Genomic DNA, 55773 nt, shown 5'->3' with positions numbered 1-55773 from the left:
GAGGCCTGCTGGTACTCCTCGCCGAGCCGGCCGACGTCCTCGGTGATCCGCCGTGCGTCCGGCCGGTCGGGGTCGTCGGCGCAGTTGATCGCCATCAGGGCGGCCGACAGGTTGTCCACGGGGATGTCGGCGCTGCCGGCCGGCCCGCTGCCGCGCCGCTGTCCCACGGGCAGGGCGACGCCGCCGGACGCGATGTTCTGCACCCCCCTGGTGTCCCCGTCCTCCATCAGCGAGGCGAGCGCCCGTTCCAGCGTCGACCACGAGTCCCTGCTGTACAGCGCCTGACCGATGGCGCCCACCAGGTCCTGACCGGAGAAGGGGCCGCCGAAGTCGGAGGGCACCGGGTTCTCGTCCAGCGAGCGCACCAGCGTCACCACGGCGTCCCCCGCCTTGCGCCGGTCCTGGCCGAACGGACACCCCTGGTCGGCCACGCACCAGTCGAGGAAGTCGTCGAGGGCCGTCTGCTGTCCCTGGGCACCCGCCACGCCCTGTTCGGCCAGTGACTCGGTCAGCGTGTCCACGCCGTCCAGGACCATCCGGCCGACCTTGTGCGGGAACTGCGCCGCGTACACCGCGCCGAGCCTGGTGCCGTAGGAGAAGCCGAGGTAGTTCAGCTCGCTGTCACCGAGGGACTGGCGGATGACGTCCAGGTCCCGGGAGGCGTTCACGGTGCCTATGTGGGACAGCACCGGCCCCGAGTGTTCGGTGCACCGCGCCGTCAACTGCTGGAGGACCTTCATCAGGGCCTGCGGATGCGCGATGTCGGGCATCTTGTCGGTGCTCGTGCCGTCCGAGGCGGCCTCGAGGCCGTCGCCGCAGCTGACGGGGGAGGAGCGGCCCACCCCGCGCGGGTCGAAGCCGACCACGTCGTAGCCGTTGGTCAGGCTCATGAAGTCCTTGCCGGCGAGGCCGAGCCCGCTGACGCCCGAGCCGCCGGGGCCCCCGAAGTTCAGCAGCACCGAGCCCCGGGACTTCCCGGTGGCCCGGTAGCGGGACAGCGCCAGGTCGACGGTGCCCTGGGCCGGTTTCGCGTAGTCGAGCGGCACCGTCACCTTGGCGCACTGCATGTCCTTGGGCAGTGCCGCGTCCGCGCACGCCGTCCAGTGGGCCCGCTGCCGGTAGAAGCGGCTCAGGTCCGGTTCCGGGCCGTTCGCGGACCCGTTCGCGGCCGTCGGAAGGCCCGCTCCGAGCAGGGCCAGCGCGACGGCTCCCACGCCGGCGCATCGACGCACGGCGGGCCGGGTCCGGGGCATGGCCGGCATCGAAGGCCTCCAGGGATGCTCCGTGGCGGACCGGAATCAGGGCTTTCGCTCACCATAGGCGGGTACCGACGGGCCCGCCTCCCGGCGGCCGGGCCGGGGTGCCGTAACCTGCGACGATCACCGACTTCGGGCCCCTTACCGCGTTTTGCTCCGGGTTCGATATCGATGTCACCCGATGGGGTGAAATATGGATAAGCCATAACTCGCCCGGTGCGGCCGCGGTTTAGACGGTGCGGGCGAGCGCCCGCGACAATGTCTGGAAGGCAGGGAACCTATGAAACGGGTTACCCGAAACGGTGTGATCGCCGTCGCCGCCGCCTCCGGTGCGATGGCCGTTGCGGGCCCGGCCTGGGCCGACTCGGGCGCGGACGGTACTGCGGCCGGTTCGCCCGGAGTGATCTCCGGCAACGGTATTCAGCTTCCGGTGCACGTCCCGGTGAACGTGTGCGGGAACACCGTGAACGTGGTGGGACTCCTGAACCCGGCGGCCGGCAACTCCTGTGCGAACGAGGGTGGCGGCGCCGGTGCCGGCAAGTCCGGCGGCTCGTCCGCGACCGGCGGGAGCGCAGGCGTCGGCGCCGGTGACGGCAAGTCGGGCGGATCCGGCGCGACCGGCGGCGCGTCCGCGCGGGGCGCCGAGGAGGACTCGCCCGGAGTGCTCTCCGGCAACGGCATCCAGTTGCCGGTCGACCTCCCGGTGAACGTGAGCGGCAACAGCGTGAACGTGGTCGGGGCACTCAATCCGGCCATCGGCAACACCTCGGTGAACACCTCCGGCGACCAGCCGAGCCCGCCGGAGACCCCGGAGCCGACGCCCCCGGCGCCGGAGCCCACCCCGACCCCGGTCAGGACGCACCCGAAGCCCGCCCCCGAACCGGTCGCGACGTCCTCGCTCGCCCACACCGGGACGGACCTCACGGCCGCGGCCGCCGCGGGCAGCGCGGCGCTGCTGCTCGCCGGAACCGTTCTGCACCGGCGTTTCCGGCCGGACCGCACGCGCTGACCCTCCGGAGTCGCCGCCGAGGCGGCTCGCCGGGAGCCGTACCCGCGGGCCCCACCGGACCCCGACCGGTGGGGCCCGCGCCGTGCGCGCGTCCCGGCGGGCCATCCCGCCGGGACGTCGGCCGGGTCACCCCGCGGGGACGTCGGCCGGGTCACCCCGCGGGGGCTTTCGGACGGCCTGAACCCGTCGTGGTGCCGGGCCCGGTGATCGGGAAGGATGCTGTGGGCGCGGCGCCGCTCGCCGTGCCCGTCCGCCCCCCCGCCCGAACGGAGCCCGTCGATGCCCTCCCCGGCCCCCCAGGACCTCGTCGTCACCCAGGCCACGTCCGACGACTGGCCGGTGGTCCGCGACTGGGCCGTGGGCGAGGGCTGGAATCCAGGGCCGGCCGATCTCCACGCCTTCTTCGCCCAGGACCCCGACGGTTTCTTCATCGGCCGCGTCGACGGCGTACCGGTGTCGGCCGTCTCCGTCGTCCGCTACGACGCGGACTACGCCTTCCTGGGCTGGTACCTGGTCCGCCCCGGCCTGCGCGGACAGGGACACGGCCTCGCCACCTGGAAGACCGCGCTCGCCCACGCCGGCACCCGCACGGTCGGCCTCGACGGAGTGGTGGCCCAGCAGGACAACTACCGCCGGTCGGGCTTCGAACCGGCCTACCGCACCACCCGGTTCACGGGTCCGGCCCCGGTCGCCGAGATCCCGGCGGGCGTCCGTCCGGCGCGCGCGGCCGACCTGCCGGCCGTCACGGCGTACGACAGTGCCTGCTTCCCGGCGGACCGGCCGCGGTTCGTGGCCGCCTGGCTGACCACCACCGGTCACCGGGCCTTCGTCCGCCACGTGGGCGACCGTCTCACCGGCTACGGTGTGATCCGTCCCGGCCACGAATGCCTGCGCGTCGGCCCCCTGTTCGCCGACACCGCCGAGGACGCCCGCGCCCTGTTCACCGCCCTGCTGGCGGAGGCGTCCGGCCGCCGGGTCGCCGTCGACGTGCCCGGGACCAGCCCGGCGGGCGTGGCCCTCGCCGAGGAGGCGGGGTTCAGCCCCTCCTTCGAGACCGCCCGGATGTACACGGGCCCGGTCCGCGAACACGCTCTGGAGCGGGTCTTCGGAGTGACCACGCTCGAACTCGGCTGAGCCGGCCCGCGACGGGGCGCCCCCTGACCGGGACGGCGACGGCGGGGTGTCGCGTGCCTGGTCCGCGCAACGGCCGCGGGGCGACCGCGGGGAGTTCTCCCGCGGTCGCCCCGGAGTGCTGCGGCCGTCTCCGCCACGGTCCCACCGCCGCGGACCGGCGGGTTCACCGGCGGCGGCTCCGGTCGAGTGCCGCGATTCCCAGCGCCGCCAGCGCGATCTGGATGAACCACTCGATCCAGTCGGGCCCCTTGGTGTCGGCCACGCCGAAGCCGGCCGCGATCGCCGAGCCCAGCAGTGCCGCCACGATGCCGACCACGATGGTCAGCACGATACCGATGTGCTGGCGGCCGGGGACGACCAGGCGCCCCAGCACACCGATGATGATTCCGATGATGATGGCACTGATGATGCCCGAGATCTCCATGTCCGCCCCTCTTCGTCGGTGCCCCGCTGCTGTCAAATCTGCCCGCTCAACGCGTGGGCAGTCCCCTCCGGTTGTTACAGCGGTTTTCTGTTCACCGATCCGACATGCCATGTACCTTTCAAGGAGTCGACGCGTGTAGAAATCTCAACCACGTTCTACGCGCGAAGAGTTGGCGCCCCCACCGCCGTCACCCCACCCCTCACGGAGGTTCGCCGGATGTTCGGATCCAGCAGATCCCGCCACAGAATCACCACCGCCCTTGCCGGGTTCACCCTGTTCGCCAGCGCAGCCGCCCTCCAGGTCGGCACCGCGGCGGCCCCCGCCCACGCGGCCACCACCTACCGCGTCCTGTTCGACGACGGCCATGCCGAGGAGGCCGGCAACGCGGACTGGATCATCTCCACCAGCAAGCCCGACCCGCTCTCCCAGGACTCCACCCCCTCCTCGGAGACGGACTGGACCGGAGCCCTCTCGTCCTGGGGCGTCGCCCTCCAGAAGACCGGCAGCTACAGCCTGAAGACCGCCACCGGCGCGCTGACGTACGGCGGTTCGTCGACCACCGACCTGTCGAAGTTCGACGCGCTGGTGCTCCCGGAGCCCAACACGCTGTTCACGACCGCCGAGAAGACGGCCATCATGAACTTCGTGAAGAACGGCGGCGGCCTGTTCATGGTCTCCGACCACACCGGCGCCGACCGCAACAACGACGGCGAGGACGCCGTCGAGATCTTCAACGACCTGATGACGAACAACAGCGTCGACTCGACCGACCCGTTCGGCTTCTCGATCGACACGCTCGACATCAGCTCCGGCTACCCGGCCGCGATCAGCGACAGCACCAACCCGGTCCTGCACGGCTCCTTCGGCACCGTCACCAAGAGCCTGATCGCCGACGGCACCACGGCGACCCTGAAGCCGTCGGACAACTCCGCCGTCAAGGGCCTGGTCTACCGCAGCGGTTACTCCGGCAACACCGGTGCCTTCTTCGCCACCAGCACCTTCGGCAGCGGCCGCGTCGCCTTCTGGGGCGACAGCTCCCCGATCGACGACGGCACCGGCCAGTCCGGCAACACGCTCTACGACGGCTGGAACGACACCGGCGCCACCAACGCGGCCCTCGCCCTGAACGCCACCGCCTGGCTCGCCGGGGGCGGCACCAGCGGCGGCGGGGGAGGCGGTGGCGGCGGCACCTGCACCGCCGCCCAGCTGCTGGGCAACCCCGGCTTCGAGTCCGGCAACACCACCTGGACCGGCAGCAGCGGGGTCATCACCAACTCCAGCGGGGAGGCCGCCCGCACCGGCTCCTACAAGGCCTGGCTCGACGGCTACGGATCGGCCCACACCGACACGCTGTCCCAGTCGGTGACCATCCCGTCCGGCTGCTCCGCGACGCTCAGCTTCTACCTGCACGTGGACACCGCGGAGACCACCACCAGCACCGCCTACGACAAACTGACGGTGACCGCCGGATCCACCACCCTGGCCACGTACTCCAACCTCAACGCGGCCTCCGGATACGTCCTGAAGAGCTTCGACGTGTCCTCCCTGGCCGGCACCACGGCCACCGTCAAGTTCTCCGGCGTGGAGGGATCGACCCTCCAGACGTCCTTCGTGCTCGACGACACCGCGCTCAACGTGAGCTGAGCGGGACGGACGGTTCCGGCGATCCCGCCGGAACCGTCCGCTCCACCGCGTTCCAGCCGGAGACCCGCACCCGGGGCTCCGAGCCGTGCAGGTCGGCGGTGCGGTAGGTGGCGGTCAGGGTCGCCGACTCGCCCGGCCACAGGCTCACCTCGTTGTCCGACCAGCGCACCGGCAGCACCGGTGCGCCGTCCGCGTCGACCAGATGGACGTCCGTGAGCAGCGCCGGGGTGCTGCCCGTGCCCGCGTTGCGGACCGTCACCGTGGTGGTCGACGTGCCGTCCGCCGCCGTGGTCGACGCCGCCGCCGTCACCGGCACCTGGGCCATCGACGCCAGCCCCTTCAGGTCCGCGTAGCCCGTCGTCGGGGTGTGCCACCAGTCGGTCTTCGCCCAGTCGAGGGTGTCCGCCTTGGTGGAGAGCCAGTAGACGTTGCGGCTCACCTCCCGGCCGGTCGCGTCGGTCAGCACCAGCCGCGCCAGGTAGGTGGAGGGCAGCCCGCTCACCGACGCCGGCACGGTGAGCGCGGTGGTGTGCGCGCCGTCGCCCTCGACCGAGAGGCCGGTGACCGTCCTGTCGTACCGCTGCGTGCCGTCCGGGTCGAAGAGGGTCACCCGTGCGGTGAGGCCGGAGGCGGCGGCGGGCCGGTTGTTCACCACGGCCACCGTCCGGTCGTCGTAGGAGTACTGGACGTGCAGCGGTTCGTTGGCCTTCTTCGCGCCGAAGTAGGCGCCGCCCTGGTCGAGGTAACGGTCCATCAGCTGCCAGTGCAGCGACGTCCAGCCGCTGTTGAACATCCAGTAGACGACCCCCGTGGACGGCATCGCGGCGTCGGTCTGGTTGCGCCCGTACGCCTCGTACTGGGCACGGACGTTCTCGTACTGGGCGAGCTGCGCCTTGCGGACGTAGTCGGTGAGGCTCTTCGGGGCGCCGTACCGGCCGGTGAGGGCGTCGTCGTAGACCTTGAGGGTGCCGAAGACCGGGGACGGGGAGCGGTGGTACTGCTTGAGGTCCGGGTTCTTCCAGAGGGTGTCCAGCTCGGCCGGGGTCATCATCCGGCGCAGCGTGTCCAGGGTGGGGATGTCCGGGCCCGCGCTGGTCTCGGAGTTGAAGCCGGTGGCGCCGCCCTCCCGCTTGGCGTACCAGTAGTTCGGCGGGATCCAGTCGTAGGGCCCGGTCATCTTCATTCCCGAACTGCCCAGCTGGGGAGCCGACTTGTCGGAGGCCGCGGGTACCACCGGGACGGCCCAGTCGGCGGCGGCCAGGGCGTCCAGATAGCCCTTCTCGATCTTCGCGTCGGGCGCGGCGTCGCTGCCGACCAGGAAGGAGATCACGCTCGGGTGGTCACGCAGCCGGGCAGCCTCGGCGGCCATCGAGGCCTTTGCGACCGGGTAGTCGGCGGCGGTCCACTTCTCGCCGCTCTCGCCGCTGTTGGTCTGCCCCTCCCACTTGTCGCAGCACTCCCAGCCGGGCAGGGTGAGGACGCCGAGACGGTCGGCGAGGTCGAAGAACTCGTCGGGCTCGATGTGCCCTTCCAGCCGGATGGAGTTGAGGCCCAGGTCCACGGCGTACCTGAGGCGGTCCTCGGCATAGGTGCGGTCCCAGCGCAGGAACTCGTCCGGTGACCAGCCGCCGCCCTTGACCAGCAGCCGGCGGCCGTTGACCGAGTACTGGCGGGCACCGTCGGAGTTCAGCGGGGCCCGGACGTCCCGGATGCCGAAGGTCTCGTGGGCGGTGTCCGAAGCCGTGCCGGCGACGGAGGCGGTGAGACCGAGGTCGTAGAGCGGTTGGCCGCCCATGGCCGCGGGCCACCACACCTTCGGGGAGGTCAGGTGCAGCCCCGGGGTGTCGGCCGGGCTGAAGGTGACGGTCCTGGTCTGGTGGGCCGCGAGCTCGACCGACCTGGTGAGGGTCACCCCGGCGACGGTTCCGGAGACCTCGGTGGTCACCGGCGCGTCCGAGTCGTTGCGGACCTGCGCCTTCACCGTCAGGTCGGCCGTCGCAAGGGACGGGACCGCGAGCCGTGTCACCACGTGCGCGTCGCGCAGCGCGACCGGGCCGCCGCGCCGGACCAGGACGTCACGGACGATGCCCATGTTCTGGTCCGGCGGGGGCTGGAGCCAGTCGAGCCATCCCATGGTGAGGTTCTTGTTCGGGTCGTTGGGCCGGACACGGAAGGCGACCGTGTTCGTGCCGGCCTTGATCAGCGAGGTGACGTCCAGCTCGTGCCGGGTGTAGGCGCCGGTGACGTCGGCGGTGGTGGCGACCTGGCGGCCGTTCACGTACACGTCGGCCGCCGAGATCACCCCGCTGAAATCCAGGTAGGTGCGGTGCGAGGGGTCGGCGACCGTGAAGTCGCTGCGGTACCACCAGGGGACCTGGAAGGGCGACTTGGGGATCTTCTGCAGGTTGGTGGAGACGAAGGGGTCGTCGTAGACGCCGTCGGCCAGCAGCGCGGCGAGGACCGTGGAGCGGGGTCCCGCCGGATACCAGCCCTGCGTCGGGTAGCCGGGCGAGGAGACCTCCGCCGCGGAGTCGCCCACCTCTGCCGTCGACCGGATCGCGTAGCCCGACAGCGGGGTCCCGGACCCGGCGGTGGACGGCACACGGGTGATCCGCCCGGGCCCGTGGGCCGGGTCGCGGGCCCCGGCCCAGGCGCTGGTGTTGAGTGAACCCAGCAGTCCGAGGGCCAGGGCGGCCGTGGCGAGGCGGTGTCCGGGGGCGCGGCGAGGGAACACGTGGTCTCCAGGCTCGTAAAGTTAGGAAACTTTACTAACCCGGCTCAAGCTAGGGTCCCGAAAGGGCGGTGTCAATCACCGTGGCGTCCGCGCGAGTTGGCGTCGGTGGATTCAGGACGCGGAACAGGACGCGGAACAGGACGCGGAACAGGGCACAGAACAGGACGCGCTTCAGGGCCCGGCGGACCTGCGCTCGAAGACCAGGTCACGGGCGGTGCCGAGGGCCGTGGCCACCGCACCGAGCAGCACCGCGTCCTCGCCGAGCCGGCTGGGCGCGATCTTCGGGCGCAGCGGGGTGAGGGTGCGCAGATGGTCCCGTACCGGACGCAGCAGGAGGTCGACGCTGTGGCCGACCCCGCCGCCGAGGACGACCAGGTCGGGATCGAGCACGGCGGTGGCCGCCGCCACCGTGTGGGCGATCCGCTCGCCCTCCAGACCCACCGCCTCGACGGCGGCGGGATCGCCCTGGCGGGCCGCGTCGAACACGGACTTGGCGGTGAGCTGACCGGTCATCCCGAACCGGCGCGCCGCCTCGACCACGGCCACCCCCGACACCGCGTCCTCCAGCCGCTCCGGCTTGCGCCGCTGCCCGGGCCAGGGCAGGAACCCGATCTCCCCGGCGAGCCCGTGCGCGCCCGTGAACAGCCGCCCGTCGCTGACCACGCCCATCCCCAGACCGGTGCCGATCATGATGTACGCGAACAGCCGGCTGCCCGCCCCGACGCCGTAGGTGTACTCGCCGAGCGCCGCGAGGTTGGCGTCGTTGTGGACCTCCAGCGGGACGCCCAGTTCCTCGTGCATCCGGTCGAACAGCCCGGCGCGGCCCCAGCCCGGCAGGTGCATCGCGTACCGCACCCGCCGCTGCCGCTCGTCGTACACGCCCGGCGTGCCGACCACGCCGTGCACCACCTCGGCCGGATCGACCCCGGAGTTGGCGACCACCTGCCGCGCGGTGGCGACCACCAGGTCGGCCATGGCGTCCGAACCGCGGGCCCGGTTGCGCACGTCGGAGCGGGCGACCAGGGTGCCGTCCAGGTCGGCGACCGCCACCCGCAGCCAGCCGCGGCCCACGTCGACGCCGAGCGCGTACCCGGCCGCCGGGTCGGGGGCGTACAGCACCGCCGTCCGGCCGCGCTCCGGCGCGTGGGTGCCCACCTCGTGGACCAGGCCCGCCGACTCCAGTGCCGCGAGCGCGCTGGACACCGTCGGCTTCGACAGGCCGGTCTCGCGGGCGAGTTGGGCCCGGGAGGCGGAACCGAGCCGGCGCAGCCGCTCCAGCAGCAGTCGCTCGTTGGTGCTGCGCAGTCGCTGCCGGCTCCAGGGCTGTTCCTGCTGCTCTACGACGTCGCTGGCGGCCATCGCACCATTCTCACCGATTCCTGACACATACTTGACGCATCTAGTAAGGCTCCTTAACTTTATCGGCCATCCCGCCGATTCGGCCGCCGTCCGTCCGTCTGCGTCCCGCCACTTCCCCAGCGCCTCGCTCAGGAGCCCTCATGTCCGGTAGTCCCGGTAGTCCCCTCGGTCCTGGTAGCCCGCCCTCCGACGGCGGTTTCGTCCGGCGGGTGGGCCTGTTCCAGGCCACCGCCATCAACATGAGCCAGATGTGCGGCATCGGCCCGTTCGTGACCATCCCGCTGATGGTCTCCGCGTTCGGCGGTCCGCAGGCGGTGATCGGCTTCGTCGCGGGTGCGCTGCTCGCCCTCTGCGACGGTCTCGTCTGGGCCGAGCTCGGCGCCGCGATGCCCGGCTCCGGCGGCAGCTACGTCTACCTGCGCCAGGCCTTCCAGTACCGCACCGGACGCCTCATGCCGTTCCTGTTCGTCTGGACGGCGATGCTCTTCATCCCGCTGATCATGTCCACCGGCGTGGTCGGCTTCGTGCAGTACCTGGGCTATCTCGCCCCCGGCCTCGGGCAGACCTCCGGCGACCTGATCGGGCTCGGCGTCATCGCCCTGGTGGTGCTGCTGCTGTGGCGGGGCATCGAGCACATCGCCCGGATCACCGCCGTGATGTGGACGGTGATGATCGCCTCGGTGGTCCTGGTGATCGTCGCCGCGGCGTCCGACTTCAGCCCGCACCTGGCCTTCACCTACCCGGCGCACGCCTTCGACCTGACCAGCGACCACTTCTGGCTGGGCTTCGCCGCGGGCCTGACCATCGGGATCTACGACTACCTCGGCTACAACACCACCGCCTACATGGGCGCCGAGATCAAGGAGCCCGGCCGCGTCCTGCCGCGCTCCATCCTCTTCTCGATCGTCGGCATCATGGTGATCTACCTGCTGCTCCAGATCGGCACGCTCGGTGTCGTCGACTGGCACCGCATGACGCACGCCGGCGACATCGCCTCGACCTCGGTGGCCTCCGCGGTCCTGGAGGAGACCTGGGGCAAGGGCGCCGCCGACACGGTGACCGTGCTGATCCTGATCACGGCCTTCGCCTCGGTCTTCACCGGCCTGCTCGGCGGCTCGCGGGTGCCCTACGACGCGGCACGCGAGCGGGTCTTCTTCCGCCCCTACGAGAAGCTCCACCCCAGGCACCGCTTCCCGACGCTGGGGCTGGCCACCATGGGTGTGATCACCGCGATCGGCTTCCTGATCGGCCGCCACACCGACCTCGCCACGCTGATCCAGCTGCTCACCACGGTCATGGTGATCGTGCAGGCGCTGGCGCAGATCGTGGCGCTCACGGTGCTGCGCCGCCGCCAGCCGACGCTGAAGCGGCCGTACCGCATGTGGCTCTACCCCCTGCCGAGCATCCTGGCCTTCGTCGGCTGGTGCGTGATCTACGGCTACGCCGACAAGAACTCGCCGGGCCGCCACCCCATCGAGTGGTCCCTGGCCTGGCTCGCCCTCGGCTGCGTCGCGTTCCTGATCTGGGCCCGCCTGGAGAAGGTGTGGCCGTTCGGCCGCAAGGAGATCAGCGAGGAGTACCTGGCGCCCGAGAACCAGGTCGCGGTCTGATCCCTGACGGCCCGTGAGCGTCACCCGGCGTCGACTTCCGCCGGGTGACGCTTTTTTCATGTCCTTCTTCCCGTCCGGCGCCACATCGGCCGACACCGCACGAACCGCCGCCCGTCGTCGTCCGCAGGGTCGTCCATCGTCGTCCGCCTTGACATGCAAGTAACTGCCTGCATAACTTGGAGTGTGCGATCAGAGGGCGACAGCGGGATGGACCAGGTTTTCAGGGCACTGGCGGACGACACGCGCAGGCGGTTGCTGGACCGGCTGCACGAGCAGAACGGCCAGACGCTCGGCGAGTTGTGCGAGCGCATCGCGATGACCCGGCAGTCGGTGACCCAGCACCTGGCCGTCCTGGAGGGCGCGAATCTGATCAGCACGGTGCGGCGGGGGCGGGAGAAGCTGCACTACCTCAACCCCGTGCCGCTCCACGAGATCCAGGAGCGGTGGATCGACAAGTTCGAGCGCCCGCGACTGCGGGCGCTCGGGGAACTGAAGCGACGAGCCGAGGAAGTCATGAGCGAGAAGCCCAGCTATGTGTACGTCACCTATATCGCCGGCACCCCGGAGAAGGTCTGGGACGCACTCACCGACGCCGACCTGACCGCCGCCTACTGGGGGCACTCCAACGTGTCCGACTGGCGTCCCGGCTCACGCTGGGAGCACGTGCGCACCGACGGCTCGGGCATCGCCGACGTGGTCGGCACCGTGGTCGAGAGCGAGCGCCCGACCCGGCTGGTCACCAGCTGGGCGGCGCCGGAGCACGAGGGGGAGCCCGAGCGGCACTCCCGCGTCACCTTCGACATCCAGCCGCACGCGGACATCGTCCGGCTCACCGTGACCCATGAGGACCTGGACGGCGAGGACGAGCTGCGCGCCATCTCCGCCGGGTGGCCGGCGGTGCTGTCCAACCTGAAGTCCCTCGTCGAGACCGGCACTCCGCTGCCCCAGGAACCCTGGCTGGTGCCCGGCCGGTGAACGACACGGCGGGGCCGGTCCGCCGTCACCGGACCGGTCCCGCGTCCTCCCTCCAAAGGGGGAGCTCGGTGTGCCTACGGCATGGGCGTCCGCCGGGGCCGGGCCGCCGAGGCGGCACACACCAGCCCGAGGCAGAGTGCCAGCGCGCCGATGACCACGTTGTTGATGATGACGCCCGTGTCCGGGCTGCGGCCGACGACCCAGGGGGCGATGATCATCCAGATACCCAGGGCGCACATGGCCCAGCTGAGGCCGTACATGCGCTCCGGAGCCCGGGTGAACCCGAGCGCCAGCAGACCTATCGCTATGCCCATGATCAGGTTGTGGGTCATCAGCGCAGGCTGGCTCGCCGTGTAGTGCAGGATCCACGGGGACGCCGCGCAGTACAGACCGAGCAGGAACACCGGTCCGTCCACGAGGGCCACATCACGACCGCCGAGCATGCGGGCGTAACGCTCCCGCATCTCGCCGACATCGGGGTGGCTCGATATGTCGCTTCTGCCGTGCGAGACGTTGGCCATGAGTCGTCTCCTTTGACTGTGCAGGCCTGACCGCGTCTGATGCGGGCGTTATACCCCGCTATTGGACATTCTGCTCTTATTTCGCCTTTATGTGTAGAGCAGGAGGGTGAGTCGATGTTGACGAGGTATGCACTGTTTCTGCATCGAAAAGGCGCGCAGAAGCCGAACCGGTGAGCGGTTCAGTCGCCCGTGTCCGGCTCTAGACTGCCGCGCAGCCGGTGCAGGCCGCGGCGGGCGTGGCTCTTGACCGTGCCCAGCGGCCAGCCGGTGCGCTCCGCGATCTGGGTGTGGGTGAGGTCCTCGTAGAAGGCCAGCCCCAGCACCTGCCGCTGGGGGGCGGGCAGCTTGGCCAGCTCGTGCCGGACGACGACCCGGTCCAGGGCGGCCTCGGGCTGCCGGGCCGCGGGGTCGGCCAGGGCGAGCGAGGAGCCGGCCGACGCGACCAGGGCGAGCCGGCGGGTCCGGGCGGTCAGCGCGTCGGCGATCTTCCGCCTGGTGATCCCGGTGATCCAGCACCCGAACGACCCGCGCTCCGGCCGGAAGCCCAGGCGCCCGCGCCACACGCCGAGGAACACCTGCTGGGTCACGTCCTCCGCTTCCCTGGGGTCGCCGAGCGAGCGCCAGGCGAGCGTGTGCACCAGGGTGGACCAGCGGCGGTAGGCGGCCGCCAGGCAGTCCTCGTCACCTGCCACCAGCCCGCGCGCGAGCTCCTCGTCGGTGAGCGACTCGTCGGCCGGCGCCGAGGTGACGGCACTGTCGTGCGGGCCCATGTCGACGGCTCCTGACCTCGCCCGGCAGCCTGCCGGGGACGGCGGCCCGGCCGGGCGGCTGCCGGAGGTGCGGACTCGGAACGGCCGCCGACGCGAGCCCTGACGCGGTCATCGTCCGAGAACCGGAACCGGTTCATCAACTCGCATCGTTTCTGCGTCGTATAGTCGCCTCCATGAGTCAGCCATCCGCCCGGGGCGATGCCCCGCACGGCGAGGCGCAGGATCCGCCCGGACGGTCCGCGAACACGGCGGACGTCCCCCTGACGACCGGTGCGCTCGCCCGCCGCCTCGGGGTGTCACCCACCACGCTCCGCTCCTGGGACCGCCGCTACGGCATCGGGCCCGCGGTACGCGCCGACGGACGGCACCGCCGCTGGACCCCCGAGGACGTGGCCGTGCTGGAGGCGATGTGCCGGCTGACCTCGACCGGGGTCCCGCCGGCCGAGGCCGCCCGCGCGGCCAGGGAGACGGCCGAGGCGCCACCGGGGATCCCCGGGACGCCGCCGCCGGACCGCGACGCCTCGCACGCCGCCGGCGCCCTCTCGCTCTCCGGCGTGCGCCAGGAGTGCCGGGGACTGGCCCGTGCGGCCGTACGCCTGGACGCCCCCGCCGTCGAGGAACTGCTGACCTCCGCCGTACGGCAGTACGGCGTCACCGTCGCCTGGCAGGAGGTGATGGTGCCGACCCTGCACGCCGTGGGACGCAAGTGGGTCTCCTCCGGGGACCGTTACGTGGAGGTCGAGCACCTGCTGTCCTGGCACGTCTCCACCGCCCTGCGCCGGCCCACCCCGCCTCACGGCCCGCAGGGCACCGGACCCGTCGTCCTGGCCTGCGTACCCGGCGAGCAGCACACCCTGCCGATCGAGGCGCTCAACGCCGGGCTCGCCGAACTGGGCCTGCCCACCCGCATGTTCGGCGCCGCCGTGCCCGCGGAGGCGCTCGCGGCGGCGGTACGGCGGCTCGGCCCGTCGGCCGTCGTGCTGTGGGCCCAGGCCCGCTCCACGGCCAGCCTCCCGCTGGCCCGGTACGTCGCCGACACCGAGTGGGGGGTGAAGGGCGCACGCCGTCGTCCCCTGGTCCTGCTGGGCGGACCCGGCTGGTCCGGTCCCGCGATGCGCGGCATGCTCCGGCCGCCCACCCTGCGCCACGCCCTGGACATCCTGTCCGCCGCCCATCCGGAGGGGGCGCCCGGCGAACCGCTGTGACGATCACCCGGGACGGGGCCGAACGGGTGGCGCCGCATCCGGGGTACCCGGGAAACGGGAAGTCGTCCACACACGCGCGCGGCATCGCGCGCGGCCGACGCCGGCCGGGAGCCCACCCGGCCGGTCCGAAGAGCTCAGGGGCCGCCATGTCCGTGTCCGCCCGTACCCCCGACGCCCTCGTGATCGGCGCAGGCGCCGCGGGGCTGGCCTGCGCCCGGGACCTGCTGGGAGCCGGGCTCGACGTCCGGGTGCTCGAAGCCTCCGACGCGGTCGGCGGACGGATGCGCTCCGACCGCGTCGACGGCTTCGTCGTCGACCGCGGCTTCCAGGTCTTCAACACGTCCTACCCGCAGGTCCGCCGCCGACTGACGCTGCGCGCCCTCAGGCTCCGGCCGTTCACGCCCGGCTTCCTCGTGCACACCGGGAACGGCCGCCCCCTGCGCCTCGGCGACCCCACCCGGCGGCCCGGCGCCCTCCCCGGCCTGGTCACCGCCCGGGCGGCCGGAGCCCGCGACCTCGCCGCCCTCGGGCTGCTGTCGGCCCGCGACATGCTCGCCCCGGCACGGCTGGTCAAGCGGTCCCAGGACCGCACCACCCGCACCGCGCTCGCCGCCGCCGGTTTCTCCGAGGACTTCGTCGAGCGAGTCCTGCGGCCGTTCCTGTCCGGCGTGTTCCTGGAGGACGAACTGGAGACGTCCGGCCGGTTCTTCCACCTCGTGTGGCGCAGCATGCTGCGCGGCACCCTGTGCCTGCCGGCCGGCGGGATCGGCGCGGTGCCGGAGGCGCTCGCCGCCGGCCTGCCCGACGGGACGGTACGGCTCGGCACACCCGTGGCCGCCCTCACCGACGACGGGGCCGTCACGGCCGACGGCGCCGAGGTGCCCGCGCGCGCCGTGGTGGTGGCCACCGGCCCCGGCGAGGCAGCCGGCCTGCTCCCCGGCCTGGACGTGCCGGGCGGCCGTACGGTCACGACCTACTACCACGTCGCCCCGCGCTCGCCCCTGGGCGAGCCCACCCTGCTCGTCGACGAGCACCGCCGCTTCCTCAACACCTGCGTCCTCAGCGACGTGGTCCCCGGCCACGCGCCGGCCGGTACCGCACTGGTCGCCACCTCCGTGCTCGGCGCGCACGACGAGGGCCGGGAACGGCCGGTGCGGACGGCCCTGGCCGAGGCGTACGGCACCGACACCGCGGGCTGGGACCTGCTCACCACCCGCACCGTCCCCGAGGCGCTGCCCGCCATGCCGCCCCCGTGGCCGCTCAGCCGCACCACCCGGGTGGCCCCGGGCCGTCACGTGTGCGGAGACCACCGTGCCACCGGCTCCGTCCAGGGCGCCCTCGCCTCCGGCGCCCGCGCCGCCCGCGAACTGCTGGCGGACCTGCGCCAGGGTTAGCGCTCCGACCGCGGGTGCAGCCCCGGCCGTCGGAGCGAACGCCGCCGCTCGTCCGACCGCCACGATCACGACCGACTCGGGCCGACTCGGGGAAACCGACCGGTCGGAGCACCGGTCGGAGCACCGGCCGGCCACCGGGTCAGGGCGGGCCGTCGCCCCGACGCTTCTCCTCGCGCAGGAGCTCGTCGAGATCGTGGAGCCGGTCCAGGCCCTGGACCGCCCTCGCCATCCGCGGGTTGTCCGCCAGACGGGCCCGGTGGCGGTGCAGGAAGGACCAGTAGCCGGCCGTGAACGGGCAGGCCCGGTCACCGACCCGGTCGGTGGGGCGGTAGGCGCACGGACCGCACAGGTCGCTCATGCGGTGTACGAACGCGCCGCCGGAGGTGTACGGCTTGGTCGTCATGCGCCCGCCGTCCGCGTACTGGGACATGCCGACCACGTTCGGCAGCATCACCCAGTCGTAGCCGTCGACGAAGCAGCGGTGGAACCAGTCGGTCACCGCGGCCGGGTCCCAGCCCCGCTGGAGGGCATGGCTGCCCAGCAGCATCAGCCGCGGGATGTGGTGCGTCCAGCCGGTGTCGCGGACCTGGGCCAGGACCGTGGCCAGGCAGTGGGCCGTGACCGCGTCGGCGTCCAGTTCCAGGAACCACTCCGGCAGCGGCGCCCGGTGCCCCAGCGCGTTGCGCCGCCGGTAGTCCTCACCGAAGTACCAGTACAGCTGCCACACGTACTCCCGCCAGCCGGCGACCTGCCGTACGAACCCCTCGACGCTGTTGACCGGCGCCGTCCCCGCACGCCAGGCCGACTCGGCGCGCGCGACGCACTCCAGCGGATCCAGGAGCCCGAGGTTGAGCGAGGAGGACAGCAGGCTGTGGCTCAGGACCGGGTCCGCGGTGAGCACGGCGTCCTCGTACGGCCCGAAACCGGCCAGCCGCCGCTCCACGAACCGGTTCAGTGCGGCGAGCGCCTCCCTGCGGGTGGCGGGGAAGAGCCGCGGGCCGTCCCGTCCCACGAACCGGACGCCGTCCTCGCGCTCCCAGCGGTCGAGGTCGTGGCGCACCTCCTCGTCCACCTCGTCCTCACGCGGCCGGTACGGCGCCGGGGCACCCAGCGTCCGCGCGCCCTTCGGCGGCGGCTCGCGGTTGTCGTGATCGTGGTTCCAGCGGCCGCCGGCCGGGGCGTCACCGTCCATGAGGATGCCGTGCCCGCGCCGCACCCAGCGGTAGAAGTCCTCCTGACGCAGCCGCTGCCCGCCGTGGCCGTCCGCCCAGGCGCGGAAGTCCTCGTGCGGGACCAGGAATCCGCGCGCGGGCAGGACGGTGACGCCGGGCAGCGCCGACACCAGGGCGAGGGCAGCCCGCGACGTGGGGTGATGGACCGTCACAGCGCCCTCGCCGACCGCCCGCGCGAGGCCCTCGCGATACGTCTCGGCCCGCACGTACCGCACCCGGTCGCCGAGTTCGGCCGCGCGGTGCCGCATCGCGGACAGCACCAGATGGGCCTTGGCCCGGTGGAAGCGCCGGCGCCGGAAGACCGACCTGGCCTCGATCATCACGAGCGGTGCCGCGCGGTCGGGACCGCCGTCGCCGGCGGCCAGGAAGTGCGGGCCGAGCTGATCGCCGAAGAGCCAGTGCGGGGTCGCCATGCGCGGGTCTCCTTCAGTCGCGGGCGCGGGCCTGCTTGAAGCGGGCGAGGCCCTCGGAGAGCTCGACGATCGGATCCGGGTAGTCGTCCAGGGCGGCGCGGTCCAGACCGTGCAGCTTCCACGGCTCGTGCACCGCCGGGCCGTCGATTCCGGCGAGTTCGGGAACCCAGCGGCGGACGTAGGCGCCGTCGGGGTCGTAACGCTTGGCCTGCGTCACGGGGTTGAGGACGCGGTTGGGGCGGGTGTCGGTGCCGGTGCCCGCCATCCACTGCCAGTTGAGCTGGTTGTTGGCGACGTCGCCGTCGACCAGCAGGTCCAGGAAGTGGCGTGCGCCCACACGCCAGTCGACGTACAGCGTCTTCGCGAGGAAGCTCGCGGCCAGCAGCCGGCCCCGGTTGTGCATCCAGCCCTCGTGGCGCAGCTGGCGCATCGCCGCGTCGACCACCGGGTATCCGGTGCGTCCCGTCCGCCAGGCCTCGATGTCGTCGCGCGCGGCGTACTCGGAGCGCCAGCGGTCGTGTTTGGTGCGGTAGTCGGCGGTGGCGGCGGCCGGCCGGGCGGCGAGCACCTGGCGGTGGAAGTCGCGCCAGGCGAGCTGCCGTACGAAGGCCGCCGCGCCGGGGCCCTCCACCGTGCGCGCCCGCTGGACCAGTTCGATCGGGGAGAGCGTCCCGAAGTGCAGATGGGGCGAGAAGCGGGAGGTGGCGTCGCCCGCCAGGTCGTCGTGCCGGTCCTCGTACGCGCCGATCCCGCCGCGCAGCCACGCGCACATGCGCTGGCGGGCCTCTGCCTCCCCGCCGGCCGCCAGGCCCTCGGACACCCCGGAGAGTTTCGCGCGGGAGGGCAGGGCCTCGGAGCCGACCCCGTCCGGGACCCGCACGGCGCGCGGCGCGGCCAGCACGTCGCGCAGGGACACGCCCGACCACTGGCGGAAGTACGGGGTGAAGACCGCGAAGTGGTCCGAGGAGGCCGGAGTGACCTCGCCGGGCGTCACGGCGGTGGTCACCGTGTCGTGCACGTGCAGCCGCCGCCCCTCCGCCTCCAGCGCCCGGCGCAGCCGCCGCTCCCGCAGCTGGGCGTAGGCGCTGACGTCACCGGCGAGATGAACCTCGTCGGCGTCCGTCTCGGCGGCCACCTTGCAGACCTCCTCGACGACGTCGCCGGAGCGCACCACCAGCCGCCCGCCCCGCTTGCGCAGCCCGTCGTCGAGGTCCCGCAGGCAGTCGGCGAGGAACGCCAGCCGGTTGGGCACCGCGAACCCGGACTCCGTGACGCCCCGGTCGTGCACGAACAGGGGGACCACCTCGCGGGCCTCGTTCGCCGCCCGCAGCGGAGGATGGTCGTGCAGGCGCAGGTCGGCGGTGAACAGGACGACCGAGACATTCATGGTGCTTCTCCGGATTCGAAGGGCGGGGCGGCCGGTGAGGTACTTCCGGCCCGGCCCGCACCGCGGATGCGGCTGTCACCGGCGGGCCGGGAATTCCCTCGCGGGCACGGCCGGGGACCGGGCCGCGGCCAGCGCGATGTTGCGGGCCATGCCGCCGAACACGACCGCGTGGAAGGGGGAGACGCTCCACCAGTAGGCCTGCCCGAGCAGCCCGTGCGGATGGAACAGGGCCCGCTGGCGGTAGCGGGTGCGGCCGTCGGGGCCGGTGTCGGCGTACATCTCCAGCCAGGCCAGGCCCGGCAGCCGCATCTCGGCCCGCAGCCGCAGCAGACGGCCGGGCTCGATCTCCTCCACCCGCCAGAAGTCCAGCGAGTCGCCGGCCCGCAGCCGGGCCGCGTCCCGCCGTCCACGGCGCAGCCCCACCCCGCCCACCAGCCGGTCCAGGCGGCCCCGTACCGCCCAGGCCAGCGGGCAGGAGTACCAGCCGTTGTCGCCGCCGATACCCTCGATCACCCGCCACAGGGCCTCCCGGGAGGCGTCCACCGGCAGCTCCCGGAGGTCCGTGTACAGGCTGCCGCCCGCCCAGTCGGGGTCGGTGGGCAGCGGGTCGCTGGGCGCGCCGGGCACCGCCGCCGACGACCAGCGGGTGGTCACCTGCGCGTCCTGGATGCGCTGCAGGGCCAGCCGTACCGCCTCGTCGAACCCGAACGGATGCCCGGGCGGGTCCGGTACGTACCGTGCGATGTCGTGCTCGTGGCAGACGACCTCGTGGCGCAGCGACTCGGTGAGCGGCCGGGCGATCGACGCGGGGACCGGGGTGACCAGCCCGACCCAGTGGCTGGACAGGCGCGGCGTCAGCACCGGTACCGGGAAGATCAGCCGGCGGGGGAGCCCGGCGAGCTCCGCGTAGCGCAGCATCATGTCCCGGTAGGTCAGCACGTCCGGCCCGCCGATGTCGAAGCCGCGGCTGACGCCGGCCGGCATCCGGGCGCTGCCGACCAGGTAGCGCAGCACGTCCCGGACGGCCACCGGCTGGATGCGGGTGCGCACCCAGCTGGGGGTGACCATGACCGGCAGGCGCTCGGTGAGGTACCGCAGCATCTCGAACGACACGGAGCCCGAACCGATGACGACCGCGGCCCGCAGCACGGTCGTGGGCACGCCGGAGGCCAGCAGGATCCGGCCCACCTCGGCGCGCGAGCGCAGGTGCGGCGACAGCTCGGACTCCGGCACGTCCTTCGGGCTGAGGCCGCCGAGATAGACGACGCGCCGTACTCCCGCGGCCCGGGCCGCCTCGCCGAAGATCTGTGCGGCCCTGCGGTCGGTCTTCTCGAAGTCGTCGCCGCTGCCGAGGGCGTGCACCAGGTAGTAGGCCACGTCGACGTCCCGCATGGCGGCGGCGACGTCGGCGGCGACCGTGACATCGCCCCGCACCACCTCGGCCTCTCCGGCCCAGGGGTGGTCACGCAGCTTGCCGGGGGAGCGCGCCAGGCAGCGCACCCGGTGACCCTCGGCGAGCAGCTCCGGCACCAGCCTGCCGCCGATGTATCCGGTGGCCCCGGTGACCAGGCAACGCAGGCCGGGGGCGTGATCGTCAGCGTTCATCAGCTCTGCGTCCTCCACGTCGCCCCCTCGGAGATCACTTCCCCGCGCGCCGCCGGATCGGATGCGGCGGTTCCATGGTGTGCCCGGTGGCGACGGGGGTCGACCGGGACGGGCGGACGGCCGAACCGTGTCGCTGGCCGGGCATGTCCGCGTCGATCGCGGGCAGGCGAACAGCAGGACAGGAGCCGTAGCCGGCCGGAGGCCAGGACGCTGGAGGTGTCTGCCGCGATGAGCGCGAAGGTGTTGGAACGTTTCCCGGCCGGAGCTCCGCGGGGCTCGTGGCCGGCGGAGGAGTACGCGGCGGAGCGCCGCGCGGCCGGTGAGCCCGCGACGGTGGTGATGGACCTGCGGTCGGACGCCTTCCTGGTCGTCGTCCCCGGCCCGGACGACGACTGACCCGCGCGCCGCCTGCCGGGGGCCGCGGTAGCGGTTCCGGGGTGGCGGCCGTCCGGGAGTGGGGGCGGCGGTTTCGCGGCGCCGGTCCGGGTGCCGGGGCCGGCGGTTCCTGGGTGGCGGTGGCGCGGATGCCGGAGCTGGCGGTTCCTGGGTGGCGGAATTTACTTCGGCCACTGAAAGGTTGCATTATGCATCCGTGTGCCCGGCGGCCGTCCGGGCCGCCAGGCCCGTCCGCACCACCAGCGAGGCATCCGTGAACCAGCGCACCCCCGAGCAGCCCGCCGACGTCGTGTCCCGGCTGCGCGCCACCTTCCGCACCGGCCGGACCAAGCCCGTGGAGTGGCGCACCGACCAGCTGCGCCGGCTGCGCGCCATGCTCACGGAACGCGGCGACGAGCTGGCCGCCGCCCTCCACGCGGACCTGGGCAAGAGCGCCACCGAGGCCCGGCGCACGGAGATCGACTTCACCGTCCGGGAGATCGACCACAGCCTCGAGCACCTGGCGGAGTGGCTGCGCCCCGAGTCCGCACCCGTCCCCGCGTACCTGGGCGACGACGCGAGCGCCTGGACGCAGTACGACCCGCTCGGCGTCGTCCTCGTCATCGCTCCGTGGAACTACCCCGCGCAGCTGCTGCTCGCCCCGCTGGCCGGCGCCCTCGCCGCGGGCGACGCGGTCGTCGCCAAGCCCAGCGAGCTGGCCCCCGCCACCTCGGCCGCCCTCGCCCGGCTGCTGCCCGCGTATCTGGACACCGACGCCGTCGCCGTCGTGGAGGGCGGTGTCCCGGAGACCACGGCCCTGCTCGCCGAACGCTTCGACCACATCTTCTACACCGGCAACGGCACGGTCGGCCGGATCGTCATGCGCGCCGCCGCCGAGCACCTCACCCCGGTCACCCTCGAACTCGGCGGCAAGTCACCGGCGTTCGTCGACCGGGACGTCGACCTCGCGGTGGTCGCGGACCGGCTCGCACGCGGCAAGTTCCTCAACGCGGGGCAGACCTGCGTCGCCCCCGACTACGTGCTGACCGACCCGGAGACGGCCGCTGCCCTGGAACCCGAGCTGGTCAGGGCGGTCCGGGCGCTGTACGGCACGGAACCCAAGGAGTCCGGCGAGTACGGCCGGATCGTCAACGAGCGGCACTTCGACCGGCTCGACGGACTGCTCGGCTCGGGCCGGGTGGCCCTCGGCGGTGACACCGACCGCGCCGTCAGGTACATCGCGCCCACCGTGCTCGCCGACGTCGACCCCGACTCCCCGGTGATGCGGGAGGAGATCTTCGGCCCGATCCTGCCCATCGTCACCGTTCCCGACCTGGACGGCGCGATCGGTTTCATCAACGACCGCGACAAACCCCTCGCGCTCTACGTCTTCAGCGAGTCCGGCGACACCCGGGACCGGATCGCCGCCGAGACCTCCTCCGGCGGCCTCGGCCTGGGCCTCCCGCTCGCCCATCTCACCGTCTGCGACCTGCCGTTCGGCGGCGTGGGGGAGAGCGGCACGGGCAGTTACCACGGCCGCTACTCCATCGAGGCGTTCAGCCACCGCAAGGCGGTCCTGGCCAAGCCGCTGAGCTGAACGGCCCGCGCTCCCGGCCCGCCGCGGCGCAACGACGGCGGACGGGGTGGCACAACGGCGGCTACGGACACCGTGGGCCATGGCCACGACGGCGGCCACGGACACCGACGGCCACGGACACCGACGGGCACGGTCGCCGCGGCCCGACTCGCCTGTTCCCGCCCGCAATCGGGGACGCCGCCGACCGGAGACCGGCTCCCGAATGACTGGTCTACACCCTTGACTGGTACAGACCAAAGCAGTTGAGTGTGCCTCACACCCCCCACCGCGGCCGCCCCCCTTCTTGGGGTGCGGCCGTGCTCCGCAAAGGAGTTGATCCGTGTCGAGGCGCCGCATCGCCGCACTCCTGACCTCGCTCGCCATAGGCGGCTCCGTCCTGGTGTTCCAGGCGGCCCCCACCGCCTCCGCCGCCGGCTTCGTCGTCAGCGAGACACAGTTCAACCAGATGTTCCCGAACCGGAATTCCTTCTACGGCTACAGCGGTCTGACCGCCGCGCTCGGCGCCTACCCGGCGTTCGCCAACACCGGCAGCGCCACGGTCAAGAAGCAGGAGGCCGCCGCCTTCCTGGCCAACGTGAGCCACGAGACCGGCGGACTGGTGTACGTCGTGGAGCAGAACACCGCCAACTACCCGACGTACTGCGACCGGAGCCAGTCCTACGGCTGCCCGGCGGGCCAGGCCGCCTACTACGGGCGCGGGCCGATCCAGCTCAGCTGGAACTTCAACTACAAGGCGGCCGGTGACGCACTCGGCATCGACCTGCTCAACAACCCCTGGCAAGTCCAGAACAACTCCGCCGTCGCCTGGAAGACCGGCCTGTGGTACTGGAACACCCAACGCGGCCCCGGCACCATGACCGGCCACAACGCCATGGTCAACGGCGCCGGGTTCGGCCAGACCATCCGGTCCGTCAACGGCTCCCTGGAGTGCGACGGCCGCAACCCGGCACAGGTGCAGAGCCGCGTCGACGCCTACCGGAAGTTCACTCGGATCCTCGGTGTCCCGACGGGCGGCAACCTCTCCTGCTGACCCGCGGGACACCGTGTGCCAGACTCCGCCGATGACCTCCGGAACGATCACCGCAGACACCTCCGGCACCTGGACCCTCGGCGACCTGCCCGTCAACCGCCTCGGCTTCGGCGCGATGCGGCTGACGGGCAGCGGCGCCTTCCACCAGGGCACACCGAGCGACCGCGCCCGCTCCGTCGCCGTCCTGCGCAAGGCCGTCGAACTCGGCGTCAACCACATCGACACGGCGGCCTTCTACTTCTCCGCCCTGCGCTCCGCCAACGAGATCATCAACACCGCGCTCGCCCCCTACCCCGACGACCTGGTCGTCGTCACCAAGGTCGGGCCCGTCCGCGACTACTCCGGCGAGTGGGCCACGGCCGCCCGCCCCGACCAGCTGCGCGGCCACGTGGAGGAGAACCTGCGCCAGCTCGGCCGCGACCATCTCGACGTCGTCAACCTCCGGCGGATGGGGCAGGACTCGATCGCCGAGCACTTCGGCGCGCTCGCCGAACTCCGCCAGGCGGGACTGGTCCGGCACCTCGGCGTCTCCGACGTCACCTCGCGCCATCTCGACGAGGCACTGGCCATCGCCCCCGTGGTGTGCGTGCAGAACCGCTGGGGGCTCGACATGCGGGATGCGGCCACCGACGAGCTGGTCCGTCTCTGCGGCGACCGCGGCATCGCCTTCGTGCCGTTCTTCGCCGTCGCCGGCGAGGCCGGGGCCGGCGGTGCCACCGAGGACCACGACGACGCCGTCCTCGCCGTCGCCCGCGCGCACGACGCGAGCCCCGCCCAGGTCCGTCTCGCCTGGACCCTGCACCAGGGCCGGCACGTCCTCGCCATTCCCGGCACCGGCAACCCGGACCACCTCGCCGAGAACGTGGCGGCGGGCGCCCTCCGGTTCACCGAGCAGGAGCTGGACCTGCTGGACGCCCTGCACACCAGGACCGGCTGACTTCCGGGCGGGCTCGTGCCGGGCCGGGATCGCGGGCGGACGGACCGCGCCGGCGGCCCGTCTGCCTACACTGCCGTAGACGGTGTGCAGGACTGTGGACGAAGAAGAGGTGACGAACCTTCCATGGCCGACGCGAAGGACGAACGCCGGCCCGCCGGTGAGCTGGAGGCGAGTGTCATGGCGGCCCTCTGGGCCGCCGGTGCGCCCCAGACCCCCGGACAGGTGCAGGAGAGCCTCGGCGCGGACCTGGCCCGTACCACGGTGACGACGATCCTCTCCCGGCTGCACGACAAGGGTTCGGTGGGCCGGCACCGCCAGGGCCGCGGCTTCGCCTACTTCCCGGTCCAGGACGCGCAGGGCCTGACCGCGAAGCGGATGCACAGCGAGCTCGACCGCGACACCGACCGGGAGGCGGTGCTCGCGCGCTTCGTCGCCCAGCTCAGCGCCGACGACGAGCGGGTCCTGCGGAGCCTGCTCGACGCCGAGGACCAGCCCGGAGCGTCATGACCGCACTGCTGATCCTGCCGCTGCTGCTGCCGTTCGCGCTGCCTTCGCTCGCCCGGCGGGCCCTCGCCCGGCTGGCGCCCGCCGCCGCCCTCTGGGCGGTCACCGCGGCCGCCGTCGCCCTCGCGGGCTGCGTCCTGACCGCACTGGGCGCGTTCGTGCTCACCGGACTCCTCAAGCTGCCGTTCTTCGCGGCGCTGGGCGAGCTGGTACGTCCGCTGCACACGCTCTCCGACCGCTACGCCCTGCCGCTCGCGGCCCTCGGGACCGGTGCCCTCGCCGTCTGCGCCTGGACCGGTACGCGGTGGGCGCTCCGCCAGGCACGGGCCTTGCGCGCGGCCCGCGCGGAGGCCGGGCGGGGATCCGCCGCGGGCGACCTGTGCGTGGTCGACTCGCCGAGTCCGGACGCCTACGCGCTGCCCGGACGGCCGCACCGGATCGTCGTCACCACCGGGATGCTGCGCAGTCTCGACGGAGCCGAACGGGAGGCCCTGTTCGCCCACGAACGGGCGCACAACAGCGGCGGCCACCACTTCTTCCTGGCCGCGGCGGAGCTGGCGGCCCACTGCCATCCGGCGCTGCGGCGGGTCCGGGACGTGGTGAGGCTGGCCGTGGAGCGGGTCGCCGACGAGGAGGCGGCGCGCGCGGTGGGGGACCGGCGGCTGATCGCCCGGGCGATCGCGCGGGCGGCGCTGGCGGGACAGAGCGCGGCGGCCGGGCGTCCCGCGTTCGTGCCGGGGGCGACCACGGGGCCGGTGCCGCGGCGGGTGGCGGCACTGCTGACCGCGCGGCGCCGGCGCGTCAGGGCCGAGGTGCTGGCGGCGGTGGTGCTGGTGGGCTGCGCCGCCCTGTCGTGCGTGGCGTCCGCGGCCGGCGTGATCGACTTCCACCATCGGGTGGAGGTCGCGCAGGGCGAGGCGGACCGGTAGGGCCGGGGTCGCGTTCGGGCCGGCCGGGCGCGTCGTTCCCAGCGTCCCCGCCGGTCGCGCCGTTCCCTATACCCCTGCGGGTCGCGCCGTTCCCCACACCCCTGTCGGGCGGTTCGGCCCCGCGCCCCCGCGCCCCGTCACCCCCCGGAGACCATGACTGGCATCCGGTAGGTTTTACGTATAACCTCTCCCGCTAACCGCTCCACCGAAAGGCCCCCATGCGACACGTCGCCCTGGTCACCCTCGTCGTCCGCGACTACGACGAGGCGATCGCCTTCTATACCGGGGCCCTCGGGTTCCGGCTGGTCGAGGACGCGCCGCGGCCGGACGGCTCCCGCTGGGTCGTCGTGGCGCCGGGCGCCGCGGAGCAGGGCACCGGGCTGCTGCTCGCCCGCGCGAAGGACGACGGCCAGCGCGCCCGGGTCGGTGACCAGACCGGCGGGCGGGTCGGGTTCTTCCTGCACACCGACGACTTCGCCCGCGACCACGCCCGGATGACCGCCGCCGGCGTGACCTTCCTGGAGGAGCCGAGGCACGAGCCGTACGGCAGTGTCGCCGTCTTCCAGGACCTGTACGGCAACCGCTGGGACCTGCTCCAGCCCGCCGCCTGACCGACCGACCGGAACCACCCGCCGAGGAAAGCCCCGCCATGACTGCTACGCGCGTAGACGCCGATGTGATCCGCCGCCTCCCCAAGGCCGTCCTGCACGACCACCTCGACGGCGGCCTGCGCCCCGCCACGCTCGTCGAGCTCGCGGCCGAGGTCGGTCACACGCTGCCCACCACCGACCCGGACGAGCTGGCCGCCTGGTACGTCGAGGCCGCCGACTCCGGCGACCTGGTGCGGTACATAGCCACCTTCGAGCACACCCTCGCCGTCCTGCAGACCAGGGAGGGGCTGCGGCGCGTCGCCGAGGAGTACGTCCTCGACCTGGCCGCCGACGGTGTGGTGTACGGCGAGGTGCGGTACGCCCCGGAGCTGAACGTCAGGGGCGGGCTCGGCATGGGCGAGGTCGTGGAGAGCGTGCAGGAGGGGCTCGCCGCGGGGATGGCGAAGGCCGCGGCCGCCGGCACCCCGGTGCGGGTCGGCACCCTGCTCTGCGGAATGCGGATGTTCGACCGGGTCGGCGAGGCCGCCGCGCTCGCCGTCGCCTACCGGGACGCCGGAGTCGTCGGCTTCGACATCGCCGGCGCCGAGGACGGCTTCCCGCCCGCCGACCACCTCGCCGCCTTCGAGCACCTGCGGCGCGAGAGCGTGCCCTTCACCATCCACGCCGGTGAGGCGCACGGCCTGCCCAGCATCCACCAGGCGATCCAGGTGTGCGGCGCCCAGCGCATCGGGCACGGGGTGCGGATCACCGAGGACATCGTCGACGGCAAGCTCGGCCGCCTCGCGAGCTGGGTGCGCGACCGCCGGATCGCCCTGGAGATGTGCCCCACCTCCAACCTCCAGACCGGCTGCGCCACCTCGATCGCCGAGCACCCGATCACGGCGCTCAAGGAGCTGGGCTTCCGGGTCACCCTCAACACCGACAACCGGCTGGTGTCGGGGACGACGATGACCCGGGAGATGTCCCTGCTGGTGGACGAGGCCGGCTGGACGGCCGAGGACCTGCGCACGGTCACGGTGAACGCCCTGAAGAGCGCCTTCGTCCCGTTCGACGAGCGCACCGCCCTCATCGAGGACGTCGTGCTGCCGGGCTACGCCTCCGTGCTCTGAAGCAGCCCGCGCAGATAGGCGGCCTGTCCGGCGTGCTGGAGATCGTCGGACAGGACGCTGACCAGGCGGACGCCCAGTGTGACCGGCGGATCGAAGCGGGTGTCCACGACCCGTTCGAGATCCTTGGCCGGGAGCTCGCGCAGCACCCCGAGGGTCTGCTCGTGCACCGCGTCGTAGTAGCCGGTCAGCAGGTCGCCGGTCTCCACCGTGACCTTGGCGACCTTCGCGGGGGTGTGGCCGTACCCGTGGTCGCGGGGCGGCAGGTCGAGGCCGAAGCGTTTCTCCCAGCCCTGGGCCAGCCACACCTGGTCGAGGCCGAAGGCGTCGGCGACGTGGTCGTCCTGGATCCGGGTGAGGTGCCAGACCAGCCAGGTGACGGAGTTGGCGCCGGGCGCCGGCGGCCTGTTGAGCAGATCGGGGTCGAGGCCGTCGAGGGCGGCGTGGACTTCTTCCTGGATGCGGCCGAAGCCGTCGATGAGGATGTCCCTTGCATGCATGCGACCACGATCGCGCATCGCGTCCCCTCCCGCGTCGGGAATCCGGCTTCCGGGCCGACGGGAAGCCGCGGTCACGAGGGGCGGATGTCCTCCGGCGGTGTCGCCGGGCCGGCGGTTTCCAGGAGGGTGCCTCCTGTTTCCAGGAGCGCGCCCCCTGTCTCCAGCAGGATGATCAGCGCCCGCGCCGCCGGGCTGGTGGCCGTCTCGGGCGGCAGCAGGGCGACCGTCTCGTACACGTCGTCGTCCGTCTCCTTCAGCGCGAGCGCGGTGAGCGCGGGCCGCTTGTCCCGGAAGTGCCGGGGCACCACGGCGATGCCGAGGTTCTCGTCGACCAGGTCGAGGAGGGTGTGCACGTCGTTCACCTCCAGCGCGACCGTGCGCCGTACCCCTGCCGCGGCGAAGACCGAGTCGGTCGTGCGGCGCGGCCCCCAGTCCGGGTGGAAGTCGACGAACACCTCCCCGCCGAGGTCCGCCGGGACCACCGCGGCGCCGGCCGAGGCCAGCCGGTGGGTGGGATGGCACAGCACGGTCATCGGCTCCCCGGTCAGGGCCACCGAACGCAGTTGGTCGGTGTCGTCCTGGGTGCGGTAGGCGAAGGCCAGGTCCAGCCGCCCGGCCGCCACCTCCTCGGCCAGCGCGCCCGAGCCGGCCTGCCGCAGCCGGATCTCCACGTCCGGGTGGCGGCGCCGGAAGGCGGCCAGGAGTCCCGCCACGTACACCCCGGCTATGCACTGCTCGGTGCCCAGCGCGAGTGTCCCGCGCAGCACGCCCTGCACCGCGGCCACCGCCTCGTGGGCCGACCGCACCTGTGCGAGGATGCGCTCCGCCTCGCCGAGCAGGGCGCGGCCCGCCTCGGTGAGCGTCACCCGGCGGGTGGTCCGCACGAACAGCGGCGCCCGCAGCTCCCGCTCCAGGGCCCGGATCGAGGCGGACAGGCCCGACTGGGACACCAGCAGCCGTTCCGCGGCGCGGGTGAAGTGCTGGTCCTCGGCGACGGCGACGAAGTGCTGAAGGTGGCGCAGTTCCATGATTGAGAAGCCTAGCCGCACAATTCCATCGGATTCTTCTGTTGGACCACTGCCCGGAGCTCGGGAAGGCTGGCGGTGCCAGACCGTGTGCCGATCCTCTGGAGTCGCGTTGTACACCGCACACCCCGACCGCTACGCCGACATGCCCTACCGCCGCAGCGGTCGCAGCGGCCTGAAGCTTCCCGCGCTCTCGCTCGGCCTGTGGCACAACTTCGGGCCCGAGCGGCCCGTGGCGACCCAGCGCGCGATCCTGCGCCGCGCCTTCGACCTCGGTGTGACCCACTTCGACCTGGCCAACAACTACGGCCCGCCGCCCGGCTCCGCCGAGTCGGCGTTCGGCGAGGCGCTGAAGGCGGACCTCGCGGGGTACCGGGACGAGCTGGTGATCTCCACCAAGGCCGGCTATCTGATGTGGCCCGGCCCCTACGGCGAGTGGGGCTCGCGCAAGTACCTGCTGTCGTCGCTGGACCAGTCCCTGACCCGGATGGGCCTCGACCACGTCGACATCTTCTACTCGCACCGCCCGGACCCGGAGACTCCCCTGGAGGAGACGATGGGCGCCCTGCACTCCGCGGTCCAGCAGGGCAAGGCGCTCTACGTCGGCGTCTCCAACTACTCCGCGGAGCAGACCCGCGAGGCCGCCCGGATCCTCGGTGAGCTGGGCACCCCGCTCCTGATCCACCAGCCGCGCTACTCGATGCTGGACCGCCGCCCGGAGACGGAGGGCGTCCTGGACGCCCTCGACGAGCTCGAGGTCGGCTCCATCGTCTTCTCCCCGCTGGAGCAGGGCCTGCTGACCGGCCGCTACCTCGACGGCATCCCGGAGGGCTCCCGCGCCGCCGGCGACAGCCCGTTCCTGAACTCGGACGCGGTCACCGAGGAACTGGTCGGCAGGCTGCGCGCCCTCGACGAGATCGCCAAGGAGCGCGGTCAGACACTCGCCCAGCTCGCCCTGTCCTGGGTGCTGCGCGGCGGCCGGGTGACCTCCGCGCTGATCGGCGCGAGCAGCCCGCGGCAGGTCGAGGACTGCGTCGGCGCCATCGCCAACCTGGAGTTCGACGCCGAGGAACTGGCCCGGATCGACGCGATCGTCAACCGGTGAACGGCGCCGTCGTCCGACGGTGACGCACCGGGGTGCGGGGGACGCCTGGCGCGTCCCCCGCACCGTGCCGCTCAAGCTCCGCTCGGGACCCGGTCCAGGAAGCCCAGAACCTGCCGGATCCGGCCGTCCTCACTGAGCGTGACCACGTCAAAACCGGCCACCGGTGCCGAGCCGTCGGCCTCGTTCACGAGTTCCCAGCCGAAGCGCACGGTGTCGTGATGGCCGTCGACGGGCCCGAGCGGACGGAACGCGAATCCCGGGAACCGCTCGTGCGCCGCGGTGATCACGGCCGTGATCTGGGCATGTCCGGCGACGTCGGCGAGCGGGTCGGTGTAGGTGCCTTCCGGAACCCATGCTTCCGCCACCGCCTCGCGCAGTGCCTCCGGGTCGGTGGCGTTCCAGGCCTCGAAGTAGCGGGTGGCGGCGGTCTGGTGACGGTCGGTGTTCACGGACATGGCGAATCGGCCTCCATCGAGGGTGTCACTGCTGGTCAGGAAGCGGATCGCGGCGTACGGCGATCCGCTCGCACCACCATGCCCGGATCCGGGTGACGGGTCGATTACCCCTCGGGTAATGAAGGCGGGCCCGTACAGCTGGCGCATTTCGGCCAATTCGTAGGCGGAATATGCCAAGAGACTGGCCGGAAAGGTGTGGTGACAGTGTTTCGAAAGTGAACATACTCGAATGTCAGGAGCACTTCACCGCACAGGAGCCGCACGGAAAACCGGCCCGCGACGGCACACCGGCGAGCTACGGGGGAGTGATCGTGCACGACGAATTCCTGTGCCATGTCACGGCATACGGCGTCTGCGGCGGGCAGCGCATCGGCGTTCCGCTCGGCACCTACCGTGCGCCGACCCTGGCACTCGCGCTGTGGTGGTTACGGGACCGTGCCTCGTGGATAGCGGAACGGCTGGATCCCTTACCCGAGAACCCCAGATTTCCGCAGGGCGCGCTCGTCCCGGTGGGGGCGACCGTGTCGGACGTCCCCGGTCTGCTGCGCGCCTGGTGTTCCGACGTGGTCCGCCAGGAACTGGTCGCCGACGAACTGGCGGGCGGCCGGCTGGTGCGGATCGCCGTCCAGGACGACACCACCGAGTACGAACTGCTCGCCGAGTCCGTCGACGCCCTCCGCATGCAGCGCACCATCCCCGCCCTCGTCGTCCCCGTGGCCTGACACGTGACAGCCCCGGCCGCCCGGCCGTGGACGGGTCACAGGACCCGACGGACAGGGCGTACGAGATGACAAATCGGTAGAATTCTGGCCATGGCGGAGCGGCGGCCGGTCACGTCGACGGCGCCCGAACTCGTCCTGGAGACCGACACGGGATCCACGGTGATGAGCCCGGGCCGCGACTACCACGTCGGGCGGGACCCGTACAGCGACATCGTCATCGACGACTCCCGGGTCTCCTGGCACCACGCCGTGCTGCGGCCCGCGGACGGCCACTGGACCCTCCAGGACGAACAGAGCACCAACGGCACCTACGCCGACGGCCGCCGCATCCGGGAGGGGGAAGTGGGACCCGGCACGGTCATCCGCTTCGGCAGCCCCGCCGACGGCCCGACCGCCGTCCTCGTCGGCCGCGCGCCGCCCGCCCCGGACCGCCCGTCCGCCGTCTCGATGCCCAGCCACACCGGCACCTTCCGGCAACCGTCCTCGGTACGACGGCTCCAGGCCCGCACGGTCCGCATCGGCCGCGCCGCCGACAACGACGTCGTCGTCGACGACCTGATCGTCTCCCGCCACCACGCCGAACTGCGCGCCCACCCCGACGGCAGCTACGAGATCGTCGACCTCGACAGCCACAACGGCACCTACCTCAACGGCCGTGCCGTCGTCCGCGCCCCGGTCGGCCCCCGGGACGTCGTCGGCATCGGCCACTCGGCGTTCTGCCTGGTCGACGGGCGGCTGCAGGAGTACGTCGACACCGGCGAGATCTCCCTCGACGTCCAGGACCTCACCGTCGCCGTCGACCGCGGCCGCAGGATCCTGCTCGACCACGTCTCCTTCCCGGTGGGCGAGAAGTGCCTGCTCGCCGTGGTCGGGCCGAGCGGCGCCGGCAAGTCCACCCTGCTCGGCGCCCTCACCGGCCAGCGCCCCGCCGAGCACGGCACCGTCCTCTACGACGGCCGCGACCTCTACCGCGACTACGCCGAGCTGCGCCAGCGCATCGGCCTCGTCCCCCAGGACGACATCCTGCACGTCCAGCTGACCGTGCGCAGCGCCCTGACCTACGCCGCCGAACTGCGTTTCCCCGAGGACACCGCCAAGGCCGAACGACGCGGACGGGTCGAGGAGGTCATCCGCGAACTCGGCCTCCAGGACCGCGCCGACCAGCCCGTGCACAGCCTCTCCGGGGGACAGCGCAAGCGGGTCAGTGTCGCCCTGGAGCTGCTGACCAAACCGTCCCTGCTCTTCCTCGACGAACCGACCTCGGGACTCGATCCGGGCATGGACCGCTCGGTGATGAACATGCTGCGGGGCCTCGCCGACGACGGCCGCACCGTCGTCGTCGTCACCCACAGCGTGCTCAGCCTCGACGTCTGCGACCGCCTCCTGGTCCTGGCGCCGGGCGGCCGGACCGCCTACTTCGGCCGGCCCGGCGAGGCCCTCGGCTTCTTCGGCTTCGACGAGTGGCCCGAGGCCTTCGAGGCGTTCGAGCGGGACACCGACCGGGACTGGGCGGGGGAGTTCCGCGCCTCGTCGTACCACCGGAAGTACATCGTGAACTCCAGCGCCCAGCCCGTCCTGCCGCGCAGCGGTCCGGTCACCGCACCCCCGCCGCCGCGACCGCGCGGCTGGCGCGCCCAGTTCTCCACCCTGGTCCGCCGCTACACCGCCGCCCTGCTCGCCGACCGCACCTTCCTCGCCATCATGATCGGGCTGCCCTTCGTCATGGGCGCGATGGCCCGTGCCGTCGCCGGCAACAGGCTCACCTTCGACACCGCCACCAACGCGCTGCTCACGCTGTGCGTGGGCGGGGTGCTGACCGGCGCGGCCAACGCGGTGCGCGAACTGGTCAAGGAACGCGTGATCTACCAGCGAGAACGCGCCGTGGGCCTGCCCAGATCGGCGTACGTGATGTCGAAGGTCGCGGTCCTCGGCACCATCACCGTGGTCCAGGCGGTCGTGCTCACCCAGGTCGGTCTGGCCGGCGTCGACCTGAACGCGCCCGGCGGTGAGGGAGTGCTGATGCCGCCCCTGCTGGAGATCACCGTCGCCGTGGCCGTGCTCTCCTTCACCGCGATGATGCTCGGCCTGCTGATCTCCGCCCTGGTCCGCAAGGAGGAGGTGACGATGCCGCTGCTGGTGCTGCTCACCGTCGTCCAGGTCGTCTTCTGCGGGACCCTGCTGCGGCTCGACGGCGTTCCCGGTCTCGAACAGCTCGCCTGGCTGGTGCCCTCTCGGTGGGCGCTCGGTGCCATGGCCGGCACCGTCGACCTGCACCGGATCGTGCCGGGCCGGCTCACCGCCGACCCCTTCTTCCGGCACTCGGCGGGCGTGTGGCTGCGCAACATGGTCATGCTGGTGGTGCTGTCCGCCGCCTTCGGCTGTGTCCTGTCACGGCTGCTGCGCAGGCACGAACCCGCCGTGATGCGGAAGTAGGCGAGGCGATGACCACCAGCCCGGGGTTCCGGCCCACGCACGTCGTCCCGGCCGACGGCATGCCCGCCTGGGAGGCCCCCGACCCCGGCCGGCCGGCCGTGCCCCTGGACCCGCTGCTGCCGGTGCAGCTCGTGGAACGGCGTGGCGACTGGGCCCTCATCGGCTGCGCCAACGGCTGGGCCGCCTGGGTCGACGGCCGATACCTGGTCGCCGTGCCCCGCGACCCGCCGCTGTCCGGCGGTCCGGTCTCCGACGCCGCCGACCCGCGCCCCCTGCTGGCCCGGGCCGCGCGCGCCCTCGCCGAGTACCGGGAGGCCGTCGAGGACCTCGCCGGCGGCGGTCTCGACGGGGAGGCCTTCCGGGGCCGTACCCGCGGGCTGCGGATCGGGGTGGTGGTCGACGGGGAGTCCATGTGGCTGTACGACCCGGCCGAGGGGGGCTGGCGGTACGGCGACGGCAGGCGGTTGTCGACGTACCTCGCCGACCGGGACCCGGCCGACGGGTACTCCGACGAAGGGCACCCCACCGAAGAGGTGCGCACCGACCGGGACCGCACCGCCCGGTCCGTGCCGGGCGGCGGTCGGGCCGGTCACCCGCCGACCCGGGTGGTGACCCCCGACGCGGACCGTGAGCGGTAGGCCTCAGGGGCCGGCGGGGGCCGCGACCTCGCCCCGGCGGCGCACCGGGCCGGCCGGCCACGCGCCGAGGAACCCGGCGACCAGTCCCCAGAGCAGGCCCAGACCCACCGCCGGCCACAGCCGGGGTGTCAGCAGCAGTTCGCCCGAGAGATTGCCGCCGAGGTCACCGATGCCGAGCAGCGACAGGCCGTAGTGGGCGGAGATCCGGCAGGCCAGGCAGATCGCCACCATCGTCAGCGCGAGCGCGACCGCCAGACGGAGGGCGTGCCGCCAGGCGGGGATCCCGGCCGGTGAGCGCACCGCCGTCAGGAAGGCGGCCGACAGCAGCAGCACCGCGGCCACCACCGCCAGCCACCACCAGCGGCCGTCGTGGGCGGTGACGGTACGGAGGTTCAGGACCGAGACGTCCGGGGTGCGCAGCACCTCGGCGAGGACGTGCGGCACCGGCAGACCGAACGGTCCGTCGACCCGGCCCCGCCAGGTGACGCCCAGCCCGAGCGTGAGCGCCGGCCACGCCAGGTTGGGCAGCCCGAGCAGTGCCGTCGCGAGGGTCTGCCGGGCGTGCCCGCGCGTCACCATCACGACCAGCGCGACCACCGCGGCGAGGACGACGTACGCCAGTACCAGCACGACCATCGCGAAGGCCGCCGGGCGCACCGACGTCTGGAAGCGCAGCAGCCGCCCCGGCAGCGGCGCCCGACGGGAGACGAGCAGCGTCAGCAGCAGGATCCCGGCCGGCCACAGCAGTCCGAACCCGACGGTGAGCGGCACGTCCGTCGTGAAACCCACCGTCGGGGCGGCGTCCAGCAGGTCGGTGACGTCGCCGAGGGTGCCGCTGCCCACGTCCACGGCGAAGGTGTGCCGCGCGCCGAGCGCGAGCCCGGTCAGCGCGAGCAGCCACAGCACCGCGATCCGGGCGGCCCAGCCGGCCAGCTCCCGGCCCTTGGCCACCGCCCGGTACCGCAGCGGTCGCAGAAACCCCCGCGCGAGGGCCAGGGCTCCGACCAGCGTGACCGAGAGCGGTACGACGGTCAGTCCGGCGTTCGTCCGGGCCAGGCCGCCCGCGTCGCCGGACAGCTCGACGGCGCCGCCGACGGCCGTGACCACGGTCGCCAGCAGCACCGGCAGGAACGCGCCCCCGGGCAGGTCCGCCGCGCCCGCCGCCCACAGCCCCGCCGCGGCCACCAGGGACATGGCGACCCAGGCGGTCAGCACCACGGCCAGGGCGCGGGGCCAGCCGTGCCGGGCGGCGGGGCGGCCGGCGGGGGCGGCCACCGGCCGCGCGGAGGCGATTCGGGGGCTCACGCGATCACGCTAGGCAGCACCGGGAGGCCCCGCCCGCCGGGTGAGCCGTCCGCGTCCGCTTGCGGGTGCCGTGCGACCGGCGCACATTGGCCTCGTCGTGCACCGTATGAGGCATTTTTCGTAAAAGTCGTTTCGAGTCGCTTGTTACGTATGCCTCCATCGCAACGGGGAGATGCGCGTGACCGTCGAACCGCCGTCGTCAGGGCGCCCCACCGGACCACCCTCCGGCCCGCTGTCCGGGCCCTCCGGCCCGCCTCCCGGCCCACCCTCGCAGCCGCCGGGCGGCGGAGGCGGTGGCGGAGGCGGAGGCGGCGCCCAGGGCGGACCTCCGCACCCGTCGCGGTGGCGGTCCGCGCCCCGGATCGCGATGCTCACCGCCGCCGTGGTGGTCGCCGCGGCCCTGGCCGTGGTCTTCACCCGTTCGGACGGAGGCTCCGGGAAGAGCGGCGAGGTGTTCCTCCAGGCCGCCGACAGCTCCGGAAGGGACCCGTACACCGACTCCAGCGCCACCGACAGCTCCGCCGCGCCGGTGTCGTCCCGGACCGCCGCGGCGGACGACACGGCCCTGCCGTCGAACGAGGTGCGCGGGGTGGACGGCGGCGCGCCAGGCCTCTACACCGGCACCAGGAACAGCGGCAGCTGCGACGTCGAGAAGCAGATCGGGTACTTCCGGGCCGCGCCCTCGCGCAACAGGGCGTTCGCCGCCCAGGTCGGCGTCCCGCCCTCCGGCGTCCCCGCCTACCTGCGCTCCCTCACCCCCGTACAACTGCGCGCGGACACCCGGGTCACCGCGCACGGCTACCGCGACGGCGGCCCGACCGCCTACCAGTCCGTCCTGCAGACGGGAACCGCCGTGCTGGTCGACGGCCACGGGGTGCCCCAGGTGCGCTGTGCCTGCGGCAATCCGCTGTCCCCGCCGGTCGCGCAGCAGGACACCCCGAGGACCACCGGTGCCGCCTGGTCCGGGTACCGGCCCTCGAACGTGGTCGTCGTGGCACCCGCGGCGCGGGTGGTCGACGTCTTCGTCCTCTTCGACCACCGGCACGACGGCTGGTTCGGCCGGCACCGGGGTGACCACACGGGACACGAGGACCGCCCGGCGAAGCCCCCGGCCGACCCCGACCCGATGAACCCGCCGGTCCACCACGACTGCCCGTCCGAACCCGGCAGGACCGGCGGCCCCGGCGCGACGCCGTGCCCGCCGGCCTCCCCGGGCTCCTCGCGGCCGTCCGGCACGGACACCGGATCGAAGTCCCCGGCGCCGGCCTCCTCGGCGCCTGGCTCCTCGTCCTCGAAGCCGTCGAACACGCCGTCGTCGAAGCCGCCCGCGTCCGCGTCGGCGTCCTCGAAGTCCCCGTCCGCCGAGTCGCCGTCGGCGCAGTCCCCGGGGACCGGATCCCCGAAGACCGAACCCCCGGGGTCGCAGCCCCCGAAGACGGAACCCCCGCGGTCCCAGTCGCCGCGGACGGAGTCGCCCGGGCCACAGTCCCCGAAGACGGAGGCGCCCCGCTCCGAGGAGCCGAAGACCGAGGCGCCGAAGTCCGAACCGCCGAAGTCCGAGGCACCGAAGTCCGAGGCACCGAAGTCCGAACCGGCGGCCTCGCCGCCGGCGGCGCCGCCCTCGGCGTGGGTGCCCTCAGCGGCGACGTCCGGTTCCCGGTCCGCGGTGTCCCCGGCCGCCCCGGTGTCCCCGCCGGCCCCGCCCGGCTCGGCTCCCCCTGCGCCCCCACATTCCGGAAGCCCCGGTTCCCCACCGGTGTGACCAGCGCGACCCCGTTCGTACGTGGTCCGCGAACGCCCTGGGGACTGCGGGACGGCACTCGGGGTACGAGCATGGATGCAACAGCGACCGGGCCGGGACCGGCCTCCTGGAGAGACGCATGATCGAACACCTGGGCGGGGCAGTGATACCGACTGGCTTCGACGTACCCGTGGAGCCGCTTCGGCGGGCGGCGCACTACACCGGTGAACCCGGCTGCATCGCCGAGGCGCGGGACTTCGCGGCCCGCTTCCTGGAACAGCTCAGAACCGAGTGGTGCGCCACGATCGATCCCGGGGCCGACGGCGAGCTGCTCCTGGTGGTCAGCGAGCTGATCACCAACGCCGACCGGCACAGCAACGGCCCGTACATCCTCGAACTCGAGGGCACGGACAGCGCGGTCATGGTCTCGGTGTACGACAGCAGCGCGGCGCTGCCCCGGCGCTTCCCCAGGGACCCCGAGCGGGTCGGCCGCCACGGACTGGAGATCGTCCACGCCCTGGCCGCCGAGGTCACCGCCGAGCGGGTGCCGGTCGGCAAGCGGGTCCGCGCACTGGTACCCCTCGCGCACTGACGCCGAAGGCGCCGCCACCGGCGACGACACTGCCACCGCCGAAGGAACCGCCACGCCGGAGGCACCCGGCGCACCGCGCCTGCCGGTACGGAACACCACGGGTGCCGACCCGCGCGCCGGTGCGGGGCGGCACCCGTGAGACTCCCTGGGGGGAACTCACCGTCAGGCGCAGCCGAGTTCGCCGAGCATCCCCTGGCGCAGCCGCGCGATGATCCGCTTGATGAGGCGGGAGACATGCATCTGGGAGCAGCCGAGCCGCTCGCCGATCTCCGCCTGGGTGGCCTCCTCCACGAACCGCAGATGGATGATCTCCCGGTCCCGGTCGCTCAGCTCGGCCATCAGCGGGGCCAGCGACTGGAAGTCCTCGACGAGCCGCAGCCCGTCCTCCTCGACGCCGATGAAGTCGGCCAGCACGGACTCGCCGCCCTCGGGGCCGTCCCCGGTGAGCGCGGCGTCCAGCGAGGAGGAGTTGTAGCCGTTGGAGGCCAGCTGGCCCTCCACCACCTCGCCCTCGGACAGGTTCATGAGGGTGGCGAGTTCCGCGACCGTCGGTTCCCGGTCGAGGCGGCTGGAGAGTTCCTCGCGTGCCTTGGCCAGTTCGACCCGCAGTTCCTGGAGCCGGCGCGGGACGTGCACGGCCCAGGTGGTGTCCCGGAAGAACCGCTTGATCTCACCCACGATGTACGGCAGCGCGAAGGAGGTGAACTCGACCTCGCGGGAGAGCTCGAACCGGTCGATGGCCTTGATGAGGCCGATCATCCCGGTCTGGACGATGTCCTCCATGTCGTCGCCCCGGTTGCGGAACCGTCCGGCCGCGAACCGCACCAGCGACATGTTCATCTCAATGAGGGTGTTGCGGGCGTACTGGAATTCGGGCGTGCCCTCCTCCAGCTCGCCGATCCGCTGGAAGAACTGCCGGGACAGCTCCCGAGCGTCCCGCGGGGCCACGGTCTTCGGGTCCCTGATACCGGGCAGCGCCCCCGCCGTCGCGGCGCGCTCCCCGACAGACTCTGTGGTCCTTGCTTCCGACCGGATCCCGGCGGTGTTCATTACCTCTCCCCACGAAAGTCACGCTACGGCGTGTGCCTGCTCGGCCTCGGTCGTTCCGGCCTTGTCCAGTTGATCTTTCAGTTGATCGCGCTGGCCCGGGTACCCGCTGTCGGACATCCCATGCGTGCTTGACGGACGGGTACCCGGGGTGACGCCCCGCATGCACCCCGATTACGCGGGTGGCGGAAAGAAGTCGGTGACGTCCGGTCCCGGGAGCCTCACCCGGCGACCCGTACGGCGGTGATCAGCTCGTGCCAGTACCGCTTGGTGACCACACCGCCGTACCGCGAGTCGAGGAGGTTCCGGACGCAGGCCAGCAGCCCGTCGCGGGCGGGTCCGGGCAGCAGGCGGTGGTTGGAGTAGGTGAGGAGCACGTCCAGGTAGGCGTCGGTGGAGTACGTGATCTCCTGGGCGTGGCCGCGCGCGGTGACGCCGGTGAGGAACGGGGAACCGCGGAACTCGGCGGTGTCGGGGACGATCGCCGACTCGGGGCTCTGCCGCAGCCCCGGCGGCGTGGCCGGGTCCCAGCGCTCGTAGCACTCCTGCACGTCGGCGAAGAAGTCCTCGGAGCCGCCCGCCACGTGATGGGTGGTGACGACGGCGAGCAGGCCGCCGGCGCGCAGCGCCCGGGCCGCCCTCGTCACCCGGACGGCCGGGTCGAGCCAGTGGAACGCGGTCGCGCACACCACCGCGTCGAACGGCTCCGGCGGCGGCCGCCACTCCTCGAAGTCCGCCGTCACGACCTCCACCGCGGGGAAGGCGGCCAGTTCCCGGCGGGCCACGGCGGCCAGGGACGGCCCCCGCTCCACGGCCGTGATCGCGCAGCCCGACCCGGCGAGGTCCACGGTGAGCTGTCCGGTGCCCGGGGCGATCTCCAGTACCCGCACCCCGGGACCGGCACCCGTGGCCCGGCCCAGCTCCTCGACGAGGGAGGGGGGATACCGGGGCCGGGCGCGCCGGTACCGCTCCGCGTCCTGGTCGAAGGTGTTCCGCGGCTCCGGCCCGGTTCCCGTGAATTCCCACGCTTCCATGCCCGGCAGCATGGCGACGCCCCCGCACCGCGGGCCACTGCTTTTAGGCTGTCCGGGTGAGCAGCCGAGCGCCGAACCAGACACCCGCCCTCCCGCCGAACCAGACCCCCGCAGTCCCACCGCACCAGATCCGCGCAGTCCCGCCGCACCGGACCCCCGCCGTTCCGCCGCACCAGCGCCGGCCGGATCCGGGGGCCAGGGAACCCCTCTGGCGCGACCTGGTGGGGGACGTCCTGCGGCGGGAGCGGCTGGACCAGGAGCGCACCCTCAAGGACGTCGCCGAGGCGGCCCGGATCTCCATGCCGTACCTCTCGGAGATCGAGCGCGGGCGCAAGGAGGCCTCCTCCGAGGTCCTGGCGGCCGCCGCGCACGCCGTCGGCCTCGACCTCGGGAGCCTGCTGTCCCGGGTGCACTCGGAGTTCTCCCGCCGTACCGCGGCCGTCCGGCGGGCACCGGGCTCTCACAACACCCTGTGCCTGGCCGCCTGACGGCGGTTCGGCGAGGTCGCTCTTGGCTCGGCGATGAGTTTCCGGCCGCGCGGGGGTCGTACGGATGACCCCGTTCCACGCTCCAGGAGGTGCTCATGACCACCGACGGATTCACCACGTGTCTCTGGTTCGACGGCCAGGCCGAGGAAGCCGCCCACTATTACGTGTCGATCTTCAAGAACTCCAGCGTCGGGCGCGTAGGCCACTACACCGAGGCCGGTCCCGGCCCCGCCGGATCGGTGATCGCCGTGGACTTCACGGCCAACGGGCACAAGTTCGTCGCCATCAACGGCGGCCCGCAGTTCACCTTCAACGAGGCGATCTCCTTCCAGATCTACTGCGACGGCCAGGAGGAGGTCGACTACTACTGGACCAGGCTCGGTGAGAACGGCGGCGAACCCGGTCCGTGCGGCTGGCTCAAGGACCGGTACGGCGTGTCCTGGCAGGTCATCCCCGAGGGGCTGATCGAGATGATCGGCGACGCCGATCCGGAGCGGGCGGCCCGCACCACCCGGGCGATGTACGCGATGGGCAAGCTGGACGTCGCCGAGCTGAAGAGGGCGTACGCGGGCGAGTGACCGGCGCGCCGACGCGGGGCGGTGTCCTCGGACACCGCCCCGCGCCCGCTCCGAGCCGGGTCAGACCCGGTCGGCCACGATCAGCAGGTACTGGAAGCTGCCGTTCTTGTACGCGGTGAGGAAGGGATCCTCGACGCCCGTCACCAGGTGGTCGGCCTGCTTGCGCAGCTCCCAGTACGGGATGGCCGCCTCGGTGAGGTCCTCCACGTGGACCGGCACCAGCCGGTTGTCCGCCATCGCCCGGAAGTACTCCGACCTCGGGTGGATGTCGCAGATGTAGTGGGCGTTGATCAGGGACACCTCGCGGGAGGCCTGTCCGTAGGTGTTGTTGTAGCAGCCGGTGATGGTGACGTAGCGGCCGCCGCGGCGCAGCAGCCGGGCGTGCTCGGCGAAGAGCAGCTCCAGCTCGACGTACATCGTGGACTCGTTGTTCCACGAGGCCGCGTACGCGCCGGTCTCGAAGCCGGTGTCCAGCATGTTCCGGTGGTGGTAGCGGACCTTGTCGGCGACCTCCCGCTTGCGGGCCATGCCGTTGGCGAAGTCGGCCTGCTTGGCGGAGATGGTCACGCCGTCGGAGTGGCAGCCGTAGCGCAGGTTCGCCACGATGCTGCCGCCGCCCCGGCCGCAGCCGGCGTCGAAGACCCGGTCGTCCGGGGTGAGCGGGCCGAGGTGACCGGCCAGCAGTTCGGCCTGCGCGTGCTCCAGCCGGTGCAGTTCGCCGGTGACACGCTCCTTGCGCAGTTCGGGGTCGGGCTCGTCGAGCACCGACCAGTCGGCCTCACCGATGCCGTAGTGGTGGTGGTAGAGGTCGTCGATCTTTCCGAGTTCGAGGTTGACCGGGTTCTCCTCGGCGTTCCAGTACTCCGCGACGCTGTTCTGGTACCTGGACTGGGTCGGCACCGGGGCTGACGTGGTGGTCTTCCGAGCGACAGGGGCGGTGGTCAACAGTTGCTCCTCGACGTGTTGCTGACGGTGTTTCGGGTGAAGCGGGTGGTGCGGGTGGTCTCGCCGCTACCAGTAGTCGGGCAGGTGGTAGCGGTTGGTGTTGGTGGCGTGCCACTCGTGGTTGCCGGAGACCCAGGCGGCCAGGCCCTCCGCGTAGCGCGCGACCAGCGGCGAGCCGGCGGCCAGGGCGGCCGACTCCTCCTCGAAGGCGGCCATGATCCGGTTGTGGATGTCGACGGACTTCAGATAGGCCGCCTTGAGTCCGCGCCGGTCGTTGGCCGCCACCACCTGGGGCAGGTTGAGGTGGTCCGGGTCGCTCGCCAGCTCCTTGGTGAAGGAGTACAGGTCGTTGACGATCGTGGTCGCGTTGCAGGCCAGTGCCGTGATCCGCTGGATCTCCGGGCGGGCGTACAGCGGCTCGGGCAGTTCGTAGCCGTCCACCGCGTCGACGATGGACAGACACGGCCGGAAGTTGTTGAACTGCCGCATCACCAGGTACTCCCAGACCCGCGGCATGTACCCGGTCTCCATCCACGCGGCCTCGCCCAGGTACCCGAGGTGCAGCCGGGCGATGTCGTGCACGAACCGGTCGGTCTGGCTGGGAGTGGCGAACTCCGCGAAGTCGGCGAGGGCGAGGCGGTACGAACGCAGCGGACCGTCGGCGCCGATGCCCTCGCGCCACTCCTCCTCCATCTCCGGGACGCCGTGGTAGGGGTCGAGCGCCGACTGGGCGATGATCAGCGGGCCGCCGAGCCCGCGCCGGGAGCCGCCGCGGCCCTCGTCCTCCTCGCAGTAGCAGGAGTCGACGATGTTCTCGGCGAGCAGCAGTTCGCCGGCGACGGTGAGCCGGTCCAGGTCGAGACCGCCGGGATGCTGGAGTACGACGGCCCGGCCGAACTGGAAGCCCGAGAAGTCCCCCTTCCATGCCTCGGGGAACAGGTCGAACTCCCGGGCCCAGGCTTCCAGGCGCCGGTCCAGCTCGGCGGCCTTCGCGGGGTCGGCGGGCACGGCCGGGCGGTAGTGCAGTCCGGGGACCGCGCCGGTGCGCCGCGTCGGACGCATGCTCCGCGCGAGGCTCGGCGGACCGGGCAGGACGTAGGAGGTGGTGGGTGTGGTCATGGTGACTGTGCTCCAGGCCGTCAGTCGGCGGTGCGGCCGAGCTGGACGTTCTCCAGGATCCCGGCCGCGTCGGGGACCAGGATGGCCAGCGAGTAGTAGGCGGTGACCAGGTAGTTGACGATGGCCTGTTCGTTGACGCCCATGAAGCGGACGTTCAGGCCGGGTTGGAACTCCTCGGGGATGCCGGTCTGGTAGAGGCCTACGACCCCCTGGTCGGCCTCGCCGGTGCGCAGCGCGATGATGCTGCTGGTGTGGTCGTCGCTGATCGGGATCTTGCTGCACGGATAGATCGGGACCCCGCGCCAGGCCGGGATCTCGTGGCCGTCGATGTTCGCGCTGGGCGGCACCAGCCCGCGCCGGTTGCACTGCCGGAAGAACGCCGCGATCGCCTTGGGATGCGCCAGGATCACCTTGGTCTTGCGGCGCATGGAGATCAGCTCGTCCATGTCGTCCGGGGTCGGCGGGCCGGTGAAGGAACTGATCCGCTGCCCGTAGTCGATGTTGTGCAGGAGCCCGAACTCACGGTTGTTGACCAGCTCCCATTCCTGGCGCTCCCTGATCTCCTCGACCGTCAGGCGCAGCTGCTGCCGGGTCTGGTCCATCGGGTCGTTGTAGAGGTCGGCCACCCGGGAGTGCACCCGCAGTACGGTCTGGGTGAGCGACAACTCGTACTCGCGCGGCGCGAGGTCGTAGTCCACGAAGCCGCCCTGCAGGGTCGGCTCGCCCCGGTGGCCGGCCTGTACCGGCACCTCGGCCTCGCCCTTGCGGTTCATCGGCAGCCGCTGCCGCTCGACGTACGCCTCGAGGTGCGCGCCCAGCGACGGCACCCGGTCGATGACCTCCTGGACGACCGTCCAGGGCAGCGCCAGCACCACGCCGGCGGTCTCGGCCCGCACCGAGGTGAGCCAGAGCGGATCGGTCTGGCCGACCGCCTCGTCGCCCATCTGGTCGCCGTCGGTGACGACCCCGACGACCTCCTCCTCGCCGTACTTGCCGGCCGCGAACCGGATGAACCTGCCGTGCACGACGAGGTAGGTCTCGCTGACCGGCTGACCGGCCTCGAACAGCACCTGTCCGGCGCGCACCTCGCGGGCCTGGAACCGCTCGGCGATCTGCGTCAGCGCGTCCAGGTCGTCGTAGCCCCGCAGGACGGGGAGTTCGGTGAGGGTCCCGGGGATGACCCGGATGTCGTCCCCGCCGTTCTGCTCGAAGCTCACCCGGCCGCGTCCGGTGCGCAGCTGGAGGCGGCGGTTGACCCGGTAGGCGCCTCCCTTGACGTCCACCCACGGCAGTGTCCTGAGCAGCCATCGTGAGGTGATGGCCTGCATCTGCGGTTCGGACTTGGTGGTCGTGGTGAGCTGCCGTGCGGCCCGGGTGCTCAGACTGGTGAACTCGGCCGCGGTGGTCGGATCCGGCTCGGGCTCGTCGACGGCGGAGCCGATGACGCTGTCCGGTGTGGACACATTCCCTCCAGCAGGGAGACGAACAAGGGTGACCCGGAGGGTCGGTGGTGTGCGAGGTGGCGCTGCGCAAGGACCAGCCAAACAGCCGTGGTGATCTACGGGTACAGCGCGAAAGGGGCGGTTGCGCGCCTTAGTTGCGCAAACCAGGTGTTCGGGGTGGAAAAGGTTGCGTTTCCCGATCGTGCGCCGGTGATCCGCTCCGGTGCCCTGGGCCGGCGCGGGTTGGGCTCAGGAAAGGTCCCCGACCAGCACCGCGGCGCCGTCGAACCGTCCCGCCTTCAGGTCCCGCAGGGCCCGGGGCGCCTCGGACATGGGGTAGGCGTGGGTCGTCGCGCGCACCCGGTACCGCTCGGCCAGGGCCAGGAACTCCCTTCCGTCGTCACGGGTGTTGGAGGTGACGCTGCGCAGCTCCCGCTCGTAGAACAGCTCCCGCTCGTAGTTCAGCGCCGGTACGTCGCTGAGGTGGATGCCCGCCACCGCCAGCACCCCGCCCCGGTCCAGGGCGCGCAGCGCGACCGGCACGAGACCGCCGACCGGGGCGAACAGGACGGCGCCGTCCAGCGGCTCGGGAGGCGGCTCGGAGAGGTCCCGGGCCGAGGCCGCGCCGAGTGCGAGGGCCAGCCGGCGGGCCTCGGCGCCCCGGGTCAGGACGTGGACGGTCGCGCCCTGCGCGAGCGCCACCTGCGCGCACAGGTGGGCGCTGCCCCCGAAGCCGTACAGGCCGAGCCGGCCGCCCGGCGGCAGGGATGTGCGGCGCAGCGCGCGGTAGCCGATGATCCCGGCGCACAGCAGCGGGGCGAGCGCCACGTCGTCGAGGGCGCCGGGCAGCCGGTGGGCGAAGTCCGCCGGCACGGTCGTGTACTGCGCGTAGCCGCCGTCCGCGTCCCAGCCGGTGTACTCCGAGCGCGGGCACAGGTTCTCGGCGCCCCGCAGGCAGTAGGCGCACGTCCCGTCCGTGCGCCGCAGCCAGGCCGCCCCGACCCGGTCGCCGCTCGCGAAGCCCGTCACCCCGGCGCCCCACCCGGCGACCTCGCCGACCACCTCGTGCCCCGGTGTCACCCCGGGCCTGCGCACCGGCAGATCACCCTCCGTGACATGCAGGTCGGTCCGGCACACCCCGCAGGCGCGGACCCGGACCAGCAGCTCGTCCGTCCGCGGGACCGGCACCGGACGTTCCACGAGCCGCAGCGGATCCGCCTCGACCGGTCCGGGCCGCGCCACCGTCCACGCCCGCATCAGGTCCGCCATGTCGCGCCCCGTCCGCCGAAGGCCGCCCGGTCGTCCTTCCCAGTGTCCGCCGGAGTCCGGTGTTCGGCGCGCGGGGGTTCGGCGCGATGGCTAGCGTGAGGAAGCGGGAGAATCCGTGCGATCGGAAGGGCCGCGGCCATGGCGGTACAAGCTGAAGGAACCCCCTGCTGGGCCGACGCGATGTTCAGCGACCTGGAGGGGGCCAAGAACTTCTACGGCGAGGTCCTCGGCTGGACCTTCGGCGAGTCGACGTCGGAGTACGGCAACTACACCCAGGCCTACACGGACGGCAGGGCCGTCGCCGCCGTCGTACCGCCCATGCCCGGCCAGGAGGGGCAGTCGCAGTGGTGTCTGTACTTCGCCTCCCCGGACGCGGCGGCCGTCGCGGAGCGGATCCGGGCGAACGGCGGCGAGGTGCTGATGGAGCCGATGCAGGTCGGCGAGTTCGGCACGATGTGTCTGGCGCGGGAGCCCAGCGGCGCGGTGTTCGGCATCTGGCAGGGCGGTGTCCACGAGGGCTTCGAGGCCACGGCGGTGCCCGGCGCCTACTGCTGGGCGGAGGTCTTCACCCGCGAGCCCGCCAAGGCCGACGCCTTCTTCACCGCCGTCTTCTCCTACACGGCCCGGCAGGTCCAGGACGACAACGTCGACTTCCGGATGTTCGACGTGGACGGGAACACGGTCCTCGGCCGGATGGGGATGACCGACGACTTCCCGCCCGAGGTGCCCTCGTACGTCAACGTCTACTTCACCGTCGGCGACTGCGACGCGGCCGTCGCCAAGGCCGTCGGGCTGGGCGCGGTGCTGCGCTTCGGGCCGATGAGCAGTCCCTTCGGCAGGTTCGCGGCGCTCACCGACCCGCAGGGCGCCAACTTCTCCGTGATCGACATCACCACCACCGAGGGCGAGCAGCCCCAGGTCGCGGACGTCTGACCAGGACGGACACCGGGCCACGGCCGACTCCACGCCCGGCCGTGGCATGATCGGGCCCATGCGTGAACGAGTGGTGGCCGCGTGCGACGGGGCTTCTAAGGGAAACCCGGGACCCGCGGGCTGGGCCTGGGTGATGTCCGACGACGCGGCGACCCCGGCCCGCTGGGAGGCCGGGCCGCTCGGCAAGGCCACCAACAACGTGGCCGAACTGACCGCCCTGGAGCGGCTGCTGACCGCCGTCGACCCGGACGTGCCGCTCGAGGTGCGGATGGACTCGCAGTACGCGATGAAGGCGGTCACCACCTGGCTGCCCGGCTGGAAGCGCAACGGCTGGAAGACCTCGGGCGGCAAGCCGGTCGCCAACCAGGAGCTGGTGGTCCGCATCGACGAGCTCCTCGACGGCCGCTCGGTCGACTTCCGGTACGTGCCCGCCCACCAGGTCGACGGCGACCCGCTGAACGACTTCGCGGACCGCGCGGCCAGCCAGGCGGCGACGGTCCAGGAGGCCGCGGGCAGCGCCCTCGGTTCCCCGGTCCCGCCGCCGTCGCCGACCTCCGCCGGCTCCGCCAAGGCCCCGCGCCGCAAGGCGGCACCCCGCAAGGCCGCCGCCGGTGGTCCTGCGCGCACCATCAAGGCCAAGTTCCCCGGCCGCTGCCTGTGCGGCCGCTCCTACGCGGCCGGCGAGCAGATCGCGAAGAACGGGCAGAGCTGGGGACACCCGGAGTGCCGTACGGCCGAGGTCTGATCGGCCGGGCCCGGTCAGGCGTCGAACGTGTAGAACCGCGTGTGGTCGAGCAGGTCCGCGGGCCGCACGTCGTTCCACGGCTTCATCGTCTCGTTCAGGTCGACGACGTCCGGCGTCCCGCCGCCCGGTAGGTAGGCCGCCTGCGGATGCCGGCGCCGCCACTCGGCCCAGAGCTTGTCGACGAAGGCGTGGTGCAGCCAGAACACCGGGTCGTTGGGGGAGACGCCGGTGGCCATCTGCCCGCCGACCCAGACATGGACCCGGTTGTGCAGGTTGACCCCGCGCCAGCCCTCCAGGTGGTTGCGGAAGCCGTCCGAGGCGCTGTTCCAGGGCGCCGTGTCGTACGTGCCCATGGCCAGCACCGACTCGACCTCCGCACGGGTGGGCAGCTCGCGCACGCCGGTCCCGAGTGATCTGCGCAGGTAGGTGCGGCCGTCCACGCGGACGTCGAGCGGCCAGTTGCCGCCGGCCGCCGCGAACGGCCCGTCCGTCACCCGCCCGTCGGAGGCGCGCCCGGTACCGCCGAGGAAGTCCGGCGCCCACAGGCCGGCCCGGACGGTGCGGTCGGTGCTCCAGTCCCAGTAGGGCAGCGCCACCGAGGCGTCCACCGACTGGAGGGCCTGTTCGAAGTCGAGCAGGAATCTGCGGTGCCAGGGCAGGAACGACGGCGAACGGTGGCCGGTGCGCTCCGAGTCGTCGGTGTCGGCCATGATGAAGGCGTTGTGCGTGCGCACGAAGTCGTCGTAACGCCCGTTGCGCTTCAGTTCGATGACGGCGGCGACGAACCGCCGCTTCTCGTCGGCGGACAGACTGGCCTGGTTCTTGCGTACGGTCATGTGTCTCGGGGCTCCGGAAGTCCTTGCGGGGGCGGTCAGTTGGCGGGGAACGGCAGCAGGGCGGCACCCTGCAGCTCGTCGACCGCGGCGCGGGCGGCCGCGCGCGGGGTGCGTACCGGGTCGTAGTGGCTGACCACGCTGATCCAGCTGCCGTCCGCGTTCCGCATGACGTGCAGTTCCACCCCGTCCACGAACACCGCGTACCCGGTGCCGTGTCCGTGGTGGTGACCGCCCGCGCCGGTCGTGCCCGCCGTGCCCGCCGTGCTGTCCATGCCGTCCATGCCGTCCATGTGGTCCATGCCGGACGGACGGCCCTGTATCCGGCGGCCCTTGTAGACCTCGTCGAAGGGTTCGAGCGCTCCCTCCCGCGAGTGAGGTGCGGCCGAGGAGCCGGGTGCGAGCAGTGTCTGGGCGCCGGCCGCGGCGGCGAGGGCGGCCGCGCCGCCGAGCGCGCGGCGGCGGGTGAGTCCGGGCATACGGATGCTCCTGTGCTGGGTGCGAGTGGTCACTCCGTATGCCTATCCGCCGGTTTCCACGCGGGAGAAATCCCCCGGATCGGGTTGGCCAGGATCAGGACAATTGACTACATGTCGTACAAGATTGAATCAGGACGATCTTGCCGCGACGCGTGGATCGCCGGTACCGGAAGGGGTAATTCCTTGCCGGGACGCGGGTGTTCCCGGTGATCTTTCGCGGCGATCCACCGTCCGGGTGGCGTGGCTCACGCCGTCAATCTGGCGCGATTCGAAAACCCGGCCGGACCCGCTCGCGCTGCTACCCTGCGGTGCCAATTGACCACTTTCGGTGAGATCCAGGGGTGCGTGTGAAGGTCGTCTGTGTCGGAGGCGGGCCCGCGGGGCTGTATCTGGCGATCCTGCTCAAGCGGCGGAACCCGTCCCACGACATCACCGTCCACGAGCGCAACCCGGAAGGCTCGACCTACGGCTGGGGCGTCACCTACTGGCGTGCCCTGATGGACCGGCTGCACGCCTACGACCCCGAGTCGGCGCGCGCCGTCGAGGAGAGCTCGGTGCGCTGGAACCAGGGCGTCGCCCACGTCCGCGACCAGATCGCCCGGCAGCCCGGCGACCCGGGCCACGGCATCGGCCGTCACCGCCTCCTGGAGATCCTGGCCGACCGCGCCCGGTCCCTCGGGGTGCGGCTGGAGTTCGAGAGCGAGATCACCCCCGACGACCTGCCCGAGGCGGACCTGGTCGTCGCCGCCGACGGCATCCACAGCGCCCTGCGCGCCCGGCACGCCGACGCGTTCGGCGCCGAGGTCTCCGAGGGCCGCAACCACTACGTCTGGCTCGGCACCACCAAGGTCTTCGACTCCTTCACCTTCGCCTTCGCCGAGACCGGGCACGGCTGGGTCTGGTGCTACGGCTACCCCTACGACGACGGGCACAGCACCTGCGTCATCGAGTGCGCTCCCGCGACCCGCGCCGGGCTCGGCCTCGACACCCTGTCCGAGGCCGACCAACTGGCCCTGCTGGAGAAGCTGTTCGCCGACATCCTCGACGGCCGGCCGCTGATCGGCGGCTCCTCGGCGGCGGCCTGGCCCACCTTCCGCACGCTCACCAACCGCACCTGGCACCACGGCAACCTCGTCCTGCTCGGCGACGCCGCCCACACCACCCACTACTCCATCGGGGCGGGCACCACCCTGGCGCTGGAGGACGCCATGTGCCTCGCCGACGTCCTGCGTGAACACGGCGCGGTGCCGCAGGCCCTCGCCGCCTACGAGCGGCGCCGCAAGGCCGAACTGGTCTCCGCGCAGAGCGCCGCCCGCCTCAGCGCCCAGTGGTACGAGAACCTGCCGCGCTACATCGACCTCCCCGCGCACCGCATGTTCGCCCTGCTCGGCCAGCGCCACTCACCCCTGCTGCCCTACGTGCCGCCGCAGCTCTACTACGGCATCGACAAGGCGGCCGGACGGCTCGAGGTGTTGCGCCGGTTCAAGAGGTGGCTCGGCCCGCGGGCGGCGCGCGCCCTGCACTCCCGGTCGTAGCCCCGAGCGCGCCACGGGCACGAGTTGGTGAAAGGTCATTCACTCGATAGGGTGAATGGGAATTCACCTTCATATCTGTGCCGCACGCAGGAGCGCCGATGGACCACCCCGCCCCGACAGCCGGCCCCTCGGGCTCGCCCGCCGCACCGACCCGGCTGCGGGAGCGGCTGACCATCCCGGTACTGGCCTTCGGCGGGATCCTGATGGCCGTCATGCAGACGGTGGTCGTCCCCCTCCTGCCGGACCTGCCCCGGCTCACCCACTCATCGGCCGGCGCCGTCTCCTGGATGGTCACCGCGACCCTCCTCGCCGGTGCCGTCCTCACCCCGGTGCTCGGCCGGGCCGGCGACATGTACGGCAAGCGCCGGGTGCTCACCGGGGCCCTCGCGCTGATGACCGTGGGCTCCGTGATGTGCGCCCTGTCGTCCGACATCACCGTGCTCATCGTCGCCCGCGCCCTCCAGGGCGCCGCCGCCTCGGTCGTCCCCCTGTCGATCAGCATCCTGCGCGACGAACTGCCGCCCGAGCGGCGGGGATCGGCGGTGGCGCTGATGAGCTCCACCGTCGGCATCGGCGCCGCGCTGGGCCTGCCGCTGGCCGCGCTGGTGGTGCAGTACTACGACTGGCACACCATGTTCTGGCTGACCAGCCTCCTGGGCGCGGTGGGCGTCTGTGCCGTGTGGTGGGCGGTCCGGGAGTCGCCGGTGCGCGCGCCCGGCCGGTTCGACGTGCTCGGCGCGCTGGGCCTCGCCGTCGGGCTGACCTGCCTGCTGCTCGGCGTCTCCCAGGGCGGCCAGTGGGGCTGGGGAAGCCCGCGGGTGCTCGCGCTGTTCGCGGCCGCCGTCCTGGTCCTCGCCCTGTGGTGGTGGCAGCAGCTGCGGACCGAACAGCCCCTGGTGGACCTGCACCTGGTCTCCCGGCCCCGGGTCGGCCTGTCCCATGTCGCGGCCCTGCTCACCGGGTTCGCGTTCTACGCCAACTCGCTGGTCACCGCGCAGCTGGTGCAGGCGCCGAAGGCCACCGGATACGGCCTCGGGCTGTCCATCGTCGCCACCGGCCTGTGCCTGCTCCCCGGCGGCGTGACCATGCTGCTGTTCTCCCCGCTCTCCGCCCGGATCTCGGCCTCCCGCGGCCCGCGGATCACCCTCGCCCTCGGCGCCGGGGTCATCGCCTGCGGGTACGTGGTGCGCGTCGCCGACAGCCGCGACCTGTGGCTGATCATCCTGGGCGCCACCGTCGTCGCCACCGGCACCACCCTCGCCTACTCGGCACTGCCCACACTGATCCTGCGGGCCGTCCCGGCGAGCCAGACCGCCTCCGCCAACGGCGTGAACGTCCTGATGCGCACCATCGGCCAGGCCGCCTCCAGCGCCGCCGTCGCCGCCGTCCTCACCCATCACACCAGCCTCGTCGGCGGCGCCCAGGTACCCACGCTGCACGGCTACCTGCTGTCGTTCACCATGGCCGGTGTCGTCGCGCTCGTGGCCGGCGCCGCCGCCCTGTCCATACCCGGCGACAAGGCCACGGAGGAGGCCCCGCCCGTCCGCGGCGGCACCCGGGGCGCCCGCGACGACGCGCTGGAGGGAGCATGAGTGCCGTGAACACCCGACCGGACCACGGCGCCGACGCCGCCCCCGCGCCCGGCCGCCGCGACGCGGAGGCCACCAGGGCCGCCATCCTCAAGGCCGCCCGGCACCTCCTGGCCCGCCACGCGCACGCCGACATCACCCTCAAGGACGTCGCCGAACGCGCCGGGGTCAGCGCGCCGCTGATCCTCAAGTACTTCGGCAACAAGGACGGCCTGTTCGCCCGCGTGATGTCCTTCGACGCCGACGCGGCCGCCCTGCTGGACGCGCCCCTCGACGACCTCGGCCGGCACATGGTCCGGCACGTCCTGGAGGGCCAGCGCGACCGGGGCGCCGACCCGCTGCTGCGGATCGTCTTCGCCCCCCTGCACGGAGACCGCGGGGACGTGCTGCGCGCCAACTTCCGCGCCCAGGTGGTCGACCGCGTCGCCGCCCGGCTCACCGGCCCGGACGCCGGGCTGCGCGCGGAACTCGCCGTCGCCCAGCTGATCGGCCTGGGCGTGATGTACGGCATCGCCCGCGGTACGCGGCTGCGGGAGTCGGCGATCGACGACCTGACCGACCGCTACGGCGCCGCCGTCCAGGCCCAGCTGACCCCCTGAGCCGATCGTCGGAGGCGGCCCCGGAGCGAAGTGGGGCCCACCCCTGACACCGTTGTCGGCGGCGGGTGACAGACTGACGCCATGGACGAACGTGTAATCGGCAGGTCGCAGCAGTGGGCATCCGTCGTCGGCCTCGGCACCTGGCAGCTGGGCGCCGACTGGGGCGACGTGGACGACAAGGAGGCCCTGGCCGTCCTGGAGGCCGCGGCCGAGTCGGGGGTGACCTTCTTCGACACCGCCGACGTGTACGGCGACGGGCGCAGCGAGCAGACCATCGCCGCCTTCCTGCGCGGCAGGCCCGACCTGCACGTGATGGTGGCCACCAAGATGGGCCGCCGGGTCGACCAGATCCCGGAGAACTACGTCCTGGACAACTTCCGCGCGTGGAACGACCGCTCCCGTCGCAACCTCGGCGTGGACCGCCTGGACCTGGTGCAGCTGCACTGCCCGCCCACCCCGGTCTACTCCTCCGACGAGGTGTTCGACGCCCTCGACACCCTGGTCGAGGAGGAGCGCATCGCCGCCTACGGCGTCAGCGTCGAGACCTGCGCGGAGGCGCTCACCGCGATCGCCCGCCCGGGCGTGGCCAGCGTGCAGATCATCCTCAACCCGTTCCGGATGAAGCCGCTGCGCGAGGTCCTCCCGGCCGCGCAGGCGGCCGGCGTCGGCATCATCGCGCGCGTGCCGCTCGCCTCCGGTCTGCTGTCCGGCAAGTACACCAAGGACACCGTCTTCGCGGCCGACGACCACCGCACCTACAACCGGCACGGCGAGGCCTTCGACCAGGGCGAGACCTTCTCCGGCGTCGACTACGCGACGGGCGTCGAGGCCGCCGCCGAGTTCGCGGCACTCGCCCCCGACGGGTACACCCCGGCCCAGCTCGCCCTGCGCTGGATCATCGAGCAGCCGGGTGTCACCACGGTGATCCCGGGCGCCCGCAACGCCGAACAGGCCCGCGGCAACGCGGCCGCCGCGGCGCTCACCGAACTGCCCGAGCGGACGGTCACCGCCATCCGCGACCTGTACGACCGCCGTATCAAGGACCAGGTCGAGAACCGCTGGTAGTGCCCCCGGCCGGGGGCGCCACCATGGGGCGGGGCTCCCGGCAAGGCCCGTTTGAACGACCGGCACGACGGTTACACGCACTCCATGACCGACCGGGTACGGCAGGGGCGCGACGAGAGCGAGGAGGAGCGCGCCGACCGGATGTGGGGCGACCTCATCCAGGAGGTGCGCGTCACCCAGACCGGTGTACAGATCCTCTTCGGCTTCCTGCTCACCGTGGTCTTCCAGCAGAAGTACGCCGAGCTGTCCGGCACGGACCACACGATCTACATCGTGACCGTCGTGCTGGGCGCCGCGGCCACCGGCGCCCTCATCGGCCCGGTCTCCCTGCACCGGCTGGTCTCCGGCCGCAGGGTGAAGCCGCAGGCGGTACGGCTGGCCTCCGTGCTGACCCAGGTCGGCCTGTTCCTGCTGCTGGCCACCATGACCTCCGCGCTCGTGCTGATCCTGCGGGTGGCCACCGGCGACAGCCGGATCGCCTGGGTGGTCGTGGGCGTCGTCGTCTGGTACCTGGTGTGCTGGTACGCCCTGCCGCTGTGGTCCCGGCGCCGTCACACCACCCGCTGAGCCGCCTCCAGCGCGCGCAACTGCCGGTCGTGCGGGCGGCCGAGGAGCAGCACCGACACCGTCGCCCCGACCAGCGCGCAGAACATGTCCCACTGGGTGTCCCAGACATCGCCCTGGGTGGCGAGGAAGGCGTCCGCGCCGTGCCCGCCGACCTCGGCCGCCAGCCACTCCAGCAGTTCGAAGGAGGCGCTGAACGCGAGGCAGGCGCACACCGTCAGCGGGGCCAGCCAGCGGCTGCCGCGCAGCGGTGAGGTACGGCTGAGCAGTTCACGGACCAGGACCGCCGGGACGAAGCCCTGCACGAGGTGGCCGAAGCGGTCGTACGGATTGCGGTCCAGACCGAAGGTGTCCCGCACCCAGTCGCCCGCCGGCACCTGGGCGTACGTGTAGTGGCCGCCGACGGCGAGCACCAGCGCGTGCGCGGTGAGCAGCCCGGCCAGCAGACCCGTCAGCGGGAACCGCCGCCAGGTCAGCACCACCAGCGGCAGACCCACCAGCACCCACACCGTCTCCAGGAACCAGGTCGTACGGTCCCGGGCGCCCCACGCCGACACCGCCATGCCGGCCACCACCGCACCGGCCAGCAGAGCGGGCGGGATCCGGCGCGGCCGTGCCGGAGCGGGGCGCTGGGCGGGGTGCACTGCGGTCATGGCGGACTCCTCGTCGTGGGAGCCCCATCGTGGCCGCGAGGACCGGGCCCGGGCATGAGTACGCCTACTCAGCCGGGCCCGCGGGCACTCAGCCGGTGGCGAGGATCTCCGCCAGCACGTCGTCCATCCGGACCTGTTCCGTCCCGGGCGGCACCGCCATGTAGGTGTCGCCGAGGAACGAGGCCAGCGCGGGCGCCCAGGCGAACACCACCGCGTGGTGCCGCTCGCCACCCGGAAGGGGGTCGCCGAGGAAGTCCATGCGTACTTCCCTCCAGCGTCCCTGCCGCACCGGACGCAGCCGCACGTCACCGTGGCCGACCGGTTCTCTCAGCCCCTCGTTGAGCATCTCCCGGTCCAGCCGCCATCGGGCGAGCACCCGGCCGTCCAGGGTGAACATCACGGTGACGGCGAACGGGTCCTCGGGGTCGTACGAGAGATGGGCGAGGACGGGGCAGCGGGCCGTCCCCTCGGCGCGGAGCTGCACCACCAGGGTCCTGTGCACGATGGGGTTCACGCGAGAGGCCTCCGGAACGATCGGCTTGGTGTCCTCTAGTACCCCTCTCACACGAAAAACGCTCA

The 55773-nt window shown here is 72.6% G+C and carries 53 protein-coding genes and 1 pseudogene (2 of these 54 running past the window's edge); 30 read left to right on the top strand and 24 right to left on the bottom strand.

The window, feature by feature from the left end; translation table 11 throughout:
- Positions 1-1262 carry the 5' portion of an alpha/beta hydrolase gene (locus ACFY3I_RS25225; protein ID WP_390862860.1) on the bottom strand. It extends 352 nt beyond the left edge of the window, so only the first 1262 of its 1614 coding nucleotides appear in the window; the start codon lies at positions 1260-1262; its stop codon lies off the left edge, out of view.
- A 274-nt stretch (positions 1263-1536) separates the two neighbouring features.
- Here ACFY3I_RS25225 and ACFY3I_RS25220 point away from each other — a divergent pair, with 274 nt between their 5' ends.
- Entirely contained in the window at positions 1537-2265 is a 729-nt protein-coding gene (locus ACFY3I_RS25220) for a chaplin (RefSeq protein WP_390862859.1), read from the top strand.
- Positions 2266-2544: 279 nt separating this feature from the next.
- Positions 2545-3399 (top strand): GNAT family N-acetyltransferase, encoded by an 855-nt coding sequence (locus ACFY3I_RS25215; RefSeq protein ID WP_390862857.1) that lies wholly within the window; start codon positions 2545-2547, stop codon positions 3397-3399.
- A 163-nt stretch (positions 3400-3562) separates the two neighbouring features.
- Here ACFY3I_RS25215 and ACFY3I_RS25210 read toward each other — a convergent pair whose 3' ends face one another.
- Positions 3563-3823: a GlsB/YeaQ/YmgE family stress response membrane protein gene (locus ACFY3I_RS25210; RefSeq protein WP_365287634.1), complete on the bottom strand. Its 261-nt coding sequence runs from the start codon at positions 3821-3823 to the stop codon at positions 3563-3565.
- Between the two features lie 216 nt (positions 3824-4039).
- Between ACFY3I_RS25210 and ACFY3I_RS25205 the strand changes: the two genes are divergently transcribed.
- Positions 4040-5467, top strand: a complete 1428-nt coding sequence (locus tag ACFY3I_RS25205; RefSeq protein WP_390862855.1) for a hydrolase — start codon at positions 4040-4042, stop codon at positions 5465-5467.
- Here ACFY3I_RS25205 and ACFY3I_RS25200 read toward each other — a convergent pair.
- Together ACFY3I_RS25200 and ACFY3I_RS25195 are read right to left on the bottom strand one after the other, a co-directional pair.
- Complete coding sequence (locus ACFY3I_RS25200) at positions 5454-8201, bottom strand: sugar-binding domain-containing protein (protein ID WP_390862853.1); 2748 nt, start codon at positions 8199-8201, stop codon at positions 5454-5456. The genes ACFY3I_RS25205 and ACFY3I_RS25200 overlap by 14 nt on opposite strands.
- A gap of 171 nt (positions 8202-8372) precedes the next feature.
- On the bottom strand, positions 8373-9560 hold the full coding sequence (locus tag ACFY3I_RS25195; protein WP_390862851.1) for an ROK family protein: 1188 nt from the start codon (positions 9558-9560) through the stop codon (positions 8373-8375).
- Between the two features lie 140 nt (positions 9561-9700).
- Here ACFY3I_RS25195 and ACFY3I_RS25190 point away from each other — a divergent pair, with 140 nt between their 5' ends.
- Positions 9701-11170 (top strand): APC family permease, encoded by a 1470-nt coding sequence (locus ACFY3I_RS25190; RefSeq protein ID WP_390862849.1) that lies wholly within the window; start codon positions 9701-9703, stop codon positions 11168-11170.
- A gap of 207 nt (positions 11171-11377) precedes the next feature.
- The gene (locus ACFY3I_RS25185) at positions 11378-12145 is read left to right on the top strand and encodes an ArsR/SmtB family transcription factor (protein WP_390862847.1); all 768 of its coding nucleotides are present in this window, start codon (positions 11378-11380) and stop codon (positions 12143-12145) included.
- A gap of 74 nt (positions 12146-12219) precedes the next feature.
- Here the strand turns inward: ACFY3I_RS25185 and ACFY3I_RS25180 are convergent, their stop codons facing one another.
- Together ACFY3I_RS25180 and ACFY3I_RS25175 are read right to left on the bottom strand one after the other, a co-directional pair.
- The gene (locus tag ACFY3I_RS25180; protein ID WP_365287644.1) at positions 12220-12666 is read right to left on the bottom strand and encodes an SPW repeat protein; all 447 of its coding nucleotides are present in this window, start codon (positions 12664-12666) and stop codon (positions 12220-12222) included.
- Between the two features lie 179 nt (positions 12667-12845).
- Complete coding sequence (locus ACFY3I_RS25175; protein ID WP_390862845.1) at positions 12846-13436, bottom strand: sigma-70 family RNA polymerase sigma factor; 591 nt, start codon at positions 13434-13436, stop codon at positions 12846-12848.
- 173 nt (positions 13437-13609) lie between these two features.
- On the opposite strand from ACFY3I_RS25175, the gene ACFY3I_RS25170 reads away from it, so the two are divergent.
- Both ACFY3I_RS25170 and ACFY3I_RS25165 read left to right on the top strand, forming a co-directional pair.
- A complete protein-coding gene (locus ACFY3I_RS25170) occupies positions 13610-14641 on the top strand; it encodes a MerR family transcriptional regulator (protein WP_390862844.1) in 1032 nt (343 codons plus the stop codon).
- Between the two features lie 146 nt (positions 14642-14787).
- Positions 14788-16035, top strand: coding sequence for an NAD(P)/FAD-dependent oxidoreductase (locus ACFY3I_RS25165; RefSeq protein WP_390862843.1), 1248 nt, complete (start codon positions 14788-14790; stop codon positions 16033-16035).
- A 139-nt stretch (positions 16036-16174) separates the two neighbouring features.
- Here the strand turns inward: ACFY3I_RS25165 and ACFY3I_RS25160 are convergent, their stop codons facing one another.
- The 3 genes from ACFY3I_RS25160 to ACFY3I_RS25150 form a co-directional block, all read right to left on the bottom strand.
- Positions 16175-17680, bottom strand: coding sequence for a cryptochrome/photolyase family protein (locus ACFY3I_RS25160; protein WP_390862841.1), 1506 nt, complete (start codon positions 17678-17680; stop codon positions 16175-16177).
- A gap of 13 nt (positions 17681-17693) precedes the next feature.
- A complete protein-coding gene (locus ACFY3I_RS25155; protein WP_390862840.1) occupies positions 17694-19067 on the bottom strand; it encodes a cryptochrome/photolyase family protein in 1374 nt (457 codons plus the stop codon).
- Positions 19068-19142: 75 nt separating this feature from the next.
- Positions 19143-20672, bottom strand: a complete 1530-nt coding sequence (locus tag ACFY3I_RS25150; protein WP_390862838.1) for an SDR family oxidoreductase — start codon at positions 20670-20672, stop codon at positions 19143-19145.
- A 228-nt stretch (positions 20673-20900) separates the two neighbouring features.
- On the opposite strand from ACFY3I_RS25150, the gene ACFY3I_RS25145 reads away from it, so the two are divergent.
- The 8 genes from ACFY3I_RS25145 (at position 20901) to ACFY3I_RS25110 (ending at position 27764) form a co-directional block, all read left to right on the top strand.
- Positions 20901-21068 carry a hypothetical protein gene (locus tag ACFY3I_RS25145; RefSeq protein ID WP_365287658.1) on the top strand — a complete coding sequence of 56 codons (168 nt, stop codon included), beginning with the start codon at positions 20901-20903 and terminating at the stop codon, positions 21066-21068.
- Between the two features lie 196 nt (positions 21069-21264).
- Complete coding sequence (locus ACFY3I_RS25140) at positions 21265-22644, top strand: aldehyde dehydrogenase family protein (RefSeq protein ID WP_390862837.1); 1380 nt, start codon at positions 21265-21267, stop codon at positions 22642-22644.
- A gap of 319 nt (positions 22645-22963) precedes the next feature.
- Positions 22964-23674, top strand: a complete 711-nt coding sequence (locus ACFY3I_RS25135; RefSeq protein ID WP_390862835.1) for a chitinase — start codon at positions 22964-22966, stop codon at positions 23672-23674.
- 31 nt (positions 23675-23705) lie between these two features.
- Positions 23706-24611: an oxidoreductase gene (locus ACFY3I_RS25130; protein ID WP_390862833.1), complete on the top strand. Its 906-nt coding sequence runs from the start codon at positions 23706-23708 to the stop codon at positions 24609-24611.
- A gap of 123 nt (positions 24612-24734) precedes the next feature.
- Positions 24735-25118, top strand: coding sequence for a BlaI/MecI/CopY family transcriptional regulator (locus tag ACFY3I_RS25125; protein WP_365287666.1), 384 nt, complete (start codon positions 24735-24737; stop codon positions 25116-25118).
- Positions 25115-26044 carry a M56 family metallopeptidase gene (locus tag ACFY3I_RS25120; protein WP_390862831.1) on the top strand — a complete coding sequence of 310 codons (930 nt, stop codon included), beginning with the start codon at positions 25115-25117 and terminating at the stop codon, positions 26042-26044. Before ACFY3I_RS25125 ends, ACFY3I_RS25120 begins: the two co-directional genes overlap by 4 nt.
- A gap of 218 nt (positions 26045-26262) precedes the next feature.
- Positions 26263-26655 carry a VOC family protein gene (locus ACFY3I_RS25115; RefSeq protein ID WP_390862829.1) on the top strand — a complete coding sequence of 131 codons (393 nt, stop codon included), beginning with the start codon at positions 26263-26265 and terminating at the stop codon, positions 26653-26655.
- Between the two features lie 38 nt (positions 26656-26693).
- Positions 26694-27764: an adenosine deaminase gene (locus ACFY3I_RS25110; RefSeq protein WP_390862827.1), complete on the top strand. Its 1071-nt coding sequence runs from the start codon at positions 26694-26696 to the stop codon at positions 27762-27764.
- Here ACFY3I_RS25110 and ACFY3I_RS25105 read toward each other — a convergent pair.
- Positions 27746-28261 (bottom strand): DinB family protein, encoded by a 516-nt coding sequence (locus tag ACFY3I_RS25105; RefSeq protein ID WP_365287674.1) that lies wholly within the window; start codon positions 28259-28261, stop codon positions 27746-27748. The genes ACFY3I_RS25110 and ACFY3I_RS25105 overlap by 19 nt on opposite strands.
- Before the next feature lie 71 nt (positions 28262-28332).
- Positions 28333-29289 carry a LysR family transcriptional regulator gene (locus ACFY3I_RS25100; RefSeq protein ID WP_390862825.1) on the bottom strand — a complete coding sequence of 319 codons (957 nt, stop codon included), beginning with the start codon at positions 29287-29289 and terminating at the stop codon, positions 28333-28335.
- 109 nt (positions 29290-29398) lie between these two features.
- Here ACFY3I_RS25100 and mgrA point away from each other — a divergent pair, with 109 nt between their 5' ends.
- On the top strand, positions 29399-30391 hold the full coding sequence (gene mgrA / locus ACFY3I_RS25095; RefSeq protein WP_390862823.1) for an L-glyceraldehyde 3-phosphate reductase: 993 nt from the start codon (positions 29399-29401) through the stop codon (positions 30389-30391).
- Between the two features lie 71 nt (positions 30392-30462).
- Here mgrA and ACFY3I_RS25090 read toward each other — a convergent pair whose 3' ends face one another.
- Entirely contained in the window at positions 30463-30846 is a 384-nt protein-coding gene (locus ACFY3I_RS25090; RefSeq protein WP_390862821.1) for a nuclear transport factor 2 family protein, read from the bottom strand.
- 311 nt (positions 30847-31157) lie between these two features.
- Here ACFY3I_RS25090 and ACFY3I_RS25085 point away from each other — a divergent pair, with 311 nt between their 5' ends.
- The 3 genes from ACFY3I_RS25085 to ACFY3I_RS25075 all read left to right on the top strand — a co-directional run bounded on the left by ACFY3I_RS25085 (position 31158) and on the right by ACFY3I_RS25075 (position 34639).
- Entirely contained in the window at positions 31158-31568 is a 411-nt protein-coding gene (locus ACFY3I_RS25085) for a hypothetical protein (RefSeq protein WP_365287770.1), read from the top strand.
- A gap of 90 nt (positions 31569-31658) precedes the next feature.
- Positions 31659-34001, top strand: coding sequence for an FHA domain-containing protein (locus ACFY3I_RS25080; RefSeq protein ID WP_390862820.1), 2343 nt, complete (start codon positions 31659-31661; stop codon positions 33999-34001).
- An 8-nt stretch (positions 34002-34009) separates the two neighbouring features.
- Positions 34010-34639, top strand: a complete 630-nt coding sequence (locus ACFY3I_RS25075) for a hypothetical protein (RefSeq protein ID WP_390862818.1) — start codon at positions 34010-34012, stop codon at positions 34637-34639.
- A gap of 3 nt (positions 34640-34642) precedes the next feature.
- Here the strand turns inward: ACFY3I_RS25075 and ACFY3I_RS25070 are convergent, their stop codons facing one another.
- Positions 34643-35944 carry a streptophobe family protein gene (locus ACFY3I_RS25070; protein WP_390862817.1) on the bottom strand — a complete coding sequence of 434 codons (1302 nt, stop codon included), beginning with the start codon at positions 35942-35944 and terminating at the stop codon, positions 34643-34645.
- 178 nt (positions 35945-36122) lie between these two features.
- Between ACFY3I_RS25070 and ACFY3I_RS25065 the strand changes: the two are divergent.
- Positions 36123-37352: pseudogene (locus tag ACFY3I_RS25065) on the top strand (DUF6777 domain-containing protein); the annotation flags it as partial.
- A 472-nt stretch (positions 37353-37824) separates the two neighbouring features.
- Positions 37825-38277 carry an ATP-binding protein gene (locus ACFY3I_RS25060; protein WP_365287688.1) on the top strand — a complete coding sequence of 151 codons (453 nt, stop codon included), beginning with the start codon at positions 37825-37827 and terminating at the stop codon, positions 38275-38277.
- A 162-nt stretch (positions 38278-38439) separates the two neighbouring features.
- Here the strand turns inward: ACFY3I_RS25060 and ACFY3I_RS25055 are convergent, their stop codons facing one another.
- Positions 38440-39327, bottom strand: a complete 888-nt coding sequence (locus tag ACFY3I_RS25055) for an RNA polymerase sigma factor SigF (protein ID WP_390862815.1) — start codon at positions 39325-39327, stop codon at positions 38440-38442.
- A gap of 218 nt (positions 39328-39545) precedes the next feature.
- The gene (locus ACFY3I_RS25050; RefSeq protein ID WP_390862814.1) at positions 39546-40358 is read right to left on the bottom strand and encodes a class I SAM-dependent methyltransferase; all 813 of its coding nucleotides are present in this window, start codon (positions 40356-40358) and stop codon (positions 39546-39548) included.
- 56 nt (positions 40359-40414) lie between these two features.
- On the opposite strand from ACFY3I_RS25050, the gene ACFY3I_RS25045 reads away from it, so the two are divergent.
- Together ACFY3I_RS25045 and ACFY3I_RS25040 are read left to right on the top strand one after the other, a co-directional pair.
- Complete coding sequence (locus tag ACFY3I_RS25045; RefSeq protein ID WP_390862812.1) at positions 40415-40846, top strand: helix-turn-helix domain-containing protein; 432 nt, start codon at positions 40415-40417, stop codon at positions 40844-40846.
- A gap of 95 nt (positions 40847-40941) precedes the next feature.
- On the top strand, positions 40942-41424 hold the full coding sequence (locus ACFY3I_RS25040; protein WP_365287696.1) for a VOC family protein: 483 nt from the start codon (positions 40942-40944) through the stop codon (positions 41422-41424).
- Positions 41425-41484: 60 nt separating this feature from the next.
- Here ACFY3I_RS25040 and ACFY3I_RS25035 read toward each other — a convergent pair whose 3' ends face one another.
- The 4 genes from ACFY3I_RS25035 to ACFY3I_RS25020 all read right to left on the bottom strand — a co-directional run bounded on the left by ACFY3I_RS25035 (position 41485) and on the right by ACFY3I_RS25020 (position 46187).
- A complete protein-coding gene (locus tag ACFY3I_RS25035; RefSeq protein ID WP_390862810.1) occupies positions 41485-42369 on the bottom strand; it encodes a geranyl diphosphate 2-C-methyltransferase in 885 nt (294 codons plus the stop codon).
- A gap of 66 nt (positions 42370-42435) precedes the next feature.
- On the bottom strand, positions 42436-43488 hold the full coding sequence (locus ACFY3I_RS25030; protein WP_390862808.1) for a family 2 encapsulin nanocompartment cargo protein terpene cyclase: 1053 nt from the start codon (positions 43486-43488) through the stop codon (positions 42436-42438).
- A gap of 20 nt (positions 43489-43508) precedes the next feature.
- A complete protein-coding gene (locus ACFY3I_RS25025; RefSeq protein WP_365287702.1) occupies positions 43509-44951 on the bottom strand; it encodes a family 2B encapsulin nanocompartment shell protein in 1443 nt (480 codons plus the stop codon).
- Between the two features lie 228 nt (positions 44952-45179).
- Positions 45180-46187 (bottom strand): zinc-binding alcohol dehydrogenase family protein, encoded by a 1008-nt coding sequence (locus tag ACFY3I_RS25020; RefSeq protein ID WP_390863322.1) that lies wholly within the window; start codon positions 46185-46187, stop codon positions 45180-45182.
- Positions 46188-46337: 150 nt separating this feature from the next.
- On the opposite strand from ACFY3I_RS25020, the gene ACFY3I_RS25015 reads away from it, so the two are divergent.
- Both ACFY3I_RS25015 and ACFY3I_RS25010 read left to right on the top strand, forming a co-directional pair.
- The gene (locus ACFY3I_RS25015) at positions 46338-47132 is read left to right on the top strand and encodes a VOC family protein (RefSeq protein WP_390862806.1); all 795 of its coding nucleotides are present in this window, start codon (positions 46338-46340) and stop codon (positions 47130-47132) included.
- A gap of 46 nt (positions 47133-47178) precedes the next feature.
- A complete protein-coding gene (locus ACFY3I_RS25010; protein ID WP_365287706.1) occupies positions 47179-47877 on the top strand; it encodes a ribonuclease H in 699 nt (232 codons plus the stop codon).
- A 14-nt stretch (positions 47878-47891) separates the two neighbouring features.
- On the opposite strand, the gene ACFY3I_RS25005 is transcribed toward ACFY3I_RS25010, so the two are convergent.
- Together ACFY3I_RS25005 and ACFY3I_RS25000 are read right to left on the bottom strand one after the other, a co-directional pair.
- Positions 47892-48713 carry a tyrosinase family protein gene (locus tag ACFY3I_RS25005; protein ID WP_390862804.1) on the bottom strand — a complete coding sequence of 274 codons (822 nt, stop codon included), beginning with the start codon at positions 48711-48713 and terminating at the stop codon, positions 47892-47894.
- A gap of 35 nt (positions 48714-48748) precedes the next feature.
- Entirely contained in the window at positions 48749-49189 is a 441-nt protein-coding gene (locus ACFY3I_RS25000) for a tyrosinase cofactor (RefSeq protein ID WP_390862802.1), read from the bottom strand.
- 341 nt (positions 49190-49530) lie between these two features.
- Here ACFY3I_RS25000 and ACFY3I_RS24995 point away from each other — a divergent pair, with 341 nt between their 5' ends.
- The 5 genes from ACFY3I_RS24995 (at position 49531) to ACFY3I_RS24975 (ending at position 54544) form a co-directional block, all read left to right on the top strand.
- A complete protein-coding gene (locus tag ACFY3I_RS24995; protein ID WP_390862800.1) occupies positions 49531-50724 on the top strand; it encodes an FAD-dependent monooxygenase in 1194 nt (397 codons plus the stop codon).
- 98 nt (positions 50725-50822) lie between these two features.
- A complete protein-coding gene (locus tag ACFY3I_RS24990) occupies positions 50823-52316 on the top strand; it encodes an MFS transporter (protein WP_390862798.1) in 1494 nt (497 codons plus the stop codon).
- Positions 52313-52912, top strand: a complete 600-nt coding sequence (locus tag ACFY3I_RS24985; protein ID WP_390862796.1) for a TetR family transcriptional regulator — start codon at positions 52313-52315, stop codon at positions 52910-52912. The genes ACFY3I_RS24990 and ACFY3I_RS24985 overlap by 4 nt, the downstream gene beginning before the upstream one ends.
- An 81-nt stretch (positions 52913-52993) precedes the next feature.
- Positions 52994-53977 (top strand): aldo/keto reductase, encoded by a 984-nt coding sequence (locus ACFY3I_RS24980; RefSeq protein WP_365287718.1) that lies wholly within the window; start codon positions 52994-52996, stop codon positions 53975-53977.
- Between the two features lie 84 nt (positions 53978-54061).
- On the top strand, positions 54062-54544 hold the full coding sequence (locus ACFY3I_RS24975; protein WP_390862794.1) for a DUF6328 family protein: 483 nt from the start codon (positions 54062-54064) through the stop codon (positions 54542-54544).
- Here ACFY3I_RS24975 and ACFY3I_RS24970 read toward each other — a convergent pair.
- From ACFY3I_RS24970 to ACFY3I_RS24960, 3 genes are all read right to left on the bottom strand, one after another.
- The gene (locus ACFY3I_RS24970; protein ID WP_390862792.1) at positions 54529-55194 is read right to left on the bottom strand and encodes a DUF2238 domain-containing protein; all 666 of its coding nucleotides are present in this window, start codon (positions 55192-55194) and stop codon (positions 54529-54531) included. The genes ACFY3I_RS24975 and ACFY3I_RS24970 overlap by 16 nt on opposite strands.
- A gap of 88 nt (positions 55195-55282) precedes the next feature.
- Positions 55283-55708 carry an SsgA family sporulation/cell division regulator gene (locus ACFY3I_RS24965; RefSeq protein ID WP_390862790.1) on the bottom strand — a complete coding sequence of 142 codons (426 nt, stop codon included), beginning with the start codon at positions 55706-55708 and terminating at the stop codon, positions 55283-55285.
- A gap of 62 nt (positions 55709-55770) precedes the next feature.
- Positions 55771-55773 carry the 3' portion of a hypothetical protein gene (locus ACFY3I_RS24960; RefSeq protein ID WP_390862788.1) on the bottom strand. It continues 1092 nt past the right edge of the window, so 3 of the gene's 1095 nt are visible here — the last part of the coding sequence; its start codon lies off the right edge, out of view; its stop codon occupies positions 55771-55773.

The organism is Streptomyces sp. NPDC001068 (assembly GCF_042897315.1).
Taxonomy (GTDB): Bacteria; Actinomycetota; Actinomycetes; order Streptomycetales; family Streptomycetaceae; genus Streptomyces.
The sequence above is the reverse complement of the archived record's forward strand: the minus strand, read 5'-3'. Positions and strand labels throughout refer to the sequence as shown.

Excerpts from the sequence above, each read along its gene's own strand:
- ACFY3I_RS24985 (WP_390862796.1), top strand. The coding sequence starts at position 52,313 with ATGAGTGCCGTGAACACCCGACCGGACCACGGCGCCGACGCCGCCCCC.
- ACFY3I_RS25005 (WP_390862804.1), bottom strand. The coding sequence starts at position 48,713 with ATGACCGTACGCAAGAACCAGGCCAGTCTGTCCGCCGACGAGAAGCGG.
- ACFY3I_RS25215 (WP_390862857.1), top strand. The coding sequence starts at position 2,545 with ATGCCCTCCCCGGCCCCCCAGGACCTCGTCGTCACCCAGGCCACGTCC.
- ACFY3I_RS25090 (WP_390862821.1), bottom strand. The coding sequence starts at position 30,846 with ATGTCCGTGAACACCGACCGTCACCAGACCGCCGCCACCCGCTACTTC.
- ACFY3I_RS25020 (WP_390863322.1), bottom strand. The coding sequence starts at position 46,187 with ATGCGGGCGTGGACGGTGGCGCGGCCCGGACCGGTCGAGGCGGATCCG.
- ACFY3I_RS25205 (WP_390862855.1), top strand. The coding sequence starts at position 4,040 with ATGTTCGGATCCAGCAGATCCCGCCACAGAATCACCACCGCCCTTGCC.
- ACFY3I_RS25155 (WP_390862840.1), bottom strand. The coding sequence starts at position 19,067 with ATGAATGTCTCGGTCGTCCTGTTCACCGCCGACCTGCGCCTGCACGAC.
- ACFY3I_RS25160 (WP_390862841.1), bottom strand. The coding sequence starts at position 17,680 with ATGGCGACCCCGCACTGGCTCTTCGGCGATCAGCTCGGCCCGCACTTC.
- ACFY3I_RS25110 (WP_390862827.1), top strand. The coding sequence starts at position 26,694 with ATGACTGCTACGCGCGTAGACGCCGATGTGATCCGCCGCCTCCCCAAG.
- ACFY3I_RS25165 (WP_390862843.1), top strand. The coding sequence starts at position 14,788 with ATGTCCGTGTCCGCCCGTACCCCCGACGCCCTCGTGATCGGCGCAGGC.
- ACFY3I_RS25210 (WP_365287634.1), bottom strand. The coding sequence starts at position 3,823 with ATGGAGATCTCGGGCATCATCAGTGCCATCATCATCGGAATCATCATC.
- ACFY3I_RS24980 (WP_365287718.1), top strand. The coding sequence starts at position 52,994 with ATGGACGAACGTGTAATCGGCAGGTCGCAGCAGTGGGCATCCGTCGTC.
- ACFY3I_RS25180 (WP_365287644.1), bottom strand. The coding sequence starts at position 12,666 with ATGGCCAACGTCTCGCACGGCAGAAGCGACATATCGAGCCACCCCGAT.
- ACFY3I_RS25060 (WP_365287688.1), top strand. The coding sequence starts at position 37,825 with ATGATCGAACACCTGGGCGGGGCAGTGATACCGACTGGCTTCGACGTA.
- ACFY3I_RS25040 (WP_365287696.1), top strand. The coding sequence starts at position 40,942 with ATGACCACCGACGGATTCACCACGTGTCTCTGGTTCGACGGCCAGGCC.
- ACFY3I_RS25100 (WP_390862825.1), bottom strand. The coding sequence starts at position 29,289 with ATGGAACTGCGCCACCTTCAGCACTTCGTCGCCGTCGCCGAGGACCAG.
- ACFY3I_RS24970 (WP_390862792.1), bottom strand. The coding sequence starts at position 55,194 with ATGACCGCAGTGCACCCCGCCCAGCGCCCCGCTCCGGCACGGCCGCGC.
- ACFY3I_RS25195 (WP_390862851.1), bottom strand. The coding sequence starts at position 9,560 with ATGGCCGCCAGCGACGTCGTAGAGCAGCAGGAACAGCCCTGGAGCCGG.
- ACFY3I_RS25190 (WP_390862849.1), top strand. The coding sequence starts at position 9,701 with ATGTCCGGTAGTCCCGGTAGTCCCCTCGGTCCTGGTAGCCCGCCCTCC.
- ACFY3I_RS25125 (WP_365287666.1), top strand. The coding sequence starts at position 24,735 with ATGGCCGACGCGAAGGACGAACGCCGGCCCGCCGGTGAGCTGGAGGCG.
- ACFY3I_RS25115 (WP_390862829.1), top strand. The coding sequence starts at position 26,263 with ATGCGACACGTCGCCCTGGTCACCCTCGTCGTCCGCGACTACGACGAG.
- ACFY3I_RS25170 (WP_390862844.1), top strand. The coding sequence starts at position 13,610 with ATGAGTCAGCCATCCGCCCGGGGCGATGCCCCGCACGGCGAGGCGCAG.
- ACFY3I_RS25220 (WP_390862859.1), top strand. The coding sequence starts at position 1,537 with ATGAAACGGGTTACCCGAAACGGTGTGATCGCCGTCGCCGCCGCCTCC.
- ACFY3I_RS25075 (WP_390862818.1), top strand. The coding sequence starts at position 34,010 with ATGACCACCAGCCCGGGGTTCCGGCCCACGCACGTCGTCCCGGCCGAC.
- ACFY3I_RS25120 (WP_390862831.1), top strand. The coding sequence starts at position 25,115 with ATGACCGCACTGCTGATCCTGCCGCTGCTGCTGCCGTTCGCGCTGCCT.
- ACFY3I_RS25185 (WP_390862847.1), top strand. The coding sequence starts at position 11,378 with ATGGACCAGGTTTTCAGGGCACTGGCGGACGACACGCGCAGGCGGTTG.
- ACFY3I_RS25105 (WP_365287674.1), bottom strand. The coding sequence starts at position 28,261 with ATGCATGCAAGGGACATCCTCATCGACGGCTTCGGCCGCATCCAGGAA.
- ACFY3I_RS25050 (WP_390862814.1), bottom strand. The coding sequence starts at position 40,358 with ATGGAAGCGTGGGAATTCACGGGAACCGGGCCGGAGCCGCGGAACACC.
- ACFY3I_RS25150 (WP_390862838.1), bottom strand. The coding sequence starts at position 20,672 with ATGAACGCTGACGATCACGCCCCCGGCCTGCGTTGCCTGGTCACCGGG.
- ACFY3I_RS25175 (WP_390862845.1), bottom strand. The coding sequence starts at position 13,436 with ATGGGCCCGCACGACAGTGCCGTCACCTCGGCGCCGGCCGACGAGTCG.
- ACFY3I_RS25010 (WP_365287706.1), top strand. The coding sequence starts at position 47,179 with ATGATCGGGCCCATGCGTGAACGAGTGGTGGCCGCGTGCGACGGGGCT.
- ACFY3I_RS25030 (WP_390862808.1), bottom strand. The coding sequence starts at position 43,488 with ATGACCACACCCACCACCTCCTACGTCCTGCCCGGTCCGCCGAGCCTC.
- ACFY3I_RS24975 (WP_390862794.1), top strand. The coding sequence starts at position 54,062 with ATGACCGACCGGGTACGGCAGGGGCGCGACGAGAGCGAGGAGGAGCGC.
- ACFY3I_RS25055 (WP_390862815.1), bottom strand. The coding sequence starts at position 39,327 with ATGAACACCGCCGGGATCCGGTCGGAAGCAAGGACCACAGAGTCTGTC.
- ACFY3I_RS25130 (WP_390862833.1), top strand. The coding sequence starts at position 23,706 with ATGACCTCCGGAACGATCACCGCAGACACCTCCGGCACCTGGACCCTC.
- ACFY3I_RS25080 (WP_390862820.1), top strand. The coding sequence starts at position 31,659 with ATGGCGGAGCGGCGGCCGGTCACGTCGACGGCGCCCGAACTCGTCCTG.
- ACFY3I_RS24990 (WP_390862798.1), top strand. The coding sequence starts at position 50,823 with ATGGACCACCCCGCCCCGACAGCCGGCCCCTCGGGCTCGCCCGCCGCA.
- ACFY3I_RS25015 (WP_390862806.1), top strand. The coding sequence starts at position 46,338 with ATGGCGGTACAAGCTGAAGGAACCCCCTGCTGGGCCGACGCGATGTTC.
- ACFY3I_RS25145 (WP_365287658.1), top strand. The coding sequence starts at position 20,901 with ATGAGCGCGAAGGTGTTGGAACGTTTCCCGGCCGGAGCTCCGCGGGGC.
- ACFY3I_RS25000 (WP_390862802.1), bottom strand. The coding sequence starts at position 49,189 with ATGCCCGGACTCACCCGCCGCCGCGCGCTCGGCGGCGCGGCCGCCCTC.